This window comes from Acinetobacter sp. WCHA45 (assembly GCF_002165255.2).
In the GTDB taxonomy this organism is placed as follows: domain Bacteria; phylum Pseudomonadota; class Gammaproteobacteria; order Pseudomonadales; family Moraxellaceae; genus Acinetobacter.
Genome location: NZ_CP028561.1, coordinates 980418 through 1038088, shown reverse-complemented (window position 1 = coordinate 1038088; position 57671 = coordinate 980418). Strand labels below are relative to the sequence as shown.

At 38.2% G+C, this 57671-nt stretch carries 51 protein-coding genes, 3 tRNA genes and 4 pseudogenes (2 of these 58 cut by a window edge); 26 read left to right on the top strand and 32 right to left on the bottom strand.

Features of this window, described 5'->3' with window-relative positions:
• The 3 genes from CDG55_RS06285 to CDG55_RS06275 form a co-directional block, all read right to left on the bottom strand.
• Positions 1–445: the 5' portion of a KdsC family phosphatase gene (locus CDG55_RS06285; protein WP_005157544.1), read on the bottom strand. Its footprint begins 95 nt before the window's first position; the window shows 445 of its 540 coding nt (coding positions 1–445); the start codon lies at positions 443–445; its stop codon lies off the left edge, out of view.
• A gap of 3 nt (positions 446–448) precedes the next feature.
• A complete protein-coding gene (locus CDG55_RS06280; protein WP_087537127.1) occupies positions 449–1426 on the bottom strand; it encodes a KpsF/GutQ family sugar-phosphate isomerase in 978 nt (325 codons plus the stop codon).
• Between the two features lie 148 nt (positions 1427–1574).
• A complete protein-coding gene (locus CDG55_RS06275; protein WP_228252571.1) occupies positions 1575–1916 on the bottom strand; it encodes a DUF6896 domain-containing protein in 342 nt (113 codons plus the stop codon).
• A 225-nt stretch (positions 1917–2141) separates the two neighbouring features.
• On the opposite strand from CDG55_RS06275, the gene cysS reads away from it, so the two are divergent.
• The 3 genes from cysS to CDG55_RS06260 all read left to right on the top strand — a co-directional run bounded on the left by cysS (position 2142) and on the right by CDG55_RS06260 (position 4401).
• A complete protein-coding gene (gene cysS / locus CDG55_RS06270) occupies positions 2142–3563 on the top strand; it encodes a cysteine--tRNA ligase (protein WP_087537125.1) in 1422 nt (473 codons plus the stop codon).
• A 62-nt stretch (positions 3564–3625) separates the two neighbouring features.
• Positions 3626–3701, top strand: a tRNA-Gly gene (locus tag CDG55_RS06265).
• 226 nt (positions 3702–3927) lie between these two features.
• On the top strand, positions 3928–4401 hold the full coding sequence (locus tag CDG55_RS06260) for a copper resistance protein NlpE (RefSeq protein ID WP_087537124.1): 474 nt from the start codon (positions 3928–3930) through the stop codon (positions 4399–4401).
• A 94-nt stretch (positions 4402–4495) separates the two neighbouring features.
• Here the strand turns inward: CDG55_RS06260 and CDG55_RS06255 are convergent, their stop codons facing one another.
• The gene (locus CDG55_RS06255; protein ID WP_087537123.1) at positions 4496–6100 is read right to left on the bottom strand and encodes an isocitrate lyase; all 1605 of its coding nucleotides are present in this window, start codon (positions 6098–6100) and stop codon (positions 4496–4498) included.
• Positions 6101–6634: 534 nt separating this feature from the next.
• Between CDG55_RS06255 and CDG55_RS06250 the strand changes: the two genes are divergently transcribed.
• Together CDG55_RS06250 and CDG55_RS06245 are read left to right on the top strand one after the other, a co-directional pair.
• A complete protein-coding gene (locus CDG55_RS06250) occupies positions 6635–7624 on the top strand; it encodes a LysR family transcriptional regulator (RefSeq protein WP_087537122.1) in 990 nt (329 codons plus the stop codon).
• A gap of 140 nt (positions 7625–7764) precedes the next feature.
• The gene (locus CDG55_RS06245; RefSeq protein WP_087537121.1) at positions 7765–9096 is read left to right on the top strand and encodes a hemolysin family protein; all 1332 of its coding nucleotides are present in this window, start codon (positions 7765–7767) and stop codon (positions 9094–9096) included.
• A gap of 278 nt (positions 9097–9374) precedes the next feature.
• On the opposite strand, the gene CDG55_RS06240 is transcribed toward CDG55_RS06245, so the two are convergent.
• The 6 genes and pseudogenes from CDG55_RS06240 to CDG55_RS06215 form a co-directional block, all read right to left on the bottom strand.
• A complete protein-coding gene (locus CDG55_RS06240) occupies positions 9375–9890 on the bottom strand; it encodes a hypothetical protein (protein WP_087537120.1) in 516 nt (171 codons plus the stop codon).
• A gap of 198 nt (positions 9891–10088) precedes the next feature.
• Positions 10089–11702, bottom strand: coding sequence for a sulfate adenylyltransferase subunit CysN (gene cysN, locus CDG55_RS06235; protein ID WP_087537119.1), 1614 nt, complete (start codon positions 11700–11702; stop codon positions 10089–10091).
• An 83-nt stretch (positions 11703–11785) separates the two neighbouring features.
• The gene (cysD, locus tag CDG55_RS06230) at positions 11786–12694 is read right to left on the bottom strand and encodes a sulfate adenylyltransferase subunit CysD (protein WP_004663051.1); all 909 of its coding nucleotides are present in this window, start codon (positions 12692–12694) and stop codon (positions 11786–11788) included.
• Positions 12695–13031: 337 nt separating this feature from the next.
• Complete coding sequence (locus tag CDG55_RS06225) at positions 13032–13769, bottom strand: transposase (protein ID WP_087537148.1); 738 nt, start codon at positions 13767–13769, stop codon at positions 13032–13034.
• Between the two features lie 126 nt (positions 13770–13895).
• Positions 13896–15422: a lysine--tRNA ligase gene (gene lysS / locus CDG55_RS06220; RefSeq protein ID WP_087537118.1), complete on the bottom strand. Its 1527-nt coding sequence runs from the start codon at positions 15420–15422 to the stop codon at positions 13896–13898.
• A 162-nt stretch (positions 15423–15584) separates the two neighbouring features.
• Positions 15585–15963, bottom strand: a pseudogene (locus CDG55_RS06215) (SRPBCC domain-containing protein).
• A 406-nt stretch (positions 15964–16369) separates the two neighbouring features.
• On the opposite strand from CDG55_RS06215, the gene rubA reads away from it, so the two are divergent.
• The 4 genes from rubA (at position 16370) to oxyR (ending at position 19737) form a co-directional block, all read left to right on the top strand.
• The gene (gene rubA / locus CDG55_RS06210; RefSeq protein WP_004663059.1) at positions 16370–16534 is read left to right on the top strand and encodes a rubredoxin RubA; all 165 of its coding nucleotides are present in this window, start codon (positions 16370–16372) and stop codon (positions 16532–16534) included.
• A gap of 83 nt (positions 16535–16617) precedes the next feature.
• Positions 16618–17799 (top strand): rubredoxin reductase RubB, encoded by a 1182-nt coding sequence (gene rubB / locus CDG55_RS06205; protein WP_087537117.1) that lies wholly within the window; start codon positions 16618–16620, stop codon positions 17797–17799.
• Positions 17800–17880: 81 nt separating this feature from the next.
• Positions 17881–18825, top strand: coding sequence for an esterase EstB (gene estB / locus CDG55_RS06200; RefSeq protein ID WP_087537147.1), 945 nt, complete (start codon positions 17881–17883; stop codon positions 18823–18825).
• Between the two features lie 6 nt (positions 18826–18831).
• Positions 18832–19737 (top strand): LysR family transcriptional regulator OxyR, encoded by a 906-nt coding sequence (gene oxyR, locus CDG55_RS06195; protein WP_005157596.1) that lies wholly within the window; start codon positions 18832–18834, stop codon positions 19735–19737.
• A 63-nt stretch (positions 19738–19800) separates the two neighbouring features.
• On the opposite strand, the gene dusB is transcribed toward oxyR, so the two are convergent.
• Entirely contained in the window at positions 19801–20826 is a 1026-nt protein-coding gene (dusB, locus tag CDG55_RS06190) for a tRNA dihydrouridine synthase DusB (RefSeq protein ID WP_087537116.1), read from the bottom strand.
• A gap of 82 nt (positions 20827–20908) precedes the next feature.
• Here dusB and CDG55_RS06185 point away from each other — a divergent pair, with 82 nt between their 5' ends.
• Positions 20909–22117 carry a DUF1615 domain-containing protein gene (locus tag CDG55_RS06185; protein ID WP_087537115.1) on the top strand — a complete coding sequence of 403 codons (1209 nt, stop codon included), beginning with the start codon at positions 20909–20911 and terminating at the stop codon, positions 22115–22117.
• A complete protein-coding gene (locus CDG55_RS06180) occupies positions 22084–22758 on the top strand; it encodes an HAD-IB family hydrolase (RefSeq protein ID WP_087537114.1) in 675 nt (224 codons plus the stop codon). The genes CDG55_RS06185 and CDG55_RS06180 overlap by 34 nt, the downstream gene beginning before the upstream one ends.
• Before the next feature lie 38 nt (positions 22759–22796).
• On the opposite strand, the gene proB is transcribed toward CDG55_RS06180, so the two are convergent.
• The 8 genes from proB to CDG55_RS06135 all read right to left on the bottom strand — a co-directional run bounded on the left by proB (position 22797) and on the right by CDG55_RS06135 (position 33382).
• Entirely contained in the window at positions 22797–23930 is a 1134-nt protein-coding gene (gene proB, locus CDG55_RS06175) for a glutamate 5-kinase (protein WP_087537113.1), read from the bottom strand.
• Positions 23931–23945: 15 nt separating this feature from the next.
• Positions 23946–25166, bottom strand: a complete 1221-nt coding sequence (gene cgtA, locus CDG55_RS06170) for an Obg family GTPase CgtA (protein ID WP_087537112.1) — start codon at positions 25164–25166, stop codon at positions 23946–23948.
• Positions 25167–25592: 426 nt separating this feature from the next.
• The gene (locus CDG55_RS06165) at positions 25593–27050 is read right to left on the bottom strand and encodes a glyceraldehyde-3-phosphate dehydrogenase (RefSeq protein ID WP_087537111.1); all 1458 of its coding nucleotides are present in this window, start codon (positions 27048–27050) and stop codon (positions 25593–25595) included.
• A 421-nt stretch (positions 27051–27471) separates the two neighbouring features.
• Positions 27472–28223, bottom strand: a protein-coding gene (locus CDG55_RS06160; RefSeq protein WP_111313912.1) for an IS5 family transposase whose coding sequence is annotated in 2 segments (ribosomal slippage) — positions 27472–27887 and positions 27887–28223 — 753 coding nt in all. Because the reading frame shifts where the segments join, the coding sequence is not laid out codon by codon here.
• 329 nt (positions 28224–28552) lie between these two features.
• Positions 28553–29491 carry an EamA family transporter RarD gene (gene rarD / locus CDG55_RS06150; RefSeq protein WP_087536288.1) on the bottom strand — a complete coding sequence of 313 codons (939 nt, stop codon included), beginning with the start codon at positions 29489–29491 and terminating at the stop codon, positions 28553–28555.
• 103 nt (positions 29492–29594) lie between these two features.
• The gene (locus CDG55_RS06145; RefSeq protein ID WP_087536287.1) at positions 29595–30179 is read right to left on the bottom strand and encodes a lipocalin family protein; all 585 of its coding nucleotides are present in this window, start codon (positions 30177–30179) and stop codon (positions 29595–29597) included.
• Positions 30180–30299: 120 nt separating this feature from the next.
• Positions 30300–32324, bottom strand: coding sequence for an excinuclease ABC subunit UvrB (gene uvrB / locus CDG55_RS06140; protein WP_087536286.1), 2025 nt, complete (start codon positions 32322–32324; stop codon positions 30300–30302).
• Positions 32325–32380: 56 nt separating this feature from the next.
• Complete coding sequence (locus CDG55_RS06135; protein ID WP_228252570.1) at positions 32381–33382, bottom strand: tetratricopeptide repeat protein; 1002 nt, start codon at positions 33380–33382, stop codon at positions 32381–32383.
• 123 nt (positions 33383–33505) lie between these two features.
• On the opposite strand from CDG55_RS06135, the gene CDG55_RS06130 reads away from it, so the two are divergent.
• Together CDG55_RS06130 and CDG55_RS06125 are read left to right on the top strand one after the other, a co-directional pair.
• Entirely contained in the window at positions 33506–34312 is an 807-nt protein-coding gene (locus CDG55_RS06130) for a hypothetical protein (protein ID WP_034602628.1), read from the top strand.
• Between the two features lie 277 nt (positions 34313–34589).
• A complete protein-coding gene (locus CDG55_RS06125) occupies positions 34590–35963 on the top strand; it encodes a CmpA/NrtA family ABC transporter substrate-binding protein (protein WP_228252569.1) in 1374 nt (457 codons plus the stop codon).
• Between the two features lie 109 nt (positions 35964–36072).
• Here CDG55_RS06125 and CDG55_RS06120 read toward each other — a convergent pair whose 3' ends face one another.
• A complete protein-coding gene (locus CDG55_RS06120; protein ID WP_005157661.1) occupies positions 36073–36252 on the bottom strand; it encodes a hypothetical protein in 180 nt (59 codons plus the stop codon).
• A gap of 213 nt (positions 36253–36465) precedes the next feature.
• Here CDG55_RS06120 and CDG55_RS06115 point away from each other — a divergent pair, with 213 nt between their 5' ends.
• Entirely contained in the window at positions 36466–37701 is a 1236-nt protein-coding gene (locus tag CDG55_RS06115; RefSeq protein WP_005157664.1) for a pyridoxal phosphate-dependent aminotransferase, read from the top strand.
• A gap of 91 nt (positions 37702–37792) precedes the next feature.
• Here CDG55_RS06115 and CDG55_RS06110 read toward each other — a convergent pair.
• Positions 37793–38057 (bottom strand): annotated as a pseudogene (locus tag CDG55_RS06110) (GFA family protein); the annotation flags it as partial.
• 255 nt (positions 38058–38312) lie between these two features.
• Entirely contained in the window at positions 38313–38744 is a 432-nt protein-coding gene (locus tag CDG55_RS06105) for a hypothetical protein (RefSeq protein WP_087536283.1), read from the bottom strand.
• Between the two features lie 235 nt (positions 38745–38979).
• On the opposite strand from CDG55_RS06105, the gene CDG55_RS06100 reads away from it, so the two are divergent.
• From CDG55_RS06100 to CDG55_RS06090, 3 genes are all read left to right on the top strand, one after another.
• Positions 38980–39055: transfer RNA gene (locus CDG55_RS06100), tRNA-Asn, on the top strand.
• 200 nt (positions 39056–39255) lie between these two features.
• Positions 39256–39331 (top strand) — tRNA-Asn (locus CDG55_RS06095).
• Between the two features lie 58 nt (positions 39332–39389).
• Positions 39390–39830: a DUF2726 domain-containing protein gene (locus tag CDG55_RS06090; protein WP_087536282.1), complete on the top strand. Its 441-nt coding sequence runs from the start codon at positions 39390–39392 to the stop codon at positions 39828–39830.
• A gap of 21 nt (positions 39831–39851) precedes the next feature.
• On the opposite strand, the gene CDG55_RS06085 is transcribed toward CDG55_RS06090, so the two are convergent.
• The 5 genes and pseudogenes from CDG55_RS06085 to glnA all read right to left on the bottom strand — a co-directional run bounded on the left by CDG55_RS06085 (position 39852) and on the right by glnA (position 43854).
• A complete protein-coding gene (locus CDG55_RS06085; protein ID WP_087536281.1) occupies positions 39852–40058 on the bottom strand; it encodes a hypothetical protein in 207 nt (68 codons plus the stop codon).
• Positions 40059–40164: 106 nt separating this feature from the next.
• A pseudogene (locus CDG55_RS06080) lies at positions 40165–40740 on the bottom strand (alpha/beta hydrolase); the annotation flags it as partial.
• Positions 40741–40924: 184 nt separating this feature from the next.
• Positions 40925–41806 carry a 4-hydroxybenzoate octaprenyltransferase gene (ubiA, locus tag CDG55_RS06075; RefSeq protein ID WP_087536280.1) on the bottom strand — a complete coding sequence of 294 codons (882 nt, stop codon included), beginning with the start codon at positions 41804–41806 and terminating at the stop codon, positions 40925–40927.
• A gap of 15 nt (positions 41807–41821) precedes the next feature.
• The gene (locus tag CDG55_RS06070; RefSeq protein ID WP_087536279.1) at positions 41822–42313 is read right to left on the bottom strand and encodes a chorismate--pyruvate lyase family protein; all 492 of its coding nucleotides are present in this window, start codon (positions 42311–42313) and stop codon (positions 41822–41824) included.
• A gap of 125 nt (positions 42314–42438) precedes the next feature.
• Positions 42439–43854 (bottom strand): type I glutamate--ammonia ligase, encoded by a 1416-nt coding sequence (glnA, locus tag CDG55_RS06065; RefSeq protein WP_171062418.1) that lies wholly within the window; start codon positions 43852–43854, stop codon positions 42439–42441.
• A gap of 623 nt (positions 43855–44477) precedes the next feature.
• On the opposite strand from glnA, the gene CDG55_RS06060 reads away from it, so the two are divergent.
• From CDG55_RS06060 to CDG55_RS06020, 8 genes and pseudogenes are all read left to right on the top strand, one after another.
• Positions 44478–45062 (top strand): anthranilate synthase component II, encoded by a 585-nt coding sequence (locus tag CDG55_RS06060; protein WP_087536278.1) that lies wholly within the window; start codon positions 44478–44480, stop codon positions 45060–45062.
• A 490-nt stretch (positions 45063–45552) separates the two neighbouring features.
• Positions 45553–45949: pseudogene (locus CDG55_RS06055) on the top strand (cation:dicarboxylate symporter family transporter); the annotation flags it as partial.
• A 259-nt stretch (positions 45950–46208) separates the two neighbouring features.
• Positions 46209–47258 carry an anthranilate phosphoribosyltransferase gene (trpD, locus tag CDG55_RS06050; protein ID WP_005157688.1) on the top strand — a complete coding sequence of 350 codons (1050 nt, stop codon included), beginning with the start codon at positions 46209–46211 and terminating at the stop codon, positions 47256–47258.
• 9 nt (positions 47259–47267) lie between these two features.
• A complete protein-coding gene (gene trpC / locus CDG55_RS06045; RefSeq protein WP_087536277.1) occupies positions 47268–48074 on the top strand; it encodes an indole-3-glycerol phosphate synthase TrpC in 807 nt (268 codons plus the stop codon).
• A gap of 140 nt (positions 48075–48214) precedes the next feature.
• Positions 48215–48634 carry a hypothetical protein gene (locus CDG55_RS06040; RefSeq protein WP_087536276.1) on the top strand — a complete coding sequence of 140 codons (420 nt, stop codon included), beginning with the start codon at positions 48215–48217 and terminating at the stop codon, positions 48632–48634.
• A gap of 194 nt (positions 48635–48828) precedes the next feature.
• Positions 48829–49518, top strand: a complete 690-nt coding sequence (locus CDG55_RS06035; RefSeq protein WP_087536275.1) for a Smr/MutS family protein — start codon at positions 48829–48831, stop codon at positions 49516–49518.
• 90 nt (positions 49519–49608) lie between these two features.
• Positions 49609–50157, top strand: a complete 549-nt coding sequence (gene folE, locus CDG55_RS06030; protein ID WP_017397502.1) for a GTP cyclohydrolase I FolE — start codon at positions 49609–49611, stop codon at positions 50155–50157.
• Between the two features lie 311 nt (positions 50158–50468).
• Positions 50469–50831, top strand: coding sequence for a cupin domain-containing protein (locus tag CDG55_RS06020; protein ID WP_087536273.1), 363 nt, complete (start codon positions 50469–50471; stop codon positions 50829–50831).
• 36 nt (positions 50832–50867) lie between these two features.
• Here CDG55_RS06020 and CDG55_RS06015 read toward each other — a convergent pair whose 3' ends face one another.
• The 4 genes from CDG55_RS06015 to hemE all read right to left on the bottom strand — a co-directional run bounded on the left by CDG55_RS06015 (position 50868) and on the right by hemE (position 55399).
• Complete coding sequence (locus tag CDG55_RS06015; RefSeq protein WP_087536272.1) at positions 50868–52748, bottom strand: DUF4105 domain-containing protein; 1881 nt, start codon at positions 52746–52748, stop codon at positions 50868–50870.
• 84 nt (positions 52749–52832) lie between these two features.
• The gene (locus CDG55_RS06010; RefSeq protein ID WP_087536293.1) at positions 52833–53249 is read right to left on the bottom strand and encodes a DUF3015 family protein; all 417 of its coding nucleotides are present in this window, start codon (positions 53247–53249) and stop codon (positions 52833–52835) included.
• A 239-nt stretch (positions 53250–53488) separates the two neighbouring features.
• On the bottom strand, positions 53489–54283 hold the full coding sequence (locus CDG55_RS06005; RefSeq protein WP_087536271.1) for a DUF817 domain-containing protein: 795 nt from the start codon (positions 54281–54283) through the stop codon (positions 53489–53491).
• 42 nt (positions 54284–54325) lie between these two features.
• Positions 54326–55399 carry a uroporphyrinogen decarboxylase gene (gene hemE / locus CDG55_RS06000; RefSeq protein ID WP_087536270.1) on the bottom strand — a complete coding sequence of 358 codons (1074 nt, stop codon included), beginning with the start codon at positions 55397–55399 and terminating at the stop codon, positions 54326–54328.
• Positions 55400–55600: 201 nt separating this feature from the next.
• On the opposite strand from hemE, the gene CDG55_RS05995 reads away from it, so the two are divergent.
• A complete protein-coding gene (locus CDG55_RS05995; RefSeq protein WP_087536269.1) occupies positions 55601–56803 on the top strand; it encodes a L,D-transpeptidase family protein in 1203 nt (400 codons plus the stop codon).
• A gap of 55 nt (positions 56804–56858) precedes the next feature.
• On the opposite strand, the gene CDG55_RS05990 is transcribed toward CDG55_RS05995, so the two are convergent.
• On the bottom strand, positions 56859–57671 hold the 3' portion of the coding sequence (locus tag CDG55_RS05990) for a GGDEF domain-containing protein (protein WP_087536268.1). It continues 450 nt past the right edge of the window; the window shows 813 of its 1263 coding nt (coding positions 451–1263); its start codon lies off the right edge, out of view — the gene reads right to left on this strand; the stop codon is at positions 56859–56861.

The window sequence follows — 57671 nt, the reverse complement described above, 5'->3', positions numbered from 1 at the left end:
CACCCATCGCTTGAGTGACTAAATTTGCACGACGACGAACTTCCTCATGACCATTGGGAACAGTAATACTCATGCCAGCAATCGCAAATGCAGATAAATCAGGCCAGTCATCGCCCATATATAAACAATCTTCAGGTAAAATATTTAACTGAGCACATGCTTCACGTAATGCCACACCTTTATCTTCTCGCCCTTGAAAAATAAGATCAACACCTAAATCTGTCATTCTTTTTTCAACAATATTGCTCTTACGTCCAGTGATAATAATCACTTTCATTCCTGCTTGTTGAACCAATTTCATACCTAACCCATCACGAATATCAAATGATTTCAGTTCATCACCTGAGTTTGTTAGGGTTACAAAGCCATCGCTTAAGATTCCATCCACATCAAGCACTAATGCTTGTAAATGACGTGCTTGTTCTTGTAAAGCATAAGATGCCATGGCTTAATTTACTCCTGCCTGAATAAGGTCATGCATACTAATCACACCAATCACTTTATTGGTATGATCAACAACTACAAATTGATTAATTTTTCTCTCATGCATTTTTTCCAATGCTTCCACCGCACGGGCTTCTTGAGAAATAGTGAGTGGATTTTTGGTCATAACTTCAGCAACTGGGAGATTTACATCAAAACCTTGCTGCTGATCAATCATTCGGCGTAAATCACCATCAGTAAAAATACCTAATAAAATATCGTTCTCATCAACAACCGTGGTAAGACCCAAACGTTTATCTGAGATTTCATATAACACCTTGTTCATCGGTGTATCAGGTTTAACTTTGGGTAATTCAGTCCCTGTATGCATCAAATGTTTTACATGCAAAAGTAAGCGTTTACCTAATGCTCCCGCAGGATGGGAACGAGCAAAATCATCTGCGGTAAAACCACGCGCTTCCAACAATGCGACAGCTAATGCATCGCCTAAAACAAGTGTTGCAGTCGTACTAGATGTTGGTGCTAAACCTAGAGGACAAGCCTCATCCGCCTCACCTAATGTCAGTGCAACATCCGCATTCTGTGGCATTGGTCCTTTATCATCACGACTGATAGTAATTAATGGTACACCTAGATGTTTGATTAACGGCATGAGCATCATGATTTCATCACTTTTGCCTGAATTTGAAATCGCGATTAATACATCACCTCGAACCAACATACCCAAATCACCATGCCCCGCTTCACCTGGGTGCATAAAAAATGATGGTGTCCCAGTTGATGCAAGTGTCGCTGCCATTTTTCGACCGATATGACCTGATTTGCCCATACCCGTCACAACAACACGCCCTTTACACTGCAAAAGAATTTCACATGCACGATCAAAACTTTCATTAATTTGTGTTGCAAGAACTTCTAAGGCTTGTTGCTCAATTCGCAGGGTCTCTAATGCGCTTTTTTGAAAATTTATGGCTTGTGACATATGATTTTGACCCCAGAATAATACGCTATCCACCTGAAGGCAGATGATTTTAATCAAAAGAATGATACTGATTCTAGCATAATTGAAAAATATGCACGTTTCTAAATGTAGTAGTTTTCATCAAAAATGAAGAGAGATTGAACTTATGTTAATTGCTAGAATCTACTAAGTAATAAAGTATATACCCTGAATAGACTAAACGACCTGCTTTCACTTCATCTTCAAAACATTGCTTTAAAGCAGCTTCGCTAGAAAATCCATATTCAAATAATCTTGAACCAGCAAAATCAAGCAATCTCCATAAATCAAAACCATTGATCTGCCCCTGCTCTCCAAAATCAAAATCTACGGCACCTCTAGGTAATTTAACCTTACTGCCAAAACCATGTTTAAAATATGGAATACCTCCTATCAATTTACCAAGTTGAGGGATATGCATACATGCCCATTCAATATTTGTAATAGGTTGCTTTATACCAGATCCTTGCATAAGAGCTAGAACCTCACATACTGCACTTTGATAAGCAAGAATGAGACATCTGAGATTGCTATTCATCATAAACTCAAGAGTAAAAAAAAATAATATGCGATATTGCTAAAAAATAGGCATTTATAAAGGCAATCACTCCTCCATTTTTTTCACCTGATAACTTTATGAAATACAATGCATACGTTATGATGAATCACGATTTTTGTAGAGTGTTTGAAAACCCTTATGCAACCTTTTGTTCTATATAATTCTGAGCAACGTAAAAAAGTTGAATTTGTCCCACGTCAAGAAGGTCAAATCGACATGTATGTCTGTGGTATGACTGTTTATGATTACTGTCATATTGGGCACGCTCGAGTTATGGTTGCATTTGATTACATCATCCGCTTCTTACGCAGCCAAGGCTGGAAAGTTCGCTATATTCGTAACATCACGGATATTGATGACAAAATTATTGCGCGTGCCAATGAAAATGGCGAAAGCATCCAACAACTCACGGCTCGTTTTATTGATGCAATGAATGAAGATGCAGCTAATTTAGGCTGTGCAGCACCAGACGAGGCACCAAAAGCAACTGAATATATTGATCAAATGCAAAATATGATCAATACATTGGTTGATAAAGGCGCTGCCTACCCCGCTGCCAATGGTGATGTCTATTTTGAAGTGACTAAATTTGATAAATATGGTCGCTTATCAGGTCGTAAATTGGACGACATGCAAGCAGGAGCATCAGAACGTGTCGATGTCGAAGTAGACAAGAAACACCCATTCGACTTTGTACTTTGGAAACATGCCAAAGAAAATGAACCTGCATGGGCTTCACCATGGGGCAATGGTCGCCCAGGTTGGCATATCGAATGCTCTGCAATGTCGACTTGCTGCTTAGGCAATCATTTCGATATTCATGGTGGTGGTTCAGATCTCATGTTCCCTCACCATGAAAATGAAATCGCACAAAGTGAAGCATCAACAGGTGAACAATATGTCAATTATTGGATGCATGTTGGTTTTATCAATGTTGATGGCGAGAAAATGTCTAAATCTTTAGGCAACTTCTTTACCATTCGCGATGTCATGGAAAAATTCCATCCCGAAGTGATTCGTTACTTTATTGTCTCATCTCATTATCGTAGCCCTGTCAATTTCTCTGATGTTGCATTAAAAGAAGCAAAGACCACACTAAGTCGTTTTTATCATTCATTTAAAGCTTATCAGCAAGTTTATGGTCAAAAAACAGTTGAAACTTTAGCGCAAGATCTTGTTGAACGCTTCAACAGTGCAATGCGTGATGATTTTAATACTGCGGAAGCAATCGCAGTACTATTTGAAATCAATAAAGAATTAAATCGTGCGGTTAAAGAAGAACAGGCTGAACAAGCAACTGTTCTTTATTCAACGCTACGTTATCTGACGAACATTCTTGGTCTAGTGCAATATGATGTTGAAGATTTTTTAAAGTCTGATATTGGTCAAGAAGCGCTTAATCTCTCTGATGTAGAAATTGAAGATTTTATTCAACAACGTGTTGATGCAAAAAAAGCTAAAGATTTTACAAAAGCTGATAGCATTCGTCAGTCTTTACTCGATCAAGGTGTCGTTTTAGAAGATACTCGCCAAGGCACAATTTGGCGACGTGCTGATTAATTCAACACTCAGTAACTTAGAGAGTTGACAGTTGGATGAAACTCTCTATAATGCGTCCTATTGCGGGAATAGCTCAGTTGGTAGAGCATAACCTTGCCAAGGTTGGGGTCGCGAGTTCGAGTCTCGTTTCCCGCTCCAAAATTTAAAAAGCCTTTATCTAACGATAAAGGCTTTTTTATATTTTAAATTTACTTTTTTCTAAAATTTTAATACTTTGCAATAAGTAGGTTAAATAATAAATTTAAATTCTGCCATTTATAGATTTACCAAAGGTTAAATAACCCTTACATACTGTCACTACCCTTTCTTCTTAAAATCCCATAGTTTAAATAACAATATTTTTCAAAAAAGAGTTTAACACCAAATGAAAAAGTCAATTATTGCAATTTCTCTAGCTTCTCTTGTATTAGCCGCTTGTAGTAAAACTGAAAATAAAAAAGTTGAAGAGCAAACACCAAATACAACTGAAGCTGTATCAGAAGCAACTGTATCTGATACTGCACATACTACTGAAAATGCATTAGATTGGAATGGCACATATAAAGGCATACTCCCTTGTGCAGATTGTGAAGGTATTAAAACCGAACTAGAACTTAATTCAGATAAAACTTATGAGATTAAAGAAACGTATCTTGGTAAGGGTGATGGCAAACGATTTGAAAGCAAGGGTAGTTTCCAATTCGATAACAAAAATTCATCTATTATTGAATTAGATAAAGCTGGTGATAGCCGTAAATATTTTGTTGCTGAGGGTTATTTAAAAGCATTAGATATGGATGGTAAAGAAATTACGGGTGATTTGGCTGATAAATATCAACTCAAAAAAGAAGCTGAATAATCTTTTTAAATTTTAAATGCTCGCTGTTGCGAGCATTTTTATGATTAAAATAAAAAACCCTGCTTAAGCAGGGTTTTTTTGAATCAATCGAGGCTTAGTGAGCAGCGAATTGGTTCATTGTGTTTTTAGCATCATCGTGCGCTTTAAGAGCATTGTCACCAGAGAAGATTTCTTTGTGATCATCACCGATGTCAGAACCAGCCATTGCTTGGTGTTTAACACAAGCGATACCACCGCGGATTTCTTTACGTTGTACGCCAGCAACATAAGCCAACATACCTTCAGAACCGAAGTAACCTTGTGCAAGCTCATGAGTAGAAAGAGCAGCAGTGTGGTAGGTCGGAAGAGTGATCAAGTGATGGAATACACCCGCTTCACGAGAAGCATCTGCTTGGAATGTACGTACTTTCTCATCAGCATCAGCAGCTAATTCAGTTGCATCGTACTCAGCGCTCATTAATTTAGCACGGTCGTAAGCAGAAACGTCTTTACCTTCAGCAACCCAACGATCGTAAGCTTGTTGACGGAAGTTCAACGTCCAGTTAAATGATGGGCTGTTGTTATAAACAAGCTTAGCATTTGGAACTGTTTCACGTACACGGTTAACCATGTGAGCGATTTCAGCAACGTTAGGCGTCGCTGTTTCGATCCAAAGAAGGTCAGCACCGTTCTGTAAGCTAGTTACACAGTCAAGTACAACGCGGTCAATTTGAGTACCTTCACGGAACTGGTATAGACCAGAAGCAAGACGTTTAGGACGGTGAAGTTTACCATCACGCTTGATCAGGATTTCGTCTTCTTGAGCTTCTGAAATGTCGATTTCAGTTGTGTCTAAGTAGCTGATGTATTGAGAAGCGATGTCGCCTGGCTCTTTAACCACTGGGATTTTTTGAGTCAAGTCAGCGCCTTCAGAGTCAGTACGTGCAACGATGATACCGTCGTCAAGACCCATTTCTAAGAATGCATAACGTAATGCATGGATTTTAGCGATGAAGTCTTCGTGCGGAACAGTTACTTTACCAGCTTGGTGACCACATTGTTTCGCATCAGATACTTGGTTTTCGATTTGAAGCGCACAAGCACCAGCTTCGATCATTTTCTTAGCAAGTAAGTAAGTCGCTTCTTCGTTACCGAAACCAGCGTCGATGTCAGCAATAATTGGCACAACGTGAGTTTGGAAGCCATCGATTTGAGCAGTGATTTCAGCAGCTTTAGCAGTGTCACCAGCTTCTTGAGCTTTTTTAAGAGCACGGAATAAATCGTTTAATTCTTTCGCGTCAGCTTGACGTAAGAAAGTATAGATTTCTTCGATTAATGCAGGAACAGAAGTTTTTTCGTGCATAGATTGGTCAGGAAGTGGACCAAATTCTGAACGAAGTGCAGCAACCATCCAACCAGAAAGGTAGATATAGCGACGTTCAGTAGTACCGAAGTATTTTTTGTTCGCAATCATTTTTTGTTGAGCGATGAAACCGTGCCAGCAACCTAATGATTGAGTATATTTGCTAGAGTCAGCATCATAAGCAGCCATATCACGACGCATAATCGCAGCTGTATATTTAGCAATATCTAAACCAGTTTTGAAACGGTTTTGCATTTGCATACGAGCAGCATCTTCTGGGCTAATATCGCGCCAAGTGTCGCCGAATTTTGCTTTTAATTCGCGGATTGCATCAATCGCTGTTAAATATGTAGACATGATATATTCCTTTAGAGGGATTGGCATCGAATGATCGCAAAAAACCATGCTTTTATAGTCTAGATTTTAAGCACTTCATCAACATATTGCACAGCTTAGTCTGTGCAAACAGATTAATCCAATATTCTTGGTTAATTTTCAGTATTTATTTATGAAATATACAGATAAAACGATATAGAATATTCAAAAAAATAAACCAAGACTTTGATATATAAATATTTTTAAAAATAAAATTCATCATAAATTATTCATTAAACAATCTAACTCGTATTATTTCTATACATTTAAAACAACTATCCAATACCAAAACATATGAATGAATAAAGCCAATAAATGCAGAAATGGCCATCGTGTTTTATATATTGAATATCATTTCCTCATGATAATGAATCTGTTATAAGCTTATTCAAATTTAATAAGACCAAACCATTCAACTATTTGCTATACCTTTTATCTCGTTTTAAGTTACACAAACGGCTTTAGTTATGTCATAATTCATCACAATTCAAAAATTTTATTTTCGGTATTTTTTTTATGAATCTGGAGCGGGTTGATCTCAATTTATTAATTTATCTTGATGTACTTCTTCGTGAAAAAAATGTCACACGTGCTGCAGAACAACTGGGTGTCACTCAACCCGCAATGAGTAATATTTTACGTCGCTTACGTAATTTATTTAACGACCCTCTACTCATTCGTTCTTCTGAAGGCATGACACCAACTGAGCGTGCACTCGAATTACAACCACGTATTCGTGATGCATTATCAGATTTGTCGATGATTCTCGAACCACGTACCGAATTTAGACCTTATACCAGTACGCGCGTTTTTCGCATAATGACTTCCGATTATGCTGAAGCAACGCTTGTACCGCGTCTTGTAAAAGCACTTCGCTCTGAAGCGCCAAATGTTGTACTGGACTTCTTAACTCCAAGTGATGTCTCTTATCGAGATATGGAGCAAGGCAAAGTTGATCTAGCCATTAACCGCTTCAATGAAATCCCGCAAAGCTTCCATCAAGTTTTGGTATGGCGCGATAGTTTTAGCTGTATTTTAAATGATAAACACCCTGCTGTAACCCATCTCAACCTTAAAAGCTATTTAGATGCTCAACATATTTGGGTTTCTAAAACAGGTATGGGTGTTGGCTTTGGCGTAAATCCAGATAAACAAGCAGGACTTGGTTGGATTGACCAAGCTTTGGAACGAATTGGTCAGCGTCGTAAAATTTCCGTGTTTACTCGCCACTATCAAATGCCTGCACTTTTAGCGCAAAATGTTGATCTGATTGCAACATTGCCAACACGTATGGCACGTTTGCAAGCACAAAATCCTCGTCTTCTTATTAAAGACCCACCATTTTACATTCCAGAGTTTGAACTTAAAATGGCTTGGTGTCCATTGCTACACCATCATCCTGCACATCGTTGGTTAAGACAACTTATCCTCTTTGTAGCACGCCAAATGATCGAAGAAGAAAATCGCGAATTTCTTTTAAATAATACGCAGTTTTCACAATATTAACATCTTCTTTTGTAACAATGTCTGGCTTTCTACGAGTACGCTTGTTGAACCCTAGTGTTACAACTGAGGTAATGTTCTCATTACCTTAGTCGTTTTTTATGTTACAACATATTCATAATAATATGCACCACAGGTGATGTGTGAGTCTCTTCCAAAATATTATTGTCATTATGCTGCTGATTTCTGCAGCGGGTTTTCTTTCACTCACTGAAATTGCCCTTGCGGGCGCGCGAAAGGTGAAGCTGAAGATTTTAGCGGAATCGGGCGAAATCCGTGCCCAAAAAGTTCTGGACTTGCAGCAACAGTCTGCCGATTTCTTTGCCGCCTCACAAATTGGTCTAAATGCGATTGCCATTTTAGGCGGTATTTTAGGTGAAGGGGCGTTTCGCCCCTATTTTGTGGAGTTTGTTGCACGGTTTTATACAGGCCCCTGGCTTGAAACAATTGGTTTCGCCCTCTCTTTTACTCTGGTCACCTCACTGTTTATTTTATTTGCCGACCTCATGCCCAAACGTCTGGCGATGATTGCACCTGAAAAGATTTCGATTAGGGTGATTGAACCCATTCAGATCTTCATCAAAGTCTGTAAACCGTTGGCTTGGGGAATTAATGCAATTGCAAACCTGTTGTTTCGCCTGTTCAAGGTCAATACCATTCGTGACGACAATATCACCTTTGATGATATTTCCGCAGTTATGGATGCAGGCGCACAGGCAGGCGTTCTGCAAAAGCAGGAGCACCATTTTATTGAAAATGTCTTTGAGCTGGAGGAACGCACAGTTCCATCCAGTATGACCACACGTGAGAACGTGGTGTATTTCACCCTCAAGGAAAATGAAAACAGTATTCGACAAAAACTGGCGGAATATCCTTATTCAAAATTCCTTGTCTGTAATGAGCACATTGATCAGGTAATTGGCTATGTGGATGCCAAAGACATTCTGGTTCGGATTTTAAACAACCAGTCATTACTGCAACTGAATGAATCAACCATCCGTACCGTCCTGATTATTCCTGATACCCTCACCCTGTCTGAGCTGCTAGACCGTTTCCGTTCAACCAAAGAAAAATTTGCAGTCGTGATCAATGAATATGCGCTGGTGGTGGGTGTGATTACCCTCAGTGACATCATGATTACTGTGATGGGCGACTGGGTCACGCCAATGGAGGAAGAACAGCAGATCATCAAACGGGATAATCATTCATGGTTCATTGATGGCAGCACGCCAATAGAAGATGTGAAACATGCGCTGGCGATTGAAGAGTTTCCAGAAAATGAAAACTATGAAACCATTGCAGGTTTTATTATGTACCGTTTACGCAAAATCCCACGCCCAGCCGATGCTGTAGAATATGCGGGTTTTAAGTTTGAAGTGGTCGATATTGACCATTATAAAATTGACCAGCTTCTTGTGACTCAAATCATACCAAACCAAGAGTCGGAATCACCCACACAGGAAAGCTCATCCTAAAAAACAAAGCCCACTAAAGTGGTCATGCTAATCAGTTAAGAGCTTAATAACCCTCCCTTGTGGAACTATAACCGTTCTTCATCCCTTAAAAAGGCAGGAAATTCACAAACATTTGATTTGTGGAAAGTTTCCCCTTACTAAGGGGAGATTTAGAGGGGTTTAAAAGCTTAACTGACTGGCATTACACTAAAATGGGCTTTTTTACTTTGCAACAAACCAAAATAGCAAAGCAATAATAGCAAAGAGCAGTACAAAGAATTTGATACCACCACTAGATTTTAGTTTCCACCATACAATGAAATTAACTCATCCAGCATTGCCTGATAATGAATGGCAATATCTTCCGCCAAAATTTTATAAGCATTATCAAACTGAACCATTGGCCATCCTTCTTTCCAAAATGGAAAGATGTTATGCAGATCATGAGTCACTATGGAATCTTCACGCACAATTGCTTGAGCAACCTGAGACAGAACTTGAGCTGTTTCAGCTCCATCAATCGCAAGATAATCAATACCTCGCACTTTTAAAATACGAATACGATCTTTTTTATAACGAATTTTTTTAGCTTGTCCAGAATTTAAACCTAATGCAAGTGTTACTGCTTCTACAAATTTATCTTCAAAACTTGTATTCAGTGCAACCAAAGCTTGCTTGTGCGCTTCTTGACGCCCAGCCTTACCCCCATTACGGATGATTTCGTTCGCTTCTGCATCAAGCTTATCTTTTTTCATAGACTGTAAAATGTCTAAAATTTCGATATCGCTTAAATATTCAGGAGTTTGCTCAGTCATGGGAGTCCTTAGACAATAATTCAAAGAACTATTGTCTCATAAAAGACCTTTCAAAACAGAATAAAAAAATATCAGCTCGATATATTTATCACTATTTTAAATTAAATCGAAGAATCAAAAACCTTCAAAGATATAAATTTCGAATTTATAAAATAAAAAAGCCTGCATAAGCAGGCTTTTAGAAGTCAGTCCAAGCTATTAAAGACGAACTAACTCCACGATTTTTTCAGCTGCTTCTTCAACTGTTTCAGCAGTGATATCCGTATCCGCACCATCAACAGTTGTCGTGATCACCACTACACCTGTTTCTCGCAATAAAACAGTTTGCTCAGTCGTTAAACCAACTTTTGCAATCGCAACCACACCTTGTTGAATCAACAAGCTTTCTAAAGCCTGAGCCTGTTCAATCAACTGAGCAGAAACACCAATCACAGCAGGTTTCTGACCTAAGCGCGCAGCACGATCTTCCGCAGTCACAGGATTGCTATGCGCTGTCCATTCAACTGCAGCTTCAACCATTCCTGCGCCAACAGTGACGTTGCTTAAACGGTCAATAAAGATAAATGAACCTGTGTAACGGCTGTCTTGATATTGGTCAAACACCACTGGAGCATCAAACTCAATTACAAGATCTGCAATTGCATTTAACTCAAGCTCTTCAACTTGAGTATGTTCAAGTGTATTTACGTTGACACGGTAATTGATCGCACTGACTTTTGCAGGAACAGTTTGCGTACCGATTTTAAGGTTATATAGTTTACCTTTCACTAGTGGATGTTCATTCATCCATACAACAGATGCACGAACACTACGCGAAATAAGCGGTTGTTCACCTGCACGAACTAAAACATTACCACGTGAAATATCAATTTCATCATTTAACGTTAAAGTAACCGCTTGACCTGCAATTGCTTGTTCAAGGTTTCCATCAAAAGTGACAATTTCTTTCACCGTTGATTTTTTACCTGAAGGTAAAGCAACGATTTCATCGCCAACGTTAATTTCACCCAGCGCAATCGTACCTGCAAAACCACGGAAATCAAGATTTGGACGGTTCACATACTGAACAGGGAAACGAAATTCTTTTTTGTTCGAATCACGCTTGATTTCCACTGACTCAAGAATGCTCATCAAGGTTTGACCCTTGTACCAAGGCGTACTTGCAGATGGATTAACAACGTTGTCGCCATTCAATGCTGAAATCGGAACGAATAAAATATTCTCTGGACGACGCTCACCAAGCTGGCTTAAGAATGCATCATATTCAACTTGAATTTCGTTGAAACGAGATTCAGAGAACTCAACCAAGTCCATTTTATTGATCGCAACAACGATATTTTTAATACCAAGTAAACTTGCAATAAAAGTATGACGGCGAGTTTGCGTTTGCACACCATAACGCGCATCAATCAGGATAATCGCAAGATCGGCCGTTGATGCACCTGTTGCCATGTTACGCGTATATTGCTCATGTCCTGGCGTATCAGCAATGATGAACTTACGCTTTTCTGTAGAGAAATAACGATAGGCTACATCAATCGTAATCCCCTGTTCACGTTCAGCTTGTAAACCATCAACCAGTAAAGCAAGGTCAGGAGCATCTCCTGTTGTACCTACTTTTTTACTATCACGCGTTACTGCTTGTAATTGATCTTCATAGATCAACTTTGAATCATAAAGTAAACGACCAATTAGCGTTGACTTACCATCATCGACGTTACCGCAAGTCAAGAAGCGCAAAAGGTCTTTATTTTCGTGCTGTTTTAAATATGCCAAAATATCTTGGCTAATAAGATCTGATTGATGAGACATTGCTCAAAACTCCACAAAATTCGAAATCTAATTTTGTAATTTCCCTACATCCCTCTTTTAACAGAGGGACTTGCTTAAGGAAATTAGAAATAACCTTCCTGCTTTTTCTTTTCCATTGAGCCAGCTTCATCATGGTCAATCATACGACCCTGACGCTCTGAACTGGTAGCCAAAAGCATTTCTTGGATAATTTCAGGCAATGTATCCGCCTCAGACTCAACTGCACCTGTTAATGGGTAACAACCAAGTGTACGGAAACGTACCGATTTCATTTGAGGAACTTCACCTTCCTTTAAACGCATACGCTCGTCATCGACCATGATTAACGTACCGCTACGCTCTACAACTGGGCGTACAGCCGAGAAGTAAAGAGGAACAAGTTGAATATTTTCTAAGTAAATATATTGCCAAATGTCTAACTCAGTCCAGTTAGATAAAGGGAAAACACGAATACTCTCACCTTTGTTCACTTTACCATTGTAAAGATTCCAAAGTTCTGGACGCTGGTTTTTTGGATCCCAACGATGCTTCGTATCACGGAATGAATAAACACGTTCTTTCGCACGTGATTTTTCTTCATCACGACGTGCACCACCAAACGCAGCATCAAACTGATATTTATCTAATGCTTGTTTTAAACCCTGAGTTTTCATGATGTCGGTATATTTTGAACTACCATGATCAAACGGGTTAATGCCTGCATCACGACCTTCTTTGTTCTGATGTACGATCAAATCAAAGCCATGAGTTTTTGCCATGTTGTCACGGAATGTGATCATGTCTTTAAACTTCCAACCTGTATCTACATGCAGGAGTGGAAAAGGAAGCTTAGCAGGATAAAATGCTTTCAAGGCAAGATGTAACATGACTGCTGAATCTTTACCAATTGAATAAAGCATCACTGGATTTTCAAATTCAGCTGCAACTTCACGAATAATATGAATACTTTCTGCCTCAAGTTGCTTGAGGTGAGTTAATCTATTTTCAGTCATGTACATATCCCCCCTTATCAATGTTACCCATAAAATCTATAAGTGGTATTAAACCACCACTTGGAAGACCGTGTGGAGGAACGAGTATCATAACAACTCCAATTTTTCGTGATATCGATATTCTTACTAGTGGACAAATGAGCAATCTAGTAAAGTTTATCCATTATAATAATTTAGAACGGCTTCTTTAGCTTGTTTTTTCATATCAATATGCAAAATTGTGATATGCATAGCTCAGAAAGAAAAGAAGGACTGTTAAAAATAACATGAAATTAAATTAAACAAAAAAGAAGCCGAATTCGGCTTCTTATCTATTTAGCTCTGTACACGACAAATTTCATAGGGCCCTTGTCCTATCAGGCTTTTTCTTTCTTAAAATTGCGAGCACTTTCTTAAATTCTTCTTTTTTCCCGAAACCAATCAAACGTAGAATAGCCATTTGAACATAGTCCAAACCGTAGCGAAATAAACTTACTGAAAGTCGTCCATGCTTCTTTATTTTTATTGCTTTTTTTCGATCATGTTGCCATTCACCTGTTAAATAGCACCAACAGAAACCGATAGCTCGCACTGCTATCAATTTCTTGACTCGTCTAGGGTCTGTTAAACGAGTATTTTCAAGATTGAATCCACGTCCTTTGAGACAACTAAATAAGGTTTCGATTTCCCAGCGTAATGCATAATCACGAATAGCAGAAGCATTAAACATAGGAGAAACAACAAGTATCGCTATTCCACGATAGACGATGGCTAACATCAAGATATTGATATCTCGTTTTCCCCATTTCCAGTTGGTTCTATCCAAAGTTAATTGGACTTTATCGAATGAAAATATATTGAAAATTAACTGAGAAATTTGACGATAATCGAAATACTGATCTGCAAAGAAGCGTTGTATACGTCGATAAAATGATTGTGGTAAGCACCTGATGGGTAAGGCTTTAGATGCAGAAGAAAGGTTACATGTCTGTTTTACAATTAATGCCAGCATAATCAGTGTAAAACATTTTGCATGTGACTTGTTCCACTTTAGATATTTGTTTAAGATGAGATGTAACTCATTGGAATGTGTCATCATATTCGTCGTCAGAAAACAAGTATTATGCCATTATTTCAATGAGTTATCTTTTTTGTCGTGTACAAAACCAACAAAATAAAAAGCCACTTTTAAAGTGGCCTTTTATTAATAATAAGTGAGTAATTAATCTTTACGGCGCATGTGTGGGAATAACAATACATCACGAATACTTGGGGCATTCGCAAACAACATCACGAGACGATCAATACCAATACCTTCACCTGCTGTTGGCGGTAAACCGTATTCTAGTGCTTCAATAAAGTCTGCATCATAATGCATAGCTTCATCATCACCAGCATCTTTTTCTTCAACCTGTGCTTGGAAACGTTCCGCTTGATCGATCGGATCGTTTAACTCAGAGAAACCATTGGCTAACTCACGACCACCAATAAAGAACTCAAAACGATCGGTAATGTGTGGATTATCATCATTACGACGAGCGAGTGGTGAGGTTTCAGCTGGATACTCTGTAATGAATGTTGGTTGACGAAGTTTAGTTTCAACAGTTTCTTCAAACACGATTGTTTGTAATTTACCTAAACCGAAAACAGGTTTCACTTGCTCTTTAAGCACTTCTTGAGTGAACTTGGCCAAAAACTCACGGTCATTCACATTTTCAGGGGTAAAGTCAGGGTTATGCTCAAGAATGGCGTCAAACATTGATATTTTCTTGAATGGACCTTTGAAGCTATACACCTCATCACCATAAGGCACATCGGTAGAACCTAAAATATCAATTGCGAGTTTTTCAAGCATGTTTTCAGTCAATGCCATCAAGTCTTTATAATCAGCGTAGGCTTGATAAAACTCGATCATGGTAAATTCAGGGTTATGACGTGTTGACACCCCTTCATTACGGAAGTTACGGTTAATTTCAAACACACGCTCAAAACCACCCACTACAAGGCGCTTTAAATAGAGCTCTGGTGCGATACGCAAATAGAGTTCCATATCCAATGCATTATGATGTGTTACGAATGGTTTTGCAGATGCACCACCCGGGATCACATGCATCATTGGTGTCTCAACTTCCATGAAACGCTCATTAGTTAAGAACGCACGAATACCTGCAACCACTTTGGCACGAATTTCAAAAGTCTTACGTGTTTCTTCGTTAACGATCAAATCTAAATAACGCTTGCGATATTTCGCTTCTGTGTCCGTTAAACCGTGGAATTTATCTGGAAGCGGACGAAGTGATTTGGTTAATAATTCAAATCCTTCAAGGTGTACATATAAGTCACCTTTGCCAGAACGTCCGATATAACCTTCAGCGGCAATAATATCGCCAAGATCTAAGCTTTTAATCGTTTCTAAAACGTCTGCTGGCAAACCTTTACGATCTACATAAAGTTGGATACGACCTGTCATATCTTGGATCACAATAAATGACCCACGGTTCAACATGACACGACCCGCGACTTTTACATAAACTTTTTCAGCACCTTCGATTTGTGCTTTATCTTGATCTTTAAATTGTTCCTGTAAGTCACCTGTATAGTGCTCACGTTTAAAGGTATTCGGCCAAGGACTTTTACCGCTTTGTTTAGCAGTCTCTTGGATTTGCTTTAACTTGGCATGACGCTGTGCGATTAAATCGTTTTCGGAAAGTGTTTGTTCAGAAGTCGATTGAGCGTTTTGTTGCGTCATCTCTGCCTCGATTTAAGTAAAATTGAAGTGGCATAGAATAGCAGATCAAAGCCCATTTTCGCACCATTTCAGTCACACAATCGTGAAAAAAGCAAAGATTTATCAACTTCAAAGCGAAAATAATACTTTTATCTTGCAATAAATATGTACTTAAAATGATTTCTATTGCTCAGCGAGTTGTTTAACCAAAGCTAACCCTTTTTCAAAACCTTGATTTATCATTTCAATATATTGGGGTTGAATATCCACTTCTACATAGAGTTGAGTAACGTCATCCAAATCAAATAACATGTACTTTTCTAATGCACCTGCCCAAGATTTTACATCGTCACTTTCAGTATCTTCCTCTCCATCTTGAATCATCCCGATATGTTTAAAAATAATCACATTCGGCTCATCTAAACGTTCGATTGTTGAAATCATGCCACCCCCTTATCATCATAGAAATAGGTTTTACCGCCTACTTTTTAGTCTGATCGTATGGTCGAGTTGCAAGAAAAAATTGGGTCCAAGCTTGGTAACTTTCTTTTTGCCATAATATTTCCTACACTTTTTGCTTCGAAGCCTTAATTTCAATATCGTAAGATAAAGTCTGCATTTTAGTTTTCTCCATAATTTTGGTGTTATTTTTGATCTTTTAATTTTAAATGGTTACTTTTCAACCACCTTATATTTATACTTTTACTGTTTTTAAAATGCGATAGAGATATACAGATCCATAAAAAATTAGAGTAATTGCTCAAATAACAAGACTTTCAGAACAAATTGCCATTCCACTTTCTACATAAATGATTAAACTCTTGCATTTGCTTTACTTAAATGGCGTTCTGCGTAAAAATCTAACTCCTGATTAACACAAGTTTGTTGTATTACAGCGATCGTAGCGACATTATGGAATAGTTTTACTGAAAGGCAATTTGAGCATACCTATCAGTTTGGAGAGTCACATGAAAAAATATCAATGTATCGTTTGTGGGTGGATTTACGACGAAGCGGATGGTTGGCCACAAGACGGCATTGCAGCAGGTACCAAATGGGAAGATATCCCTGATGATTGGACTTGCCCAGATTGCGGCGTTTCAAAAGCTGATTTTGAAATGATTGAAATCTAAATAGATCTAAAAGACCGTGATCATGATCATGGTCTTTTTTTTCCTATCGTTTGTTTTTATTGAAAGAAATACTGGAGAATATAATGCATCCTATCGTCATCATCGGATCGGGCATGGCAGGCTATACTGTTGCACGTGAGTTTCGCAAACTCAGCCCAGAACAAGAACTCGTTATGATCTGCGCAGATGATGCGGTAAATTATGCAAAACCAACATTATCTAATGCCTTTGCAGGGAATAAAGCACCTGAACAAATTGCCCTAGGTGATGCAGCTAAAATGGCAACGCAACTGAATATGCGCATTGAAGCTGAAACCTTGGTGAAAGAAATTAATGCTGAACAACATGAAATCACTTTAGAAAAAAATGGTGAAATTTTCACTCAACCTTATTCAAAACTTGTGCTTGCAGTAGGTGCAAACCCAATTCGTTTAGCAATTGCTGGTGATGGTAGTGATGATATTCATGTCGTGAACTCCTTGATCGACTACCGTACGTTCCGTGAAAATTTAGCAAAGCGTAAAGATAAACGCGTTGTGATTCTAGGCGCTGGGTTAATTGGCTGTGAATTTGCCAATGATTTATTACATAGCGACTACGATGTCACAGTAATTGATCTTGCACCACAACCACTTGGTCGCTTGCTACCAAATCACGTTGCGGAAGCCTTTAAAACCAATTTAGAACAGGCGGGCATTAAGTTCGCGCTTTCAACCACTGTTGAAAAAGTGACCAAGATCAATGATGGCGAAGACTATGCAGTCACATTGGCCAATGGTCAGACCTTAGTCGCTGACATTGTTCTTTCAGCAATTGGTTTACAGCCCAATATTGCACTGGCAAAAGAAGCAAATATCCAGACGAGTCGTGGCATCATTACCAATACCCTATTGGAAACCAGCCAGCCTGACATCTATGCAGTGGGCGACTGTGCTGAGGTGAATGGAACATTGCTGCCATTCGTCATGCCAATCATGCAACAAGCACGTGCATTAGCAAAAACACTGAGCGGGCAAACTACTGCTGTACACTACCCTGCAATGCCTGTTGCGGTAAAAACACCTGCTGCACCATTGACTGTATTACCTGCACCAATTGGTGTGGACGTGAATTGGGAAACTGAAGAGTTTGAAGATGGTATGCTTGCTAGAGCAGTAGATGATGAAGGTACATTGAGAGGTTTTGTGCTTTTAGGTGCGACTGCAAGCAAACAACGTTTAACTTTAACCAAACTTGTTCCAGACTTGATTCCAGCACAAGTTTAAGGTTTAAATTAGAGTCTGTTAAGAAAGAAATTTCTAGCAGACTCTAATTCTATAAAAAGAATTCAATTCGGAATGAATGCCATGAACAGTGCTTTACAATTTAATGTGTCACCTTATGCTCCATTTATGCAAGAAACCAAAGTCACTTTAGGTAATGGTATTGAACTGCATGTTGAAATGGGCGGCAATCCAGAACACCCAACAATCCTATTGATTATGGGTTTAGGTGCTCAAATGCTGTTTTGGCCTGACTTCTTTTGTAAATCATTGATTGATCAAGGCTTCCGCGTTATCCGTTTCGATAATCGTGATATTGGTTTATCTTCAAAAATTCGTGAAAAAAGAAAACGCCTTAATACCATGAAACTCATGAGTCGCTTCATCATCGGGCTCGGTAACGAAGGTGCACCTTACACTTTATATGATATGGCTGATGATGTTTCGATGTTAATCGACCAATTGGGGCTTGAAAAAACATATATCATAGGCGCTTCAATGGGTGGCATGATCTCTCAAATCGTGGCAGCGAAATATCCAGAAAAAGTTGAGAAAGTCGGATTATTATTTACAAGTAATAATCAACCCTTCCTGCCACCTCCGTTTCCAAAACAACTTTTCAGCTTATTAGGTAAACCTGAAGCACATGACGAAGATGCGATTGTGAATCATAGTTTGAAAGTATTTCATATTATTGGATCACCAGGTTATGTGAATCAAGTTGAAGCAATTCAAACCATTCGTAAACTATATCGCCGTAGTTTTTACCCAGCGGGTGTACTTCAACAGTTTTTAGCAATATTATGTACAGGTTCTTTGTTAGCATTGAACAAAAATATTACTCAGCCGACTTTGGTTGTACATGGTTCAAAAGATCGTTTATTACCACAAAGTCACGGGAAAGCTGTTGCAAAGGCTATTTCTGGTGCTAAATTTGAATTAATTCAAGGAATGGGGCATGATATTCCTGCTCACTTCATTCCACAACTTAGCGGTTTGTTTGCTCATCACTTTAGATCATCACACTAGGACTCTATGGCTGCATTACCCTCATTAAGACAGCTATCGTATTTAGTTACGTTGTCAGAAACTTTACATTTCACTGAAGCTGCGCGCCGTTCATTTGTCACTCAGTCTACTTTGTCGGGTGGTATCATGGAACTAGAGCGCCTCTTAGGTGGCGTCCTAGTTGAGCGTGATCGTCAAAACGTTCGTTTAACCCCATTAGGCGAACAAGTCGTTGCACGTGCACGAGTATTACTTGCCGATGCACAAGATTTAATGCGCCTAAGTAGAGAAATGAGTGAACCGTTAACAGGTGATCTACATCTCGGTATTATTCCTACGATTGCACCATTTATTTTGACTCAACTACTTGATGAAGTGCATCGACAACTGCCGAAGATTCAGCTTCATTTACATGAAGCTCAAAGTGAGAAAATCGTAGAAAAGCTAGAACACGGCAATTTAGATATGATTGTTCTGGCGCTTCCTTTTGACACTCGTGGATTAAAAGTTGCAGAAATTGCAAAAGAAAATTTATTTGTTGTCTACAATAAAAATGACAAGAATGCTGAGAATGCAAACTCACTAGATGATTTGGACTTATCGCGTCTGATGCTACTCGAAGAAGGTCATTGTTTACGAGATCACACCTTAAGTGCCTGCCCTGTGGGTGAGCGCAAAAATGATCATCGTTTAAAGGCAAGCTCTCTTCCAACTTTAGTGGAAATGGTGTCGTCAAATCTTGGCTTTACACTGCTACCCGAAATTGCCTTGAAAAACAGCATGATTCATTTCAATGAAGAAATTGCAGTAAAATCAATTGAAGATGCCCCGAACCGCACATTGGCATTGGTGACACGAAAAAGCACACCATTACAAAGTGAATTTGATGTGATCTTTCAAATTCTGCAAAAAATCACTGCACATTTAGAGTAATCGGAAGCCTGTAATGAAACTCATCTATCATTACAGGCTTTTAAACAAATAAAAATAGCATCACTATTTAATGTCTAGTAAATTGACTTGTTCAACTTCCACATCACTCATACGCTGCCCTAGATCAAGCAATTGATCAAAATATGCTTCTACAACCTTGGCCTGATCAGCAGTACTCTCTACTTTATACATACTTTGGCGAAATTCATTACTCGAACGCAAGCCTTTGGTGTACCAAGCAATATGCTTGCGCGCAATACGACAACCAGAATATTCGCCATAGAATTGATATAATTCTGATAAATGCCCTAATAGCACAGCTTTGACTTCAGCAATATCTGGCGCTGCCAAGTGTTTACCTGTTTTTAAGTAATGTGCTATTTCTCGAAATATCCATGGTCGACCTTGTGCAGCACGTCCAATCATAATCGCGTCTGCGCCAGTATAGTCTAGGACATATTTAGCTTTCTCAGGACTATCAATATCACCATTCGCAATCAATGGAATATCAATCAGTTCTTTTACCTGCTTAATCAGCTCATAACGGGCTGTGTTCAAATACATATCTTCACGCGTACGACCATGTAAGGCTAAAGCCGAAATTCCTGATTCTTCAGCACGTTTTGCCACACGCAAAATATTTTCATGACCATTTAAAAATCCTAGTCGGGTTTTTAAAGTCACTGGCACATCCACGGCCGCAACCACCGCATCTAGAATTCGGGCTACTAAATCTTCATCTTGTAATAATGCTGAACCTGCCAACTTGTTACAAACCTTTTTGGCTGGACAACCCATATTGATATCAACGATTTGTGCACCGTTAGCGACTTGGTAACGAGCAGCTTCCGCAAGTTGCTCTGGGTCAGAACCCGCAATTTGTGCTGAAATTGGCGCAAGTTCGCCATCAAAATTTGCCCGATATAAACTTTTCTTACTCATACGTAAAGTTTTATCAGCCGTCATCATTTCACTTACGGCATGACCTGCACCAAAATATTTACATAGTGTCCGAAAGGGTCTATCTGTTACGCCTGCCATAGGTGCAACAATCAAGTTATTTGACAGTTGATATGAACCGATATACATATATATTCTTACAAATTCTGAGCAACATAGTATACTTCATTCGCCCATTTGACTCATCTTTTTATGTGGTGTTGTTCTGATTATGAATAAATCATTCCCTACTCGTCCTTTATTAAAAATTATGGGCATACTCACTGCATGTCTCAGCTTAACAGCTTGTGAAGATAAAGCATGGTGGTCTAATGGCAAAGAACCAGAAATGGAAGCAGAACAAATTAAGAAAGTCATTCCAGCGCGTGTGAATGACCGACAGTCCTGGGCACAGGATATTTTTGACATTATGCAGGAACTCAGCATTCCAAAAACCAAGCAGAACGTATGTAGTGTGGTTGCTGTGGTAGATCAGGAATCAAACTTTGTTGCTGATCCAGCCGTCTCAGGACTTGGAGAAAAAGCAGTACAAGAAATTAATACTCGACTCAAAGAAAAATTTGAAGCAAAGTTGGGTGAAACCATAGGTGGAACAGTCGCAGGCTATTTTGAGGACGTACTCAAAAATCAACCTTCTCCAGAAAATAATTACATGAGTCAAATGCGTAAAGTTAAAACGGAGCGCGAGCTGGATTTGCTCTACCGTGAGATTTTCGACTACATGTCAAAACATTATCATGTCAGTGCATTAACGGGTGCAGCGAAACTCGTTGGACAAGATATCGGGGAAAAAATGAATCCGATTACGACATTGGGTTCAATGCAGGTTCATATTAATTACGCCAAAGAACATAAACGCCAAAGTGGTAGTATTGCCGAATTGCGTAATGATCTATATACCCAATATGGAGGTTTATACTATGGTATTCATCGATTAATGGAATATCCTGCTGATTATGACAAAGCAATCTATCGCTTTGCAGACTACAATTCTGGTGTTTACTCAAGTCGAAATGCAGCGTTTCAAAGCATGTTAAATGCACTCACCAAGACTGAAATCAGTCTCGATGGTGATCTATTACTTTACAATAAAGATGGCGATGTGAAATCAAACCAAAGCCAAAGTGAAAAAGAGCTCATCGCTGTTTTCGCTCAAAATAATATTTTAGTGACACCACGCCAAATTCGTGATGATTTGAAAAAAGAGAAAGAGAAAAAATTTGAAGATACTCAAACTTATTTAGCCGTACAAAAGCTATATCAAAATAAAACCCAAAAAGAGCCAATTTATGCAACCATGCCACAAGTCGTTATTTCAGGACCAAAACTGAGTCGTGATTACAATACAAACTGGTTTGCAAGCCGTGTAAATGGACGATATGAGACATGCATGCAAAGAGCCAAACGCATAAAACTATAAATCTTGCTTTATTTGACTTTGATGGCACACTCTATCCTAAAGATAGTTTTACGGGGTTTATTTTCTTTACCCTATCAAAGCGTCACATTGTAAAAAAAGGCTTAACTATATTACCTTGGATTCAAGCCTATTATTTACGCTTGTATCCTGCACATGCATTGAGACCTCGATTATTTCAAACGATGTTTGAAGGTATCTCCGCCAAATTTGTAGAAAATTTGGTTGATGAATATGCGCAAAAATTAATAAAACAATTAGATCCAGCTTTACTAAAGCAGCTTTATCTTCATCAACAGCGTGGTGATCATATTGTTCTTGTTTCTGCATCAGTCGATTTATATTTAGCACCAATCTGTGAATTGCTTAATATTGAGTTAATTTGCACCCAAACAGAAATTAAGAACGGTACTTTAACGGGTCGTTATCGCTCTGAAGATTGTAGCCGTGAACAGAAAAAATTACGGATTTTGCAACAATACAATTTAGAAGACTATCAATATATCTATGCTTATGGAAATAGCGAAGAAGATCTGGATATGTTGTCATTGGCTGACCACCCGTACATGATGGGAGAAAATAAATCACTTCCAGAATTAAAATTTGATGCACTAAGAATTAGTTCCAATATAGAACGAACATAAAAAAAGCTCGCCTAAGCGAGCTTTTTTTATATTTGTATTTAGTAAATTGCCATGTGGTCTCGATGAATCATTTCTAAAGAACGTGCCTCACCCAAAACTTGGTAGACTTTCTCAGAAGGTAAACCCTTCACCATTTCTGCTGAACGAGAACTAAAATTCACACGACCAACAGCAATACGAGCACCATTCTGATCAACACATTCAACTACATCACCACGATCAAAATGACCTTCAATGGCTTTCACACCTACAGGTAATAAACTACGATGCTTCAGTTTAATCGCTTCAACAGCACCATCATCTATCACTAAACGACCTGCTGTTTGCAAATGAGCTGCAAGCCATTGTTGATGAGCGGTCACACGGTCATTATCAGTTGTAAATAATGTTCCAAGCATCTCACCCGCCATTAAACGAGCCAACACATGGTCACTTTCACCACTAGCAATTAAAGTCGGACAACCAGACTTCGCTGCAAGACGTGCTGCACGAACTTTGGTCACCATACCACCGCGACCTAAAACACCACCACCACCCGCCATTTCAAATAAAGTATCGTCTAATGCACGAACTGAAGAAAACAACTTGGCATTTGGATTACTACGCGGATCAGAATCGAACATGCCTTGCTGATCTGTCAAAATAATCAACAACTCAGCCTGAACCTGCCCCGCCACCATTGCGGCTAAAGTATCGTTATCACCAAAACGAATCTCATCGGTAGATACCGTATCATTTTCATTAATGACAGGAATCACACGCCAATTGATCAAGTTTTGCAAAGCATCACAAGAGTTGAGGTAACGACGACGATCAGCAAGATCATCATGCGTGAGTAGGACTTGTGCTGTTTGAATCCCATGTTGATCCAATACGCTTGACCAGGTATGGATTAAACCCATTTGGCCAATAGCAGCACAAGCTTGCAAACTGGGTAAATCAGTGGGTCGACTCGCAAGTTTCATGCGTACCATCCCCTCTGCAACTGCACCAGAGGACACTAAAATAATTTCGTGCCCAGCATTGTGTAGATCCGCAATTTGTTTCGCCCAATGCGAAATTGCATTTAAATCTAAACCTTGCCCATTTGCAGTGAGTAAAGATGATCCGATTTTAACAACGATTCGTTTACACGCATTGAGCTGACGTTGCCCATCGACCACTTCTATCATTTTTTCCTCGGTTCACTAGTCGCGTACGTAAATACTTTCTACGCCGCCTTCATCCTCATCGTCATCAAAATCATCTTCATCGTCTTCTAAGCCAGCTTCACGCTGAGCTTTACGCATAGCACGATAAGCTTCTTTTGCTGCGATGGTTTGTTCACGTGTCTCAGCCTCAAGCTGCTCACGGAATGCTTTCATTTCTGCTGCATACTCAGGATCTTCAACTTCACGCTCACGCTGTTGCTCGATCTGATCCATTAAGTAATAAACAACTTCTTTCGTGCCTTCTGACATCAAACCAGAAGTTTTAAATACAGGACCTTCCCATTGCAATTCATCAAGAATATGCTGACACCACTCTTCTCTTGATTCTTCAGGAAGTTGGTCAAGTTTGTTCAAGACAAGAACCACAGGGAGCTTTGCCAAAGTTGGTGAGAATTTCACCAACTCACCCAAAATTGCTTTGGCGTTATGCGCTGGATCTGAACCATCAATCGGTTGAACATCAACAATATGCAACAGGATACGAGTACGTGCCAAATGCTTAAGGAAACGAATCCCAAGACCCGCACCTTCTGCTGCACCTTCAATCAGACCTGGAATATCGGCCATAACGAATGAACGATGACGGTCTGCATCAACCACCCCAAGATTAGGAATCATTGTGGTAAATGGATAATCCGCAACTTTTGGTTTTGCCGCACTGACTGCACGAATAAACGTTGATTTACCTGCATTTGGCATACCCAACAAGCCAACATCTGCAAGTACTTTCAACTCTAAACGTACTTCTCGGTATTCACCTTTGATACCATGAGTGCATTTACGTGGAGAACGATTCGTTGAAGACTTAAAGTGTGTGTTACCTAAACCACCATCACCACCATTGGCTACTTTGACACGTTGACCATCAGCAACCAAATCACCAATAATATCACCAGACTCAATATCAACGATGGTTGTACCTACAGGTACTCTTAAAACAACATCTTCACCACCACGACCTGAACAGTTTGCACCACGACCATTTTTACCACGTTCAGCACGGAATCGACGCGTATAACGATAATCTACGAGCGTACCTGTGTCATCATCGGCTTGGATATAAATACTTCCACCACGTCCCCCGTCTCCACCATCTGGACCACCAAAAGGGATAAATTTTTCACGGCGAAAACTGGCTACGCCATTGCCACCGTCGCCAGCCTCTACGGTTATGACTGCTTCATCAACAAAGCGCATGTGCCAATCCTCTAAATTCTTAAAAGCGGACTATTTTGCCACATTTTAATAAATTTCTCGAATAGATTTACTCAGCTCTGCATGAATTTTATTAAGCAATCAATCAACTTCTTTAAAAAACTCAAATAAATCTGCTTTTTAATTATTTTTCACATAATTTCGGCTTTGTTGCACAAACCTATCTGTACAGGCTTTTTCATCGATATAATTTTCAAATGAAGAAGCCTACACACAAAATCTACCGCACAACCATATGCATACTGATACTTGCAACTAAAATAGTAAATATATATTTTTTCATTATGAAGCACTTTTATTTATTAGAGACTTAATTAAACATACGGTAAATTAAAATACAATATTTTAGATATACCTAAGTATAAAAAAGGAGCTTTAAATCAGCTCCTTTTTTTCAACTTTTACAAATTATGCATTTGTTTCAGCTGGAATTTTTGTATAGCTTACGCCACACATTTGTTCAGCGATACGCAATACTTGGCAGCTATAACCCACTTCGTTATCGTACCAAACATACGCTGTTAAACGTGTACCAGAAGTGATTGTTGCTTGCGCATCAAACACACCTGCAGTACGTGAACCAATAAAGTCACTTGATACAACTTCAGTCGAGTTTGTATAACCAATTTGACCTTGTAGGCTAGAATTAATCGAGATTTGACGAATGTATTCGTTCACTTCTTCACGATCAACTTCTTTCTCTAGGTTTAAGTTCAAGATCGCAAGTGAAACGTTTGGTGTAGGAACACGTACAGAGTTACCTGTTAACTTGCCTTTAAGACCTGGTAATGCTTTCGCAACTGCTTTCGCAGCACCTGTTTCAGTGATCACCATGTTTAATGTCGCAGCACGACCACGACGGTCAGCCTTGTGGTAGTTATCAATTAAGTTTTGATCGTTTGTGAATGAGTGAACTGTTTCAACATGACCATTTAATACTTTGTATTTGTCATCTAAAACTTTTAATACAGGTGTAATTGCGTTCGTAGTACAGCTTGCAGCAGAGATGATTTTGTCTTCATCTAAAATATCTGTATTGTTTACGCCGTATACAACGTTCTTCATCTCACCTTTACTTGGTGCAGTCAAGACTACACGTGCAATACCTGCACATTTCAAGTGTTGGCTTAGACCTTCAGCATCACGCCATTTACCTGTATTGTCGATCAAAAGCGCATTTTCAATACCATAAGCGGTGTAATCCACTTCGCTTGGGCTTGAAGCATAGATCACTTTAATGAATTGACCGTTTGCAATGATTGCTTCGTTTTCTTCATCAACAGAAATTGTACCGTCAAAAGTACCGTGAATAGAGTCACGACGTAATAATGAAGCACGTTTCGCCAAGTCACCGTCAGATGATTTACGAACTACAATCGCTTTAAGGCTTAAACCACGACCTAAACCAGATTGGCTAATGATTAAACGCGCTAAGATACGACCAATACGACCGAAACCGTAAAGAACGACATCTTTAGGTTCTTCAGATTTTGCTTTACCTTCAATCGAAGCAACGGCATTTGCAACAAATACATCTACATCGCCACCTTGATTTTTATATTCAACAGCAAGTTTACCGATGTCTACTTCAGCAGAACCAATGTTTTCAATTTTCATTAACGCTTCCAAAATTGGGAAGGTATGAACAACTGAAAGTTCTACATCAAGCATACGTGTACGGCGATGTGATTTTAAAATTTGAATCACTGAACGGTTTATTAAAGAACGACCGTAAACAGAAACAACAATATTTTTCTCACGGTATAATTGACCAATCAAAGCAATCATGCGTTCCGCGATTTCTTCACGGTTTTTCCAACGACCTTGATGTTCTGCGTGTAGGGCAACAATAGTGTCTTTGCTCACAGTTACGTCCTCAAATTTAATATCTATACTGGGCGTGAATTTTTAAAACGCCATAATTGTAATGGAATTATCATCAAGATTGAATCAAAAGCTGTTAATTGAGTTAAGATTTTGTCCTAATTGACTATAAATTCATAAAATACCTATAATTATTTTTGTGATTTTAGGGAAACTCTTTTGCAATCATCTAAATACATGCTGTTTGTCTAACTTTAATAACAGTTTTACTGATAACTTAACGCTATCGTTGTTTGACTCAAACAGTATGCTAAAAATAAGTAAAAACGGAAGTGATACATGACAAATCATTTAACGAGAGAAATCGTATAAACTAATGTAAAAACATGAAATAAAAAGAATAAAGTATTTAAAATGATCTCTAATTATCTACAGCACATAAACAACTAGGGTTTGTTGAGAATTACCGAGAGTTAATTAAACTCGCGCACAATTGAATCATGGCTTCAAAACTCGTATCTGTTTTACAACTACGCATCGCTATACGTTTAAATTCTTTTAACTTACAGAAATAGTTTTCAATGAGATGACGCCATTTATACATAATCGTATCAAAGGCTCTCATTACTTTTCGATTAGATTTGGGTGGGATCACCACTTTCACTTTACGTTCATTGAGTTCTTGGATGAGCCAATCTGCATCAAATGCTTTATCCGCTAGTAATGCTTGAAAATCAACATCTTCAATTAAAGGTTTGGTTTCTACTAAATCGTGATATTGACCAGGCATTAATCGAAACTTAATGAGGTTGCCTAGACTATCCACTAAGGCAAGAATTTTACAAGTCATTCCACCTCGAGATTTACCTATAGACTGTTTGAAGGTCCCCCTTTTGCACCTTGGCCATGTCGATGAACTTTAACAATCGTTCCATCAATCATGGCGTATTCCAAATCAACATCTTCATTTACAGATGCAAAAATAGTTTCAAATACACCAGCTTTCACCCAGTCACGGTATCTTTTAAAGACGGTATTCCATTTACCAAAATGAGGAGGTAGATCACGCCATGGACTGCCTGTACGGGCAATCCAGAGGACTGCTTCTAAGAATAATCGATTATCTTTTCCACTACGACCTCGATCGGTCACTTTACCTAGGCAAAAAGGTTCCATTTTTGCCCATTGGGCATCAGTAAGTATGTATCTATCCATAGTACTATTATAAATTAATCAGTTGCCTTTGTTAATTCTCAACAAGCCCTAAAATGAATTTTAAATTATGGTTATTACTCATCAGCATCCCTCTTGCTTGCGAAGTATCGATGGGTTTTATTGGAATGATCGGATTAGTTCTGACAAATATCGTCTATTTCCCTATTTCTTGGCTTGGAGAACCATTCTTCAATTGTAATGGCGAAGTCGGTTGCCTACCTAAAGAATACGGTCGTATCTTAATGTTTCTACTCATAAACTTAAGCTATTATTTATATTCAAAATTAAAGCAAGAAAAACCAGTTTAACTGGTTTATTCAGCGCCCAATCTATTGATCATCACCTAAACGTTGCGAATACTGTTTTAAATTCAATTCCAAATGCTGCTTGCGACGCCTTTGCTGATAAAGATGTAACGCCCCTTCTATCACCAATACCAATACGGCCAACCAAATAGGAATATAGGTCAACCATTCACCTTGACCAATTTTTTCACCAAGCACCAACGATGCCAATGCCAATAAAACAGGTTCTAAATAGCCCAGTAAACCAAAAATAATCAGCGGCAAATAACGACTTGCTAAAATATAACTTCCTAGGCCAATCGCACTCAACAAACCCAAACCTAGAACGACAACTCCCAAACTAGGATGCTCTAAAAACTTTAAATATGGAGTTTCACCTGTCTGAGTAAAGAAAATCGCAATTGGCAGGATCAAGAATAAATCCCACCAAAAACCACCTAAGTTGTCCGTTTGAATTTTTTTACGAAGAATAAAGTAAGCTGCATAACCTAAAGCAACAAAAGCAGTTTCCCAAGCTATTGTACCTAGGCGCCAAATCTCATGCCCAACACCAAATACTGCCAAAAATACTGCGAGATACTGTAACTTAGACAATTTCTCACCATATAAAAAGCTTCCAGCAAGCACAAGAACCAAAGGCAACAAGAAATACCCCAAAGAAACTTGTAACCCACGACCATGCATAGGTCCCCATAAAAACAACCATAATTGTGCCGAGGTCAGTATGGAAGTGATCATTAGAAACACTAATAAACTAGGCTTTGCTATGATTCGATTAAATATGGTTTTGATATGCGTCAAGTCACCACTAAACCACATAAATAAAGTCAAAAATGGAATTGTGGCAATAATTCGCCACCCAAAAGTTTGTTCACTATCTAATGCACCCAGTAATTGAGTGTAAAAATACAGAACCCCAAAGGTGACAGAAGCCAAAACTGAATAAGCGATGCCTTTTAACATTTTGACCTCAGAAGCATTTGGGACGTATCTTAAAAACGTGAATTATCCACTATATAAAAATAAAAAAACCATGCAAGCATGGTTTTAACTAAGTATAACCGATTTAGCGATGTTCAGGGTAAATCACATCATGAATATCATAGCCTAATGATTTGGCATAATTTAGATATTCATGAATAATTTCTTTTTTCGGCTGAGGTGTACGTGACAACACCCATAGATATTTACGGCGTGGTTCACCCACAAGCACGGTTTGATAATCTTCATCAAGCTTTAAAACCCAGTAATCTCCGCGTGCAACAGGAATCCAACGCACAGCTTCTGGTAAAAAGCTCACTCTTAATTTGGTGTTAAAAGGCGCATTCGCAACAAACGCCTCACCTAAACTGCGTTGTAAAGTACCCTCACCATCATAACATTTGTTATCAACAACAATATTGCCATTTTCGTTTAACGTATAAGTTGCTGTCACGTTATAAGCGCATTTACGTTCAAAGAACATTGGCTTACGAGCAACCTCACACCAAACACCTAAATATTTATCCAGTTCTACTTTATCAACTGTAGGTAAAGACTTTGATTGTGCATAAGCAATCGTTCCTACAGCCAGTCCAGTTAAGACCACTCCACCAATTGCAATTTTTGTTAAACGCCAACTTGCTTTAGGGAAATTCTTAATCAGCGGCATGGGAAATCCTCAAAACAGAAATTTGTTATCAATAGTCATATATTTAGCTTTTCAACATAGCCTATTTTATAAGCAAAGATTGTTGCGATATGTATCCCTCTTGAGGATTTCTCTACTAGATTACGATTGCAACATATGGGCTTTGAGACGAACAATCTCATCTCGCAATCTAGCTGCTTGCTCAAACTGAAGCTCTTTTGAAGCTTTTAACATCTCTTTTTCAAGCTTGGTAATATGCTTGGCAAACAGTTTTGGATCCGATAAAAGATGCTGTTCGTCGGCACTGATACTCTGCGCTTGCTCTAACACTTTTTCATCAATTTCATCATCACTAAGTACTTCACCCGTATCGATTTCTTTAATTGCTTGGCGCACCGCACTACGTGGGGTAATACCGTGTAATTCATTAAATTCAATTTGTTTGTTACGACGACGATCTGTTTCATCCATCGCTTTACGCATCGAGTCAGTAATACGATCTGCATATAAAATCGCTTTACCTTTCACATTACGTGCTGCACGACCAATGGTTTGAATCAAAGAACGTTCTGAACGTAAGAAACCTTCTTTATCTGCATCTAAGATTGCAACCAAAGATACTTCTGGCATATCCAGACCTTCCCGCAGTAGGTTAATCCCAACCAGAACATCATGTACACCTGTACGCAACTCATGGATGATCTTCACACGTTCAACAGTATCAATATCCGAGTGCAGATACGCGACTTTAACGCCATATTCTTTCAGGTATGAGGTTAAATCTTCCGCCATACGTTTAGTCAAAGTTGTCACAAGGACACGTTCATTTAATTGTTTACGAATATTGATTTCAGAAAGTACATCATCGACTTGAGTTAATACTGGACGTACTTCAATTTCAGGATCAATCAAGCCTGTTGGGCGAACGACCTGCTCAACAATTTGCTCTGACTTTTCTAATTCGTAATGTGCAGGCGTTGCACTCACAAAAACCGTGGTCGGAACAATTCGCTCCCACTCTTCAAATTTCATTGGACGGTTATCCAAAGCACTGGGTAAGCGGAAACCATAATTCACCAAGTTTTCTTTACGTGAACGGTCACCTTTATACATCGCACCAATTTGAGGAACTGTCACATGCGATTCATCAATAATCAGCAAGGCATCTTCAGGGATATAATCAAATAAAGTCGGCGGCGCTTCGCCTGCTGTGCGGCCTGAAAGATGGCGAGAGTAGTTTTCAATCCCATTGGTATAACCCAACTGTTGCATCATCTCTAAATCATAGCGAGTACGCTGTTCGATACGTTGCGCTTCCAGTAATTTGTCATGATCCTTGAAAAATTTAAGCTGATCCTTCAATTCATCTTTAATGGTATCAATCGCACGAGTTAAATAATCTTTTGGCGTAACATAATGACTTTTCGGATAAATCGTCACTCGTGGCACTTTACGCACCAATTTTCCTGTCAATGGGTCAAACCAGCGAATCGAATCAACCTCATCATCAAATAACTCCACTCGAATCGCATCTTTATCCGACTCGGCAGGGAAAATATCAATGATTTCGCCACGAATACGATAAGTACCACGCAAGAACTCCAATTCATTACGGGTATATTGCATTTCCACCAAACGGCGAATGATCTCATCACGACTGACGCGATCGCCTTGCACAATATGCAACAGCATTTGCATATAGGCATTCGGATCACCTAAACCATAAATCGCAGAAACTGAAGCGACAATAATCGCATCACGACGCTCTAATAAAGCACGCGTTGCAGAAAGACGCATTTGGTCAATGTGGTCGTTGATTGCTGAGTCTTTTTCGATAAAGGTATCGGATGATGGCACATAGGCTTCTGGTTGATAGTAATCGTAATAACTGACGAAATACTCGACCGCATTGTTTGGGAAAAATGCCTTGAACTCACCATAGAGCTGTGCCGCAAGCGTTTTGTTATGTGCCATTACAATGGTGGGACGTTGCGTCTGAGCAATCACATTCGCCATTGTATAGGTCTTGCCCGAGCCTGTAACCCCAAGTAGCAATTGATTACGAAAACCCTGTTCAATCCCACTTACAAGCTTCTCAATCGCCTGAGGTTGATCACCTGCTGGCTGGTAGTTGGTGACTAACTCAAAAGGTTGGTTTTCGCTCACAGGCTTACTCTTTTCTGATCAGGTGACTTTTATTAATAAGGTCGAATTCACAATTTTCAACGTTCAACATCTAGTGCTTTAAGACTTCTTTTTGCTGGTGCATAGCCCAAACGTGCTGATTGTTCAAAATATAATTGAGCCTGAATGACATCACACAATACCCCTTTACCTTGCAAATAAAGATTTCCCAAACTAAACATGGCTTCAGGAATCCTATATTGTGCAGCGTATGAATAAAGTTCAATCGCTTTTTTATAATCCTGTGCAACACCCAACCCATGCTCATATTTATCAGCCAAATTATTAGTCGCCCTCGGGTAGCCTTGTCGGGCAGCCTCATGATACCAGTAGACTGCTTTCTTATAATCCTGAGGAAAACCCTCTCTTCCATATTCATAATTAATGCCAAGTTGAAATTGTGCCTGAGCAAATCCTTGTTCACCACTTTTAATCAGATAATCAAAAAATAAATTTTTTTCAGATTCTAAATACACCTTATTTTCAATACGATCTCTCGGCTGAAAGAGAATATAGTAACCATGTTCACGAGCTAGATATTCACTGGCAATGGCATGACCATTTTGGCTAGCCAATTCAAAATATTGTCTCGCTTTCTTTCTGATCTGTAAAACATATTGTTCATCCCGACCTTTTGGTTCATGGTTTGAATAATACATTGCCAAAGCCAATGCAGCTTCCATATCCCCCTCATTTTCCAGCCATTTTTCCAATTCAGCAAGATAATAAACCACATAATCCTGCATATTGTTTGTGCTATGGTCAATATAATGTAAAGTCTTTGTTCCTTTTGCCTTGAAAGCATCTATGGCATATCCATAAGACATTTCTTCACCCTGTTCAGAAATAAAAGGGATTCTTTTTATTTTTTTACCTGTTTTGTCATATTCCAAATCAGCAATTTGAATAGGAATAAAACCATATTTAAAATGTAAAGGTGAATAGGCATCTAAACCCCGATAACTTATTAAGGCAAAATCCCCTTTTTGTACAATACGCCCATTGGTATAAAGTAGATTCCCTGCTTTGGATTGATTCATTTTCATCTATCACACTGTTTTTGTTATCTTTCAACAATAACATAAAACTTTTACATTTAGCACTTGACCATCAACCTAATCAACTGCAACATGAACTCATTACGCTATTTCAATGATAACAATATGTCTTACCAATACCATGATGAAAGCATTGTCACCGAACTGCCCGAAGATACAGTATTTGTTTTTGGTAGTAATCTAGCTGGAATACATGATAGTGGGGCCGCACGTGTCGCGGCACAACATTTCGCAGCAGTTAACGGTGTCGGACGAGGTTGGGCTGGGCAAAGTTTTGCTATTCCAACTTTAAATGAACATATCCAACAAATGCCACTTTCTCAAATTGAGCACTATGTCGATGATTTTAAAATTTATGCTAAAAATCATCCTAAAGTGAAATATTTTTTAACGGCACTCGGTTGTGGCATTGCGGGTTATAAAGTTTCTGAAATTGCCCCTTTATTCAAAGGAATTCATTCGAATGTGATTTTTCCAGAATCCTTTCGACCTTACATCGAGGACGATGCTGTTTCGCAATTTCCAGATCTGACTGCCAAAATGGTGCATAGCTTTATCTGTGATGAAGTCATTTTTTATTTTAATCATGGGTATGAATCTTTTGAAGAAGCTTTAGAACAAACAAAACTAAGCCCTTCAGAAAAAGCCATCGCGTTAATTGTACTTAATGAAGAACTTTATCCGCGTGATCGTTATGGAAGAGGCCGTGAATATGAAATTAACGATATATTAGCCAAATTGAATGGCAAAATATTTGATTTTCATGATAATTCTGAAGGTCCAATGATCTTTGTTAGTGCAATTATTGCATTAATGGAGCTCTATGATTTCGATGAGCAAGACTTTATTGCTTTATGGCAGGGCAAAAGTATTATTAAGCATCCTGTTCATCGCACCTTAAAAAAACATTAACTCACTCGATGATGAATCAGGTTTTATCTTTCAAGCATAAAACTTGATTCTTCCCATAATTACAATTTGGTTACAACATCCAAAATCCACAAAAAATAAATTACAAGATAATGATATTTAATAAAAAATTAATAAAAAATCATCACAAAATTCGCAAACACTAAAATCCATACAAGTGTATAAAATCAAAGCAATCTCAATGACTTACACAAAAATTAAAATAATGGCATGTTTTTTGCTTTTTATCTATTAATGTTTATTACTGACGGGGAATTACATGAGAAAAGTATTTTTTAATAAGGCATTCATCATATCTTATATGGCGAGCCTTATTTTATTCGTCACTGGCTGCCAGCCATCCCCTGATAGTAATGCAGCTGAATCAACCACAGAAAAAACGGCGCTAAAAATTGGTTTTGTTAAATTAACAGATATGGCACCTTTAGCCGTTGCTGTTGAGAAAGGTTTTTTTAAAGACGAAGGGCTATCAGTCCAACTCGAAGTACAACCCAACTGGAAGCTGTTATATACACGTGTACAAAAAGGTGAATTAGACGGTGCGCAAATGCTTGCCGCAATGCCACTTGCGTCCATAACGGAAAAACCAAGTGGTACAGAAATTATCACGCCATTTACCATGTCTTACAATGGTGCAGGGATCACCGTTTCAAATGAGATATGGTCGGAAATGAAAAATAACATTCCACTAGAAGACGGTAAACCGCAGCATCCGATTAGTGCATCAGCACTTAAACCGATTGTGGATCAATACAAACAAAAGCATAAGCCTTTTAATTTAGGCATAACTTTTCCAACAGGCACACATAATTATATGTTGCGCTATTGGTTAGCTGCTGGTGGTATCAACCCAGGTATGTATGATCCAAATAAAAATGATTTGAGTGGCAATATCGGTGCCGACGTAACCCTTTCCGTTGTACCACCACCAGAAATGATGGCAAAAATGGTAACAGAAACAACCTTAGGATACTCAGTCGGTGAACCTTGGAATCAAAAAGCAGTGAAAAAAGGCTTTGGTGTTCCCGTCATTACATCTGATGTGTTATGGGATAATGGTGCTGATAAAGTATATGGAGTTACCACATCGTTTGCAGAACAAAATCCAAATACCACAGTAAAAGTTGTAAAAGCACTCATTCGTGCATCAAACTGGTTAGATGAAAATGATTATGCACATCGTAAAGAAGCAGCTAAACTCATCGCTCAAACAAATTATATTGGTGTCGATGAAGATATTATTACCAATAGCTTGACGGGTGTTTTTGAATATGAAAAAGGTGATATTCGCCCGTTAAAATCATTTAATACTTTCTTTACAGGACAATATGGTATTCCTTACTATTCAGATGCAATCTGGTGGTTAACTCAAATGCGTCGCTGGGGACAAATTGCGGAGACTAAACCGAATAATTGGTACCTTGAAACCGCTCAAAAAGCCTATCGCCCAGACATCTACACAAAGGCTGCAAATAGTTTAATCGCTGAAGGTAAAATGAAAAAAGAACAATTTCCAAACCTTGCAACAGCAACATTCATAAAACCACCACAAACCAGTCGTTTAGATGGAGTTGTGTTTGATGCCAATAAACCAACCGCATTTTTAGCAGCATTTAAGATTGGTAATAAATAAAAATTAATCAAATAAAAAAAGCCAATGATACGTTTATATAAACATGTCATTGGCTTTTTTATCGACTCATCTTTTAGGAAGCTACTGGGAAAGTATCCTCCATCAAAAATTATCGTTTCCCCATCGAACGACGTGTACCACGCGGTGGCATCCAAGTACGATCTGCATATTGCTCAGGTTTTGGTCGCACCTGATTATGCGTAGCATCCTCAGAGTTATCCTGAGTAGATGGCATAGGGAAAGGTAATTTGACTAAAGCTTTCTTGGCTTTAGGTTGTTGCGCAGTCATTGAAATTCTCTCGAAATTTAAATTTCTAGCGCCCATTGTAATAGATTTTTATTATTTTGCTAAAATTAAAATATGTAAAAAGTACTGTACGATCTAAACCTATAATTTAGTAACTTTTTATTCAATAAAGGTAAGTTTCAGCCACAAATAAACCGATTTAAGCTAAAATGAGCTGCTTTTTTATTTTCTAATCCCATAAGAAGGAATAATGCCGTGGACGTACGTCTCTCTGATCGTGTCAATGCCATCAAACCGTCCCCTACACTTGCAGTAACCAACAAAGCCGCTGAGCTTAAAGCTGCTGGTAAAAACGTAATTGGTTTAGGTGCAGGCGAACCAGACTTTGATACACCTCAACATATCAAAGATGCTGCTATTGAAGCGATTAATAAAGGCTTTACAAAATATACAGCTGTAGACGGTACTCCAAGTTTAAAAAAAGCAATTATCGCAAAATTAAAACGTGATAATAACTTAGACTACCAACCTAATCAGATTTTAGTATCTTGTGGTGGTAAACAAAGTTTCTTTAACTTGGCACTTGCTTTGTTAAACAAAGGTGATGAAGTAATCATTCCTGCGCCATTCTGGGTAAGCTATCCAGATATGGTAATTATTGCTGAAGGTACGCCTGTTATTGTGAAATGTGGTGAAGAACAACGCTTCAAAATCACACCAGAACAATTGGAAGCTGCGATTACACCAAATACACGTTTACTTGTATTAAACAGCCCGTCTAATCCAACAGGTATGATTTATACCAAAGCTGAATTAGAAGCTTTGGCTGAGGTACTTCGTCGTCATCCACAAGTATTAATTGCTTCTGATGACATGTACGAACCAATTCGTTGGGAAGATGAGTTCTATAACATCGCAACAATTGCACCTGACTTATATGATCGTACAATTGTCCTTAACGGCGTATCAAAAGCGTATGCAATGACAGGTTGGCGTATTGGTTACGCTGCTGGTCCAGCAAAACTCATTGGTGCGATGAAAAATATTCAATCTCAATCGACATCTAACCCAACTTCAATTTCTCAAGTTGCGGCAGAAGCGGCATTGAACGGTCCGCAAGATGTATTAAAACCAATGATTGAAGCATTTAAACGCCGTCATGACCTTGTGGTAAATGGCTTAAATGAAATCAACGGTATTTCTTGTCTGCCTGCTGATGGCGCATTCTATGCCTATGCCAATATCCGTCCATTAATCCGTGCCAAAGGTTTAAAATCTTGCACAGAATTCTCTGAATGGTTGCTTGAAGAAACTGGTGTAGCTGTTGTACCTGGTGATGCTTTTGGTTTAGGTGGTTTTATGCGTATTTCTTATGCAACTGCTGATGATGTATTAGTTGATGCTTTAGCGCGTATTAAAAAAGCAGCAGACTCAATTGATGGTGTCGATGCCGCAATTGCTTCGATTGCAGCAGAAAAAGCCGCTCAATAATCTGAGTTGCGATAAAAAGAAGCTTCTTAATGAAGCTTCTTTTTTTGTCTTTATGAATCAGCTAAAAATTTATTCTTTTGCTTCTGCGTTAAATAAAGCAATAATTCTGATCTTTAGTGCGCCAAAATAAATTTGTGCCACAAGCATTACAGAACCCACGCTCGCCCCAAGCCGATGAATTGTAGATAGAGAAATGGTCTGGTTTTAAAAAAATTTAAGCTGCCCTGTTTCACATCAATCGTCATAATCACACCACTGGTCTGTCGACGACAAATTGAGCAATGACAAGCATGTACGTCATGATTGCTTAATTCAACTTCAAATGTGGTTTCACCACAAACACATTGCCCTTTCATTATAAATTTACCTTTTATTCAAAATTATTATCAATTAATTTTAGAAGAAAATAAAAAAAATATTGAATTTAATAATTTCTGCAACATAATTTTATATTCATAAGATACTTCAAAAAATAATCTACTTCTTTTACTTCATACACATCAGCTTGATTTAGATTGATACGAAAATAAGGGCGATAATATTAAAAATTATACAGTGACATACATATACGCCCTTTCATTTTATGCTGTAGATTTATGCTTACTATAACTTCATGCAATCGCTTTATTTTCATGATAGTTTTTTGGTCGTGAGCATAAGTGACTGAAAACAGCATATTGCCAAATACTCTTCACTTGTACAGCTACAATTTTATTTTCTGCAACTGACCAAGCTAATGCAGTATTTGCACCCAAAATAAGCTCACCACCGAGCTGAAACAAATACAAAGGAAAATGCTCATTCACCGTTAATACATTTTTCTGCGTCAATAAATTTTTAGCGTTTTGAATTTTCCATTTATCACCAAACCAAAGTTGCAATAAATCGCCTAGAAATAAAGCTTGTTGCTTAAATGGAAATGTATTCAAAAAGCAGTTTTCAACTGATGTGTAATACTGCTGAGGATCTTCAATGATTTCAAGATAATGATCTTGATAAAAAGATAAATTTGAAAAAATAGATTGAATACTAAGAATAGTCATTTTGACCTCCGATTTAGCCATTTTAGTGCTGGCAAGTTGGGTTAAATCCACACTGTCTAGATAAAAATCTAAACACTTTACTGTTTCGAATCTAACAATAGCCTGATCAAAGTTCAAGTTATTTTTCCGATTTCGCCCTAATTGTGCAAATAAAAAGCATACAGTGAAAAAATGAAAGAAACATGACACTTTTAGCTTGACCGATTTTAAAAGCTGCCTATAATGGCATTCAGATTCTCCCATAGCTCAGTCGGTAGAGCGACGGACTGTTAATCCGCAGGTCCCTGGTTCGAGCCCAGGTGGGAGAGCCAAATTCAAAGAAGCCTATATCCAATATGATATGGGCTTTTTTATTGATCGAAACTCACCCTAGCTCCTAATAAAAACAAAGTATCCTATCCATTAAATTTATAAAAATGCTGATAAAAAGTACAATCAAATCAATATTTAATTTTTTTAGTATTCAGCTCTTGACCACATCCCTATTCATGCATAGAATGCCTATCCAGATTCTCCCATAGCTCAGTCGGTAGAGCGACGGACTGTTAATCCGCAGGTCCCTGGTTCGAGCCCAGGTGGGAGAGCCAAGATTCTAAAAACCCACTCTTATTGAGTGGGTTTTTTATTCATGTATTGATAATAAATATGTTTGCATCTAATCAGATTATCTTCTTGCTTATTGGCTTGATTAGCACAGTATTACTTTTAATTAGTTGCCTACGTTCTTTTCTACCCCAGCAGAAGTTTTTTGCTCGACCTGTTATTACCACATTTGAATCAAAGATGTTCACGAAGCTACAACAGGCATTCCCTAACAATCACATCCTGACACAAGTCGCTTTCAGTGCTTTAATTACCAGCGATCATTATAAAATTCGTAATCAATTCAATCGCAAAGTGGCCGATTTCGTGATTTTAGACCAAGAAATGAATGTATTGGCAATCATCGAACTTGATGATCCAAGTCATATTGGAAAAGAATTAGAAGACAAAAAACGCGATCAAATGCTTTTAGAGGCAGGGTACAAACTGCATCGCTACACACAAATTCCATCTGTAAAACAATTACAGATGGACATTCGATAAATCAAATTTTCTAATTAAGGATTATTCAGACTGAACTGCTGATTCAGCATTTTTCTGTTTTTCAAATTTCTTTGCAATTTCTGCATGTTGTTGATCATATTTTTTCTTGGTTTCCGCATCACTTTTTGCAGCTAGGAAAGCCATTCCTATAATAAAGATCGGGATGAGCAAGCCCAAACCCATTAATAACCAAGGTACTGACTTCTTTTCAGTAGATTGTTGACTCATAAATGATCCAGATCCCAATAACACAACTCATCTTAATGTAACAATATAACAAAAAAGAGCCTCTATGAAGAGACTCTTTTTTGAAAGTTATGATCTAAATAAAAGCTTAAAACTTACCTGCACACTGAGCGTTTTGACTCGTATCTTTTTGAGCATCAGTCAGCACAATACTCGTACCTGCTAACATATATTTTTGAATAAATTCCACTTGCTTTTGCATTTCTACAAATGATCGCCTGCGTATGCGTTGCATTTGGTACGATATCTAATAAATAATTTTCATCATAAGCTGCTTATGGAAAGAATTTTAAAGCATTCTCTTTCATATTCTTAACTAACAGTTGCGTAACTGCTGGCAATAGTGCTTGATCTTTTTCTCCCTGAATAAGTAAGACAGATATCTTAATTACTTTTTCTTTAGTCGCATTGGTTGCAGGCTGAGTCGCCGCTAAGAAATTTTGCACCACAACATCTTCTTTAAATTTAGTTAGATCAATACCAAACTGTATGATTTGATATGTAGGGTCTGCTAAGAAAGCTAAAATTCCCGCTTTAAATTTCCCCTGTAAGCCATTAGCGCTATCTGGAGCTGGATAACTCAAGCAGGTACCAACATCGCAGTACGACCATATGCTAAATCTGCGATATCAGCCGCACCAGACGTAAAGATTTGTTTACAATCATCATTATTATCATTACATGCAGTTAAAAATAAGGCTGAAACAGAGAATGTCATTGCTAAAGCAACTTTTGACCGTTTTATAAAATATCCTTTTGTCTTTGTTTCTTGCACACGAAACTACATGCTGCTTTATTAATGCACAAAAAATACCCTACATAGGACGTTTTTCAACCAATGAATCATTTTAAGACATTAATTCCAAAAAGATTCCCAGAAAAATTATCATTCCTACCCAACGATTGTGACGGAATGCCCAGAAACAAATCTGTGGTTCTCGATCTTTAGTTTTATATGCCTGATAAACAAAATCTCCTGCAACAACAAGTAATGCAACCATTCCAAATGGTATAAAAATATGTTCCAGATACAAAGCCGAGCCAATTAATAACAAGCTAATAAACTGTAATAAACCAATTATCTGTATATCGTAATTACCAAATAAAATTGCGGTAGATTTCACCCCAATTTTCAAATCATATTCACGATCAGTAATTGCATATTGTGTATCATAAGCGACTGTCCAAGCCAAATTACCGAAATATAAAAGCCAACAGGTTAAATCTGGCGTTTGTCCCACCGCAGTGTATGCCATCGGGATTGACCATGAAAAAGCAGCCCCTAAAAACACTTGTGGCAAATTGGTAAAGCGTTTCATAAAAGGATAAATAAACGCTAAAAATAATGCACCAAATGACCAATAAAAGGTTTCGATCGGCAAGAAAAATAGCAAAATAGCACTTGCAGTAACTAAAGCTAAAAATACAAAAACAGCCTCGCGAGCACGAATTACACCTGTAGCTAAAGGGCGTGTTTTTGTACGTTCAACATGCGCATCAACTTTACGGTCAGCAAAATCATTGATCGCACAGCCTGCTGCACGCATAAAAATAACACCCAAAATCATAAGCAATAATATTTTAAGATCTGGTGTCCCTTTTGCAGCAATCCACAAAGCCCACATCGTCGGCCAAAAAACCAATTCTGTACCGATTGGCTTATCAAAGCGGCATAAATAATAATAGGCTTCTAAACGTTGTCGCCAAGTCGTATGTTGCACTGTTTCCATGATGAATCCTTAGAGTCAATGCTGTTGAATAAGCTGCTCAAATGCTGGGAGAAAAGTCTCTTGCACGATAAATTTACAACCATGCCAAGTATAACAACTTTGTCTAGTCCAACCTTCTTCTAGATAAATAACCCTTCTTTCACAAGCTGGATGAGTTCGTTGAAATAAAAACCAACCGATTGGCTTATTACGGATATGCCGAAATAATCGAGCTTTCTTGTGTAGGCTTAAAATTGGAAAAATACTTTTTGCTTTAACCCAAGCCTGCGCCTGATTACCATATAGATTCGTTTCACGTACCCATGCAATATGATGTGCTGGCATTTGCATCCATTGGCTATCGTTAAAAGTGAGTCGTTGAAACTGTTCATTGAGACGCTCGACATGAAATGCCCCCTCACCCAAATCAGTCAATTGCTGAGTGAGAGAACCAGATGCATACAACCATTTTTTTAATTCAGCTGGGATCTCTCGCCCCTTAATTCTGTTTGGTCGTAAATTTCGCATGCTTGGCTCACTAAAAACATCGCAACTAGTTTACATGAATTTCTTTGGAAAAAGCGTATGACTTTCAATTGAATCAAAAACATAAAAAAAAGCTCGCCGAAGCGAGCTTTTTTAAACTAGATGTATTACAGGCTGTAGTACATATCAAATTCAACTGGGTGAGTAGTCGTATTAAGACGACGTACATCTTCAGTTTTAAGTTCGATATATGCATCAAGCATTTCTTTAGTGAATACACCACCTTTCAATAAGAACTCGTGATCCGCTTCAAGTGCAGCAATTGCCATTTCTAAGTTATGAGCAACTGTTGGGATTTTTGCTTCTTCTTCAGGAGGAAGGTCATATAAGTTCTTGTCAGCAGCTTCACCTGGATGGATCTTGTTTTGGATACCATCAAGACCAGCCATTAACAATGCAGCAAAACCTAAGTATGGGTTCATTAATGGATCTGGGAAACGTGCTTCGATACGCTTGCCTTTAGGGCTAGAAACGTAAGGAATACGGATAGAAGCAGAACGGTTACGTGCTGAGTAAGCAAGCATAATCGGAGCTTCGTAGTGTGGAACTAAACGCTTATAAGAGTTTGTACCTGGGTTCGTGATTGCATTCAAGGCACGAGCGTGCTTGATGATACCACCAATGAAGAACAATGCCATTTCAGATAAACCAGCATATTCATCACCAGCAAACAAGTTCTTGCCATCTTTAGAGATAGACATATGAACGTGCATACCAGAACCGTTATCACCTACCATTGGCTTAGGCATGAATGTCGCTGTTTTGCCATATTGATGAGCAACGTTCCAAACTGCATATTTGAACTGCTGAACTTCGTCCGCTTTACGAACCATAGTGTTGAAGCTCACACCAATTTCTAATTGGCAAGAAGCAACTTCGTGGTGATGTACTTCTACACGACCAGGACCCATGATGTCTTCGATACGTGCACACATTTCAGCACGCATGTCTTGATGAGAGTCAACTGGAGGAACTGGGAAATAACCACCTTTAACACGTGGACGGTGACCTGAGTTACCTGCTTCGTAGTCTTTACCTGTAGACCAAGCAGCTTCTTCAGCGATTAATGTGTGGCGCGCGCCAGACATGTCGATGTCCCATTTTACTTCGTCAAAAACGAAAAATTCTGGTTCTGGACCAAAGAATGCAGTATCACCGATACCAGTAGATTTTAAATATTCTTCAGCACGACGAGCAATCGAACGTGGGTCACGCTCGTAACCTTGACCAGTTGAAGGCTCGATTACGTCACAAGTTACAACAACTGTTGGCTCAGCAAAGAACGGGTCAAGAAAACCTGTTTCAGCATCTGGACGTAAGATCATGTCAGAAGCTTCAATGCCTTTCCAACCAGCGATTGAAGAACCATCAAACATTTTACCGTCTTCAAATGTATCTTCATCAATTGTGTCAGCTGGGTAAGTTACGTGTTGCTCTTTACCCTTAGTATCAGTAAAGCGAAAATCGACCCATTTTGCGCCACTTTCTTTGATGAGTTGAAGGACCTTGTTCGCCATGCTCATTTGCTCCAATGAAATTTTTATGCACTTGTTAAGTGCGTGTTAGTTGTTGATATATAATTAGCAATTATCATACCAACAATTGTAAAGCATACCTAAAACATTGAAATTCTTTGCAGAAAAAATGCTTTAAGCTCCATGTCCTATGTCCACTATAATGTTTGCTTTCACAAATGCACCATATTTAAACATTCCGATCTCAGCTCGTCCCCAAAATAGACATAACGAACCAAAGTGGTGCAAAACATATAACAGAGAACTAATGTAGTGCAATTTACACTATCATGAGTTAGCATAAATTCGCTTTTTATATCATTCTTTTGAACTTCATTCCAATCAATTCATTTAGACTTTTGGTTCACTTTGTATATTTTTACTCAAACCTTTAAATTTATTAAGTTTATTCTGATTTTTAAACACGATTTCTTTCATTAAGTAATTAAATCTAGCTAAACATCGGGTAATTGAAATATTCAACATTGATCATTTGTTTTTGTTATGATTATTCTTCTCTATTTTCAACATATTCCTTTAAGCTTCAATAAATCCTAAAGAAATATAACTTTAGAATAGAGTAATCACATTAACAGCTCAATAAAGCAATTATTTTTCAAAAGGTTAAAGTCATGATTCTGATGATCGACAACTACGATTCTTTTACCTACAACATCGTTCAGTACTTTGGCGAGTTGAATCAGGAAGTAAAAGTTGTTCGTAATGATCAAGTGACATTAGAGGACATTGAACGATGGCAGCCAAAATACTTGGTTATAGGCCCAGGTCCTTGCTCACCAAGTGAAGCAGGAATTTCTATTCCTGCAATTAACCATTTTGCGGGTAAAATTCCTTTATTGGGTGTCTGTCTTGGGCATCAAGCGATTGGGCAGGCATTTGGTGGCAAGATTATCCGTGCTAAAACGGTTATGCATGGTCGTTTATCTGATATGCATCACAGTGACAAAGGAATTTTTAGTCATTTACCTTCCCCGTTTGCTGCTACACGTTACCACTCATTAGTAATTGAGCAAGAAACGTTGCCAGAATGTCTAGAGGTGACGTGCTGGACGAACCAAACAGATGGCACAATTGAAGAAATTATGGGTGTGAAACATAAAACACTTCCTGTTGAAGGCGTTCAGTTCCATCCCGAATCTATTTTGAGCGAACATGGTCATCAAATTTTTAAAAACTTCTTAGATATTTACGCTTAATTACTAAGTTTTATTTAAAAACAGCTTATTTGTATTAATAAGCTGTTTTTATTTTGAACATATAAAATCACTATATAATTCATACACACTGATTATTTTTTCAGCACAAAAATCAGGACTTAAAGATCTAATTCAAAGCAAATCATTCTTTTTAAAAAATTAAAATATTTTTCATGTATTTCAGAAGAAAAAATCATCATTATTTTTTCTAGTCTTGAAATTCCTTTTTATTTTTTTAGATTAAGTATAGTCATAGGAAGGATTAAGCTTCATGGGCGCCGAATAATAGAATCTGAATCATTATTTTCTAGAGATATCCCCCTGAAATATCAATCAGGATAACCTATTGTGAATATCTTAATTTTATTGAATATTATTGTTTTTTCTTGTTGATTGCAGGATTATTTTTTAGCTACCGACAAGATTGGAGTCTTTCTAAAAAAGTACTGATCGGTATGATGGCAGAGTAAAACTTGAAGTGCGACATAAACAATTGGGTGTTCCAGAAGGCATCGCCAGTTTTTTCAGCATCATTTGGAGCAACAATAGGTCAAAATGGTTGTGCTGGTTTATACCCAGCTATGCTTGCGGTTATGGTAGCGCCTACAGTAGGAATTAATCCTCTTGAGCCCTTATGGATAGCGCAACTGGTAACAATCGTTACACTGAGTTCAATTGGTGTCGCAGGTGTTGGTGGCGGTGCAACTTTTGCTGCTTTAATTGTATTACCAGCAATGGGATTACCAGTTACTTTAGTGGCTTTGCTGATTTCGATTGAACCGTTAATTGATATGGGTCGTACGGCTTTAAATGTAAATGGCTCCATGACTGCCGGAGTGGCAACGAGTCAAATACTTGGGCTTAGAAACAGCACCAATAACGATTGATCATATATTGTTTCAATCAAAGCCAGTCATTCGATTCGATGATTGGCTTTTGATTTTATACAGATCATGATTAGAAAAGATTAAGAACCACTCTACCTAGCTATTTAAATTAAAATCTAAGCACAAACATAAAACTGAGACTATTTTCTGCTAACATAGCCGATTAGCAAGTGAGCCATTTCTCACAAAACCAAGCCCTTCTCCTTTACTAACCAACTTCACTTAAGAATTTTAATCATTAATGCTGTAACTCATGACTATGAATATCCAACAGGCTCTTAATCACATTACCAAAAACATTCATCTTACCCAGCCACAAATGGAAGATGTCATGCGTAGCATTATGCAGGGCGAAGCAACTGATGCACAAATCGGTGCACTGATGATGGGCTTGCGCATGAAAGGTGAAAGTATTGATGAAATCACTGCAGCAGCACGCATTATGCGTGAGTTTGCAATTAAAATTGATGTGAGTGATATTCCTCACTTGGTCGATATTGTCGGCACAGGTGGAGATGGTCAGAATTTATTTAACGTCTCTACAGCTTCAAGTTTCGTTATCGCTGCTGCTGGTGCAACGATTGCCAAACATGGTAACCGTGGCGTGTCGAGTAAGTCAGGTTCATCCGATGTACTCGAACAAATGGGTATTCAGCTTGATTTAGATATGCAACAAACCGAACGCTGCATCCGTGAAATGGGTGTAGGTTTCCTATTTGCACCAAATCATCATAAAGCCATGCGTTATGCAGTTGCACCTCGTCGTGAGTTAGGTATTCGTAGTATTTTTAATTTACTTGGTCCATTAACCAATCCTGCTGGGGTCAATCGTTTTGTGATTGGGGTATTTTCAGATGAGTTATGCCGCCCTATCGCTGAAGTATTAAAGCAGTTGGGTGCAGTGCATGTACTGGTTGTACACTCTAAAGATGGTTTAGATGAGATCAGTCTTGCAGCACCAACCACAGTTGCTGAACTGAAAGATGGCGAAATTACTGAATGGACTTTGACACCAGATGATGTAGGTATTCCATCTCAAACCCTCACTGGTTTAGTGGTGAATAGTTCAGAAGAAAGCTTAAAGCTAATCAAAGATGCTTTAAGCCGAGATAAATCAGATATTGGTGAAAAAGCAGCAAACATGATTGCACTCAATGCAGGTGCAGGTATTTATGTTGCTGGTATCACCAAGACTTACAAGCAAGCAGTTGAGTTCGCTCAAGATATTCTTTATGGCGGACAAGCCTTAGAAAAAATGAGTATCTTGGCTGAATTTACCAAGACATTGAAACAATATCAGGCAGACTAAGGACTTCTCATGATCGATATTCAAAATACCATTTTAGGTAAAATTGTTGACCGCAAACATGAGGAGCTTGCAACACGTTTAAAACAACGTAGCCTACACGATGTTGAACAGTGGGCAAAAGAAGCAACACCAGTGCGTGGTTTTGCTAAGGCTTTGCAACATAAACGTCCAGCCGTGATTGCTGAAATTAAAAAAGCGTCACCTTCTAAAGGTGTTATTCGTGCAGATTTCAATCCCGCTGAAATTGCACAGCAATATGAACAAGCAGGTGCTGCTTGCTTGTCTGTATTGACAGATGTGGATTTCTTTCAAGGTGCGGATGAAAATATTGCGATTGCACGTAATCACTGTGCCCTACCAGCTTTGCGTAAGGACTTCTTGGTTGATCCTTATAACGTGGTTGAAGCACGTGCCTTACATGCAGATTGTATTTTATTAATCGTGGCATGTTTATCAGATCAACAACTTGAAGAAATGTCAAAAACTGCATTTGAGCATCAACTTGATGTATTGGTTGAAGTGCATGATGAATATGAATTGGAACGTGCGTTAAAGCTTTCTGAGCACTGTATTCTAGGTGTGAATAACCGCAATCTTAAAACCTTTGAGGTGGATTTAAATACTTCATTACGTTTAAAGAAATTGTTACCTGCTTCGCGTGTATTGGTTACTGAAAGTGGTATTGCAACTCCTGCTGATGTAGAAATGATGCAAGCCAATGATATTCATACTTTCCTTGTCGGTGAAAGCTTTATGAAACAGCCTCGTCCAGATCAAGCGTTTACTGAGTTGTTTGGAAAGCCTGAACAGGTTTAAATTTATGGGGTTCAAGGTGAAATTTTGCCTTGAACCTTTTAAATGATGCTAGAACCAAATATAAGTTCTTAATAAAGAATAAAAATTAGAGTTAGAAAATACCAATAGATTAATCAACGATTAAAGACTGATGAAAAAACATGAGTAATTTTTTATTAATTCTAGGGCTGATCTTTTTAGTTGGCTTTCCAATTTATAGTCATCTCTATTGCTATCAAAAAATTCAGAAGTTCAAAGATCCAAGAGTATTTTATTTCTTTAGTTTAATTCCTGGAGTCATCTTTATTAGCAGCGGAATGTACTTTTCCCCTGTAGATACATTTATTAAATCTGAAGAATGCGGTGTAGTAGAACAATATAAAACTTTTCAGAAACGGAAAGGTCACTTCGAGCGCCTTGCAATTGTGATGGATCAATCTGGTTATATTCGTTATTTTGACTTCGATGATACTTTACCCCGTGTTCAAATTAACCAACATATTTGCTTTGAACTGTACGACCGTTTTAAAAATAAAGGCTTAAACCAATCACGAATTATAAGGATTCTAACTCCCTCTTAATGAATGAAAAATTACAAACGTAGCTTCCGTAGATAATGGATAAAGAAACTAAATCAATTTATCCCTTCTATACTTTGAAGCATTTATCATCACTTTAAAGCTCATATCGCTCCATGAATGCAATTTAGTTCAAATCATCACGGTTTCAGACTATAATTTTACATCTCTCGTATCTTGCCTATTTTTCTAAACTTATGAGTAAACATGATTCATCGCTTTCTAAAGATCAGTTTAACTTACTGAAAGCCTTTAAAAAGCAAATCTCTAATCCTCAAGCAAGTGCTATTGCAAAACAAGCAGAGTCACAAAAAACTCCAGCCATTGCAGAAGAGTTGGAAGATACTGAGCTTTTTAAAAAAGCCCTGCTTGGGGTAAAACCAATCGACAATCAAAATATTGCCGACACCAAAGTCACACGTCGCAAAAAAGTTGATGCCCAAACCTTGGCAAAACGTGCTGCGGCAGAAGGTGGTGCAGAGCAAGAGCTTACAGAAATTTCGGATACTCAAGCGATCTTAAATCCAGTGGCAAGCCAAGCGACTTTAAGCTATCGAATTGCAACTTTGCAGCACAAAGTATTTGAAGACTTAAAAGCAGGTAAAACTCGTTGGTTTGAAGCAGTCGATTTACATGGTTGTACGGTTGAACAAGCCCGAGCAGCCGTTCTACAAATCATTCAAATGGCAAAAGATGAAAATCAAAATGTCATCAAAATTGTTCACGGTAAAGGACCTGAGGGCATTTTAAAAACCTATGTCAATGGCTGGCTTAGACAACATCGTGATGTACTTGCATTTGTCAGCGCACCTGAAAATCAAGGGGGTACTGGTGCTGTTTTAGTGCTCTTAAAACGTGCAGAAAAGCACCCAAAGCACAAACAATAATCGGCATTTGGTTCAAAATTAAGTTTTTGAGTCGTTTTCTGATACAATTCCCGTTTTGTTCAACCCACCTAAGTGAACATTGTTATGTCTATGCAGCAATCGTACGCAAATATTTTAACTGCCGTTGGCGAAGATCTAAATCGCCCAGGCTTAAAAGATACGCCTATGCGTGCGGCTAAAGCTTTTTCTTTTTTAACTTCTGGTTATAGCAAAACCCTTGAAGAAGTTACAAATAGTGCGGTTTTCCCATCCGATAACCATGAAATGGTATTGGTCAAAAATATCGAGTTTTATTCGCTTTGTGAACATCACCTTCTCCCTTTTTATGGTCGTGTCCATATTGCTTATTTACCTGAAGGTCAAGTTTTAGGTCTTTCTAAATTTGCGCGTATTACTGAAATGTTTGCACGTCGTTTGCAGATTCAAGAAAACTTGACTCAACAAATTGCAGAAGCAGTTGCAGAAGTCACTCAGGCACGTGGTGTTGCTGTAGTAATTGATTCAGCGCATATGTGTATGATGATGCGTGGTGTAGGCAAGCAAGAATCAACGACACGTACTGTTTCTTTTGTTGGTGATTTTAAAACTGACAAAGATGCACGTCGTGAGTTCTTAAGTGCTGTTCCTGAGAGTTATTGATAATTGTTAGTGATAATCAGGCTTTATATAAGTATGGTTATCGCTAATTCAATTCATTGATCGAATATACTCACTCTGACTACCATCCCAATAACAGTGTAAACAACGCTGATTTTGAAAATGATGTTTACAATTTTTATAGCCATAGAGCAGATATGCACACTCAGGACATAATGCCTCCATTTTTGATGAATGCTTAAAATACTCACTTTTACACTCATCACACCTCATAATTTCATCTTTCATAACAATTTAATTTATAAATTTTCCATTATAATACGCTATCCATTTAAACATATGCATTACTTGTTATGTCATCCATTTATCTCGCAGGTCAGACACAACCTCTTCAAAATGAAGCCAGCATTGATTTTCCTCGTCCTGATCGTTTGGTGCGAGGTAATCCTGAACGTTTAACTTATAGTTTATACGAACATCCGCATATGGACTGCGGTATTTGGCAATGTGAAATTGGTGCTTGGAATATTCAATTCGCTGACAATAAACAAGAATTTTTTCAAATCATTGAAGGTATTGTTCGTATCCACGATGAAAAAACCAATTCCTTTATTGAAGTGACTGCTGGAAATGCAGGGATTATCCCACCCTCATTTGTCGGTACATTTGAAGTCATTGAAGCGGTTAAAAAATACTACGTCATCGTTGAAGTCTAGATACTGGAAATTGGCCTGATCCTAGTGATATCTTATCTAAAAAAACAGAACATAGCCTAAACCTACTTTATTCCAGTCTTTATGATCTTGTTGTTCAAAATCCCAATTCAGACGCAGAGTATGACTTGTATTCAGACTATATTGTAGCTGTGTACCGACTCTTAAATTCCACTGGTTCTGATTTTGCCAATACGGCAGTTCAATTTGCACCACACTATTAATATTATCAGACCATACGTTCATACACCCTACAGTCGGCCCAGCTCCAACGCGCCAACCTTTATCTAATTTTTTTCCACCTTGAATATAGCTTTGTAGTTGGGCATAACACAGATGTCGACGATCATAATCTGCCACGCTATAACCAACTTGCATATTTAGATTCATCACGCCATGTTGCGCATCTTCACTAAACTGCCCATTTTCAATTGCTTCCTGTTTCCAACCTAGATTAAATCCCCAAGTGACTGGTGCTTTAAATGGCTGAATCGGGTTATAAGAATTCACCGATAATAGATCTAAATGTTCGAGCTTGAGCTTGTCATCACGATATTGCAGACTACCATCTAAAAACAGTAATTGTGTGCCTGTGCGATAACCTCCTTGTAGATCAATCAAATCGTGATAGGCCTGACGATGACCCAGCTCCACAAACTTTTTTCCTTGCACCTCACCCACATTCACTGAAAAATTACGTGCATGATGCCCTTCTACAGGCTGCATTTTTGGACGCTCTGGTTGTTGACGTTGCTTTTCAACTTGAATTTGACTTCTTTCAGCAAGAAGCTGCCTTAATTTTGGCTGAGCAATATTGGCATCAACTTGACGGCTGATATATTGTAGATATAAGTCATCGTAAGCCATTTCTAAAATCTTGGCCTGATCTTGCTGACTATATGTTTTTAGCGTGGATTGAACTTGATCAGTTTCAATAAAAGCAATTTGATGGGCAACTTTAGCCAAATCTGTACCATGTTGTTTGGCTTGCGAAAGTAGTTGAGTTTCCAATGCAGGACGATAGACCACTTCTTTAACTAAAGCTTGCTGATCAACAGCCTTTAAGGTTTCGATTGGAATTGCAGCGTAACTAAACTGCTGTTTTAGGTTTAAATCGGGACGTACTAAATCAATTAGGCCTAATAAACGATAAGCACAATTATCACTGACGAAATAATAGGGAAAACTCACGTGCTGCATTTCCCAAATATGTTCGACTAAGAAACGAGTCTCTTCAGGGGTTAAATTGAGCTCATACTCCCACAAATCACGGCTTTCAAAGTCACCATACTCTTTTACTTTACGATAGTAAGGCATTAAAGAATATTCACCTGGATACTGCCCTGTTAAACCTTTCCATGCATATGACCAATTATCCTCACCACTGACTGTCGCTGCATAGTTTACTGCGTATGAAACTAAGTTTAGTTGCTTCTGATCTTTAGGGTCTAAACGAAGTAGCGTATGCCCAAATATCGAACTTGGATTACCCATAAAGTCAGTTGCGTAAATCAACGTAGCTTTATGTGGTTTAATTTGATTAATCCATTGATCAAACTCAGGACACTTCACTATTGGAAGCTTTTCGGTATCAATATTAAGTTGTTGGATCAACCAACGACTACGAGCTGGAAATTTGCAACGAATCGATTGATTCTCAGCAGTATTAATAAATAGAGCTTTTACATCAGCTTCTAATTCATTTTTTAAATTATTTTTTCCATCTTTTGCATAAAAATATCCATCATAAGCAACCTCACTTTTTTGCGATTGGTCAGCATACATTAGGCGTTGCCATGTGATGTCTTGATGCAGTTGTTTCTGCTCAGCAATCTTCAAATAATTTTGTATATCGGTTTCAACTGAAGCATGTGCAAAATGGCACATTAAAGTAGCAATGGTACAAGTTATTAATTTCATTCAGTCGCAAATTTTAAGATTATTAAGAATAAATTATCTATAAGAAAACCCTGCCATTAAGACAGGGTTTTATGTTCAAACGTATTAAACGTAAGCTGTGAGTACAGCATCTTTCGCCATTACACTTTGTAAAGAATCTAAAACTTGAAGCGTATTTTTATTTTTGCTTGAGTAAATTTCAGCAAAATTTGCTTTAGAAACAGCAAAGAAACGCGCTTTATCCGTTGCTTTGATCTGCATAAGTTCAGCAAGTACGTTTAAGCTTTCACCTTGACCTACTGCCATATCACGCGCTAAAGATTCAGCATTTTCATTTGTAAATGTAACGACTTGAGCCGTAACAGTTCCACCTTGACGGCATCCTAAAGTACCGAATGTAATCCCTAATAATTGGTTCGTAAAAATTCCATTGGTTGTTGCTGCAAGGATTTTAGGTGCAATACCTTTTTGACCTGCCCAAATTTGTGTACCAGCACCGCAACCAACATCATTATCAGCCATTGCAACACTTGAGCCAGCTGCCAGCAAAGCTGCTAATGCAATTTTTTTAACATAAGAAATGTCTCCAGTCTCAATTATTTTTAACTATTTGTTATCACTATTGTGCTGTGTAATTATTCTTACACAAGGATTAACATAACGAGGTTAAACTTTTTTAGCAAATAAATTTTGAAATATATATGAAATATTCATAACAAAAAGGAGCTCAATAAAAGCTCCATTTGCACGACTATAATCTTTTAGCGCAATCGCCAAGATCCATTTTTATCCCGCACACCTAATATTTTTAAAACCAAGACTAAACTTAAAAGTAATAATAGATACCAAGAACCTAACTTGCCCCAACCCACCATATGCCAAGCATCAACTTGACTCGGATATAACCAGATTTTATAAAATGTACTAATGTTTTCTGCAATCCAGATCAAGAAGGCAAGCACCAATAGTACAGGTAACATCGGAACTTTAAACTGATGCTGTTGTAATTGAAAATAAAGTTTGGTCTTCCAAAAAATAATAATACTCCAAACAAATAAAACCATTCGATAGTCAGGAATAAAAAACTTGGTCATAAAATTAAGGTAAGACAACACTGCTAAACACAGCATATTGCCAAAATTCGGCAAATTCTCGAATGAAACATTATAGAGTCGCAAAGACCGAGCAAAAAAACTACCCACTGCTGAATACATAAATCCTGCAAACAATGGCACAGTCAGTAATTTAAAGATAGCTGGTTGAGGATATTGCCATGAGGCAATCGCTGGATGGGTCAAAAATATTTCCATTCCCATCGCCATGATATGGAATAAAGCAATCACTTTCGCTTCTGCCCATGACTCGAGCTTTAAATAAATCAGACAGGCTTGAATAATCAGTGCATAAAACAACAAATAATCGTAACGAAAAAAACCCCAATATTCATGACTTGCCATCGGTGCGGTGACTGCAAATGCAATCAAAAGCAACAACCCAAATAAGGCAGCCGAGGCTGCCTTAAAGATAAAGTTGAGCGGTAATACAATCAACTGCACAAAACTGATCCTAGCGCGTTTACTTTGAAATGATTAAAAATATCAACCTAAATATTTAGTACTGTATTCATGAACAGTATCTACAAAAATCTTAGGCTGTGCTGGATCGACCCATTGGGTAATACCATGACCTAAGTTTGCGATATACCCTGTTTTTTCACCATTCGCATACGCATCATCCAGCATCGCTTTCACAGATTTTTCAATTGAAGCAGCTGAACCATAAAGCACAGCAGGATCTAAATTCCCTTGTAAAGCAGCACGCCCTGCAACCACATCACGTGCAGTATAAAGCGGTGTAGTCCAATCTAGGCCAAACGCATCCGCACCTGTGGTCAGCATCGTCTCCAACCACTGACCGCCACCTTTGGTGAACACAATAATCGGAATACGTCGACCATCTTTTTCACGTTGTAATCCTGCAATAATCTTGGTCATATAGTTCAGTGAGAATTCAATATATTCCCTATGCGCTAGCGCACCACCCCAGCTATCAAAAATTTGAATCGCTTGAGCGCCTGCATCAATTTGAGCATTCAGATAATCAATCACTGAATCAGCAAGATGATCAAGTAAAGCATGCAATACTTCTGGCTGTGCGTACATCATATTTTTTGTGAAACGAAATTCTTTGCTTGAACCACCTTCAATCATATAAGTCGCTAGTGTCCAAGGACTACCCGAAAAACCAATCAGCGGCACTTGTCCATTTAAAGCAGATCGAATCGTTGAAACTGCATTCATGACATAAGCGAGATCTGATTTAGAATTTAGTTTAGGTAAATTCGCCACATCTTGTTCAGTGCGCACTGTCTTATGAAACTTTGGTCCTTCACCTGTTTCAAAATACAAACCTAAACCTAAAGCATCAGGTATAGTCAAAATATCGGAAAATAAAATCGCAGCATCAAGCTCATAGCGGCGTAACGGTTGTAATGTTACCTCGCAGGCAAATTCAGTATTTTTACATAGAGATAAGAAATCGCCTGCCTGAGCACGAGTTTCACGATATTCTGGTAAATAACGCCCTGCTTGACGCATCATCCAAACGGGCGTGGTGTCTACAGGTTCACGTAATAAAGCTCGTAAAAAACGATCATTTTTCAACGTTGTCATGACCAATCTCTAAATTTTTTCATGTTGAGTGCATCATAGCAAAGTTAACCTCGAATTTATAAGTGAAAACCCATACAACAAATCAGACTTCAACTATTTTTTTTTACTTGGACACAAAACTGCTACTGCAAGCTGTTCTATTTTCTGTAATACTTGCAATATCTTATATCTCAATATGAATAATTCTTAAGGTTGAATTACATGTTCGTTCGCTCATTACTCGCTATGAGTTTAAGTTGTATTATTGCCAATGTTGCTTTTGCTACCCCAACAACTGAGCAACCATTAAATCCAAAAAAAATTTCAGCTCCAGTTCAAGATCCTATTGATCCACTATCTATCGAGCGTTCTGCTGCATCGAGTGTAATGGCTCAATCCGCATCAAGTGTTGCTGTTCAAGCTGCTTCTGAGCCACAAGTCAATACGGGAGCTGCTTCGGCAGTGTCTCAAAAACTAGAAAATGCACCCGATACCACGACTACAACAGCACCAGCTGTCAAAGTTTCATGGACTTTAGACAGTTTGAATACAGCTGACTGGTATGAAAATATTGGTAAAGGTCAATTTCCTGTATATGCACGTGCGCATGTGATGTTGAATAATGCTCACGCCTCACCAGGCGCAATTGATGGCTCAAATGGTAAAAATACACTAAAAGCAATTGCTTCATTTCAACAAATGAATGGCCTTACACCAACAGGTCAATTGACTAAAGAAACTTGGGATGCTTTAGTCGCTCAACAAACTAAACCAACTTATGTTGAATACACGATTACGGATGCAGATTTAAAAGGTCCTTACGCAAATTCAATCCCTTCTGACTATGCATTACAAGCAAAAATGAAAGGTTTGTACTACACGAGTGTAACAGAGATGTTGGGCGAAAAGTTTCATATGGATGAAGGTTTCCTCAAAAAATTAAATCCAACTGCAACCTTTAAGAAAGCAGGTGAAAAAATTGTTGTTGCCAATGTCCGTAACGACTTGCCTGAAGACATCCATTTAATCGTGGCGCATAAAGGCGCAAAACAGCTTTATCTGTTTAATAGCCGTAACCAGATGATTGCGTCATTTCCTGCGACAATTGGTAGTTCTGACACGCCTTCTCCAACAGGTACCTATAAAGTAGTCGGTGTTGCGAAAAATCCATACTACAGCTATTCGCCATCAAACTTTATTCAAGGAAAAAACCTTAAACCACTGACCTTACCACCAGGCCCAAATGCACCTGTGGGCAATATCTGGATTGGTTTAAGTAAAAAATCCTTTGGTATTCATGGTACGCCAAACCCATCATTAATTTCCAAGACAGCATCACACGGTTGTATCCGTCTTACCAACTGGGATGCGAATGACCTCGGTGGAAAAGTACGCTCTGGCGTTACCGTTAAATTTCTCGAATAATTTAGATTGTTCAATACAAAAACCGGATACTTGTGGTATTCGGTTTTTTTATTCTTTACTCAACACTGGGAAGTGGTTGATAGTAAATCTGATTACGTCCAAGTTGTTTCGCTCTATATAGCGCTTTATCCGCAGTATGAATCACCGAATCTTGACTAATTTTAGGGTTTCCATTAAACACCGTAATACCCAAACTAATGGTCACATGATTAGAAACTAGTGATTTTTCATGTTGAATCATCTGCCGATCAATCGCTCGATAAATATTGGTTGCTACAGCATATGCACCTTGAGCAGATGTTTCTGGTAAAAGCACCACAAATTCCTCGCCCCCATAACGTGCAATGAAATCCATGTGCCGAATTGAGCTTTTAATCATTTTCGCAATCGCGGAAATGACTTGATCCCCCATCTGATGACCATAAAAATCGTTATAATTTTTAAAATAATCAATATCTATAAATAATACGGACATGGCCTTACTTTCTTTACATGCGAGTTCATAGTAATAACTAAACATTTCTTCAAATGTACGTCTATTCGAAACTTTTGTTAACTCGTCATGTTGGCTTAAATGTAAAAGTTCAGATGCTTGTAAGCGTAGAATTCTCTCATCAATTTCAGATATTTTAGTTTTTAGAAATAATTTTCTGTCCTTAGAGGTGAGCATTACACTAATCGAAAAACCCAACAATAGACTTCCTATAAACGTACGCCCTAGCATTAAAAAATCACAGGGTACTTTGAGAAAGTATAACGACAATAAGATCACAATTGCTGCTGAAGAACCAATCCATAACATATGTTTGGGTTTAAGCCCACTCAAAATAAAACCCAGCATATATAAGAATGCAATCAACACCATCGA

Coding starts and splice junctions, on each gene's coding strand:
- CDG55_RS06280 (WP_087537127.1), bottom strand. CDS start 1,426: ATGTCACAAGCCATAAATTTTCAAAAAAGCGCATTAGAGACCCTGCGA.
- CDG55_RS06275 (WP_228252571.1), bottom strand. CDS start 1,916: ATGCAAGGATCTGGTATAAAGCAACCTATTACAAATATTGAATGGGCA.
- cysS (WP_087537125.1), top strand. CDS start 2,142: ATGCAACCTTTTGTTCTATATAATTCTGAGCAACGTAAAAAAGTTGAA.
- CDG55_RS06260 (WP_087537124.1), top strand. CDS start 3,928: ATGAAAAAGTCAATTATTGCAATTTCTCTAGCTTCTCTTGTATTAGCC.
- CDG55_RS06255 (WP_087537123.1), bottom strand. CDS start 6,100: ATGTCTACATATTTAACAGCGATTGATGCAATCCGCGAATTAAAAGCA.
- CDG55_RS06250 (WP_087537122.1), top strand. CDS start 6,635: ATGAATCTGGAGCGGGTTGATCTCAATTTATTAATTTATCTTGATGTA.
- CDG55_RS06240 (WP_087537120.1), bottom strand. CDS start 9,890: ATGACTGAGCAAACTCCTGAATATTTAAGCGATATCGAAATTTTAGAC.
- cysN (WP_087537119.1), bottom strand. CDS start 11,702: ATGTCTCATCAATCAGATCTTATTAGCCAAGATATTTTGGCATATTTA.
- cysD (WP_004663051.1), bottom strand. CDS start 12,694: ATGACTGAAAATAGATTAACTCACCTCAAGCAACTTGAGGCAGAAAGT.
- CDG55_RS06225 (WP_087537148.1), bottom strand. CDS start 13,769: ATGACACATTCCAATGAGTTACATCTCATCTTAAACAAATATCTAAAG.
- lysS (WP_087537118.1), bottom strand. CDS start 15,422: ATGACGCAACAAAACGCTCAATCGACTTCTGAACAAACACTTTCCGAA.
- rubA (WP_004663059.1), top strand. CDS start 16,370: ATGAAAAAATATCAATGTATCGTTTGTGGGTGGATTTACGACGAAGCG.
- rubB (WP_087537117.1), top strand. CDS start 16,618: ATGCATCCTATCGTCATCATCGGATCGGGCATGGCAGGCTATACTGTT.
- estB (WP_087537147.1), top strand. CDS start 17,881: ATGAACAGTGCTTTACAATTTAATGTGTCACCTTATGCTCCATTTATG.
- oxyR (WP_005157596.1), top strand. CDS start 18,832: ATGGCTGCATTACCCTCATTAAGACAGCTATCGTATTTAGTTACGTTG.
- dusB (WP_087537116.1), bottom strand. CDS start 20,826: ATGTATATCGGTTCATATCAACTGTCAAATAACTTGATTGTTGCACCT.
- CDG55_RS06185 (WP_087537115.1), top strand. CDS start 20,909: ATGAATAAATCATTCCCTACTCGTCCTTTATTAAAAATTATGGGCATA.
- CDG55_RS06180 (WP_087537114.1), top strand. CDS start 22,084: ATGCATGCAAAGAGCCAAACGCATAAAACTATAAATCTTGCTTTATTT.
- proB (WP_087537113.1), bottom strand. CDS start 23,930: ATGATAGAAGTGGTCGATGGGCAACGTCAGCTCAATGCGTGTAAACGA.
- cgtA (WP_087537112.1), bottom strand. CDS start 25,166: ATGCGCTTTGTTGATGAAGCAGTCATAACCGTAGAGGCTGGCGACGGT.
- rarD (WP_087536288.1), bottom strand. CDS start 29,491: ATGTTAAAAGGCATCGCTTATTCAGTTTTGGCTTCTGTCACCTTTGGG.
- CDG55_RS06145 (WP_087536287.1), bottom strand. CDS start 30,179: ATGCCGCTGATTAAGAATTTCCCTAAAGCAAGTTGGCGTTTAACAAAA.
- CDG55_RS06135 (WP_228252570.1), bottom strand. CDS start 33,382: ATGAATCAATCCAAAGCAGGGAATCTACTTTATACCAATGGGCGTATT.
- CDG55_RS06130 (WP_034602628.1), top strand. CDS start 33,506: ATGTCTTACCAATACCATGATGAAAGCATTGTCACCGAACTGCCCGAA.
- CDG55_RS06125 (WP_228252569.1), top strand. CDS start 34,590: ATGAGAAAAGTATTTTTTAATAAGGCATTCATCATATCTTATATGGCG.
- CDG55_RS06120 (WP_005157661.1), bottom strand. CDS start 36,252: ATGACTGCGCAACAACCTAAAGCCAAGAAAGCTTTAGTCAAATTACCT.
- CDG55_RS06105 (WP_087536283.1), bottom strand. CDS start 38,744: ATGACTATTCTTAGTATTCAATCTATTTTTTCAAATTTATCTTTTTAT.
- CDG55_RS06090 (WP_087536282.1), top strand. CDS start 39,390: ATGTTTGCATCTAATCAGATTATCTTCTTGCTTATTGGCTTGATTAGC.
- CDG55_RS06085 (WP_087536281.1), bottom strand. CDS start 40,058: ATGAGTCAACAATCTACTGAAAAGAAGTCAGTACCTTGGTTATTAATG.
- ubiA (WP_087536280.1), bottom strand. CDS start 41,806: ATGGAAACAGTGCAACATACGACTTGGCGACAACGTTTAGAAGCCTAT.
- CDG55_RS06070 (WP_087536279.1), bottom strand. CDS start 42,313: ATGCGAAATTTACGACCAAACAGAATTAAGGGGCGAGAGATCCCAGCT.
- glnA (WP_171062418.1), bottom strand. CDS start 43,854: ATGAGCATGGCGAACAAGGTCCTTCAACTCATCAAAGAAAGTGGCGCA.
- CDG55_RS06060 (WP_087536278.1), top strand. CDS start 44,478: ATGATTCTGATGATCGACAACTACGATTCTTTTACCTACAACATCGTT.
- trpD (WP_005157688.1), top strand. CDS start 46,209: ATGAATATCCAACAGGCTCTTAATCACATTACCAAAAACATTCATCTT.
- trpC (WP_087536277.1), top strand. CDS start 47,268: ATGATCGATATTCAAAATACCATTTTAGGTAAAATTGTTGACCGCAAA.
- CDG55_RS06040 (WP_087536276.1), top strand. CDS start 48,215: ATGAGTAATTTTTTATTAATTCTAGGGCTGATCTTTTTAGTTGGCTTT.
- CDG55_RS06035 (WP_087536275.1), top strand. CDS start 48,829: ATGAGTAAACATGATTCATCGCTTTCTAAAGATCAGTTTAACTTACTG.
- folE (WP_017397502.1), top strand. CDS start 49,609: ATGCAGCAATCGTACGCAAATATTTTAACTGCCGTTGGCGAAGATCTA.
- CDG55_RS06020 (WP_087536273.1), top strand. CDS start 50,469: ATGTCATCCATTTATCTCGCAGGTCAGACACAACCTCTTCAAAATGAA.
- CDG55_RS06015 (WP_087536272.1), bottom strand. CDS start 52,748: ATGAAATTAATAACTTGTACCATTGCTACTTTAATGTGCCATTTTGCA.
- CDG55_RS06010 (WP_087536293.1), bottom strand. CDS start 53,249: ATGGCTGATAATGATGTTGGTTGCGGTGCTGGTACACAAATTTGGGCA.
- hemE (WP_087536270.1), bottom strand. CDS start 55,399: ATGACAACGTTGAAAAATGATCGTTTTTTACGAGCTTTATTACGTGAA.
- CDG55_RS05995 (WP_087536269.1), top strand. CDS start 55,601: ATGTTCGTTCGCTCATTACTCGCTATGAGTTTAAGTTGTATTATTGCC.